This is a genomic window from Parasphingomonas halimpatiens, assembly GCF_036663795.1.
GTDB lineage: Bacteria > Pseudomonadota > Alphaproteobacteria > Sphingomonadales > Sphingomonadaceae > Sphingomonas.
Window position 1 is genome coordinate 1 of record NZ_JAXOJP010000006.1, and the last position, 56,269, is coordinate 56,269.

At 65.7% G+C, this 56,269-nt stretch carries 56 protein-coding genes and 2 pseudogenes (1 of these 58 cut by a window edge); 33 read left to right on the top strand and 25 right to left on the bottom strand.

Annotated features, from left to right (window positions below):
- Positions 1–114: 114 nt before the first annotated feature.
- The 3 genes from U1839_RS08100 to U1839_RS08110 all read right to left on the bottom strand — a co-directional run bounded on the left by U1839_RS08100 (position 115) and on the right by U1839_RS08110 (position 3,752).
- Positions 115–1,764 carry an inorganic phosphate transporter gene (locus U1839_RS08100; RefSeq protein ID WP_332803157.1) on the bottom strand — a complete coding sequence of 550 codons (1,650 nt, stop codon included), beginning with the start codon at positions 1,762–1,764 and terminating at the stop codon, positions 115–117.
- Positions 1,765–1,845: 81 nt separating this feature from the next.
- A complete protein-coding gene (locus tag U1839_RS08105; RefSeq protein ID WP_332803158.1) occupies positions 1,846–3,339 on the bottom strand; it encodes an amidohydrolase family protein in 1,494 nt (497 codons plus the stop codon).
- Between the two features lie 11 nt (positions 3,340–3,350).
- Positions 3,351–3,752: a nuclear transport factor 2 family protein gene (locus tag U1839_RS08110; RefSeq protein ID WP_332803159.1), complete on the bottom strand. Its 402-nt coding sequence runs from the start codon at positions 3,750–3,752 to the stop codon at positions 3,351–3,353.
- 90 nt (positions 3,753–3,842) lie between these two features.
- Here U1839_RS08110 and U1839_RS08115 point away from each other — a divergent pair, with 90 nt between their 5' ends.
- Positions 3,843–6,152 (top strand): ATP-dependent helicase, encoded by a 2,310-nt coding sequence (locus tag U1839_RS08115; protein WP_332803160.1) that lies wholly within the window; start codon positions 3,843–3,845, stop codon positions 6,150–6,152.
- A 100-nt stretch (positions 6,153–6,252) separates the two neighbouring features.
- Here U1839_RS08115 and U1839_RS08120 read toward each other — a convergent pair whose 3' ends face one another.
- Positions 6,253–7,275 (bottom strand): hypothetical protein, encoded by a 1,023-nt coding sequence (locus U1839_RS08120; protein WP_332803161.1) that lies wholly within the window; start codon positions 7,273–7,275, stop codon positions 6,253–6,255.
- Positions 7,272–8,297 (bottom strand): hypothetical protein, encoded by a 1,026-nt coding sequence (locus tag U1839_RS08125; RefSeq protein WP_332803162.1) that lies wholly within the window; start codon positions 8,295–8,297, stop codon positions 7,272–7,274. The genes U1839_RS08120 and U1839_RS08125 overlap by 4 nt, the downstream gene beginning before the upstream one ends.
- Positions 8,298–8,567: 270 nt before the next feature.
- Here U1839_RS08125 and U1839_RS08130 point away from each other — a divergent pair, with 270 nt between their 5' ends.
- Both U1839_RS08130 and U1839_RS08135 read left to right on the top strand, forming a co-directional pair.
- Positions 8,568–8,807, top strand: coding sequence for a type II toxin-antitoxin system Phd/YefM family antitoxin (locus tag U1839_RS08130; protein WP_332803163.1), 240 nt, complete (start codon positions 8,568–8,570; stop codon positions 8,805–8,807).
- Positions 8,807–9,229, top strand: a complete 423-nt coding sequence (locus tag U1839_RS08135; protein ID WP_332803164.1) for a type II toxin-antitoxin system VapC family toxin — start codon at positions 8,807–8,809, stop codon at positions 9,227–9,229. Before U1839_RS08130 ends, U1839_RS08135 begins: the two co-directional genes overlap by 1 nt.
- A gap of 36 nt (positions 9,230–9,265) precedes the next feature.
- Here U1839_RS08135 and U1839_RS08140 read toward each other — a convergent pair whose 3' ends face one another.
- Positions 9,266–9,697, bottom strand: a complete 432-nt coding sequence (locus tag U1839_RS08140) for a pyridoxamine 5'-phosphate oxidase family protein (RefSeq protein ID WP_332803165.1) — start codon at positions 9,695–9,697, stop codon at positions 9,266–9,268.
- Positions 9,698–9,884: 187 nt separating this feature from the next.
- Between U1839_RS08140 and U1839_RS08145 the strand changes: the two genes are divergently transcribed.
- The 4 genes from U1839_RS08145 (at position 9,885) to U1839_RS08160 (ending at position 12,967) form a co-directional block, all read left to right on the top strand.
- Positions 9,885–10,133, top strand: coding sequence for a hypothetical protein (locus tag U1839_RS08145; protein WP_332803166.1), 249 nt, complete (start codon positions 9,885–9,887; stop codon positions 10,131–10,133).
- On the top strand, positions 10,133–11,083 hold the full coding sequence (locus U1839_RS08150; RefSeq protein ID WP_332803167.1) for an alpha/beta hydrolase: 951 nt from the start codon (positions 10,133–10,135) through the stop codon (positions 11,081–11,083). Before U1839_RS08145 ends, U1839_RS08150 begins: the two co-directional genes overlap by 1 nt.
- On the top strand, positions 11,080–12,141 hold the full coding sequence (locus tag U1839_RS08155; RefSeq protein ID WP_332803168.1) for a L,D-transpeptidase family protein: 1,062 nt from the start codon (positions 11,080–11,082) through the stop codon (positions 12,139–12,141). Before U1839_RS08150 ends, U1839_RS08155 begins: the two co-directional genes overlap by 4 nt.
- A gap of 148 nt (positions 12,142–12,289) precedes the next feature.
- Positions 12,290–12,967, top strand: a complete 678-nt coding sequence (locus tag U1839_RS08160; protein WP_332803169.1) for a murein L,D-transpeptidase catalytic domain family protein — start codon at positions 12,290–12,292, stop codon at positions 12,965–12,967.
- A gap of 25 nt (positions 12,968–12,992) precedes the next feature.
- Here U1839_RS08160 and U1839_RS08165 read toward each other — a convergent pair whose 3' ends face one another.
- Positions 12,993–14,285: an NRAMP family divalent metal transporter gene (locus U1839_RS08165; protein WP_332803170.1), complete on the bottom strand. Its 1,293-nt coding sequence runs from the start codon at positions 14,283–14,285 to the stop codon at positions 12,993–12,995.
- Between the two features lie 171 nt (positions 14,286–14,456).
- Here U1839_RS08165 and U1839_RS08170 point away from each other — a divergent pair, with 171 nt between their 5' ends.
- Positions 14,457–15,434 (top strand): phosphatase PAP2 family protein, encoded by a 978-nt coding sequence (locus U1839_RS08170; RefSeq protein WP_332803171.1) that lies wholly within the window; start codon positions 14,457–14,459, stop codon positions 15,432–15,434.
- A 12-nt stretch (positions 15,435–15,446) separates the two neighbouring features.
- Here U1839_RS08170 and U1839_RS08175 read toward each other — a convergent pair whose 3' ends face one another.
- Positions 15,447–16,460 carry a dipeptide epimerase gene (locus tag U1839_RS08175; RefSeq protein WP_332803172.1) on the bottom strand — a complete coding sequence of 338 codons (1,014 nt, stop codon included), beginning with the start codon at positions 16,458–16,460 and terminating at the stop codon, positions 15,447–15,449.
- A 24-nt stretch (positions 16,461–16,484) separates the two neighbouring features.
- A complete protein-coding gene (locus tag U1839_RS08180; RefSeq protein ID WP_332803173.1) occupies positions 16,485–17,198 on the bottom strand; it encodes a helix-turn-helix domain-containing protein in 714 nt (237 codons plus the stop codon).
- A gap of 158 nt (positions 17,199–17,356) precedes the next feature.
- Here U1839_RS08180 and U1839_RS08185 point away from each other — a divergent pair, with 158 nt between their 5' ends.
- The 3 genes from U1839_RS08185 (at position 17,357) to U1839_RS08195 (ending at position 23,018) form a co-directional block, all read left to right on the top strand.
- Positions 17,357–19,657 (top strand): TonB-dependent receptor, encoded by a 2,301-nt coding sequence (locus tag U1839_RS08185; RefSeq protein ID WP_332803174.1) that lies wholly within the window; start codon positions 17,357–17,359, stop codon positions 19,655–19,657.
- Complete coding sequence (locus U1839_RS08190; protein ID WP_332803175.1) at positions 19,657–21,669, top strand: serine hydrolase domain-containing protein; 2,013 nt, start codon at positions 19,657–19,659, stop codon at positions 21,667–21,669. Before U1839_RS08185 ends, U1839_RS08190 begins: the two co-directional genes overlap by 1 nt.
- Before the next feature lie 107 nt (positions 21,670–21,776).
- The gene (locus U1839_RS08195) at positions 21,777–23,018 is read left to right on the top strand and encodes a peptide MFS transporter (protein WP_332803176.1); all 1,242 of its coding nucleotides are present in this window, start codon (positions 21,777–21,779) and stop codon (positions 23,016–23,018) included.
- 121 nt (positions 23,019–23,139) lie between these two features.
- Here U1839_RS08195 and U1839_RS08200 read toward each other — a convergent pair whose 3' ends face one another.
- Positions 23,140–23,652 (bottom strand): hemerythrin domain-containing protein, encoded by a 513-nt coding sequence (locus tag U1839_RS08200; RefSeq protein WP_332803177.1) that lies wholly within the window; start codon positions 23,650–23,652, stop codon positions 23,140–23,142.
- A 121-nt stretch (positions 23,653–23,773) separates the two neighbouring features.
- Positions 23,774–24,268, bottom strand: a complete 495-nt coding sequence (locus U1839_RS08205; RefSeq protein ID WP_332803178.1) for a hypothetical protein — start codon at positions 24,266–24,268, stop codon at positions 23,774–23,776.
- Between U1839_RS08205 and U1839_RS08210 the strand changes: the two are divergent.
- From U1839_RS08210 to U1839_RS08240, 7 genes and pseudogenes are all read left to right on the top strand, one after another.
- Positions 24,254–24,663 (top strand): annotated as a pseudogene (locus tag U1839_RS08210) (cupin domain-containing protein). The gene U1839_RS08205 and the pseudogene U1839_RS08210 overlap by 15 nt on opposite strands.
- 82 nt (positions 24,664–24,745) lie before the next feature.
- Positions 24,746–25,399, top strand: a complete 654-nt coding sequence (locus U1839_RS08215) for an imm11 family protein (protein WP_332803179.1) — start codon at positions 24,746–24,748, stop codon at positions 25,397–25,399.
- A gap of 80 nt (positions 25,400–25,479) precedes the next feature.
- Complete coding sequence (locus U1839_RS08220) at positions 25,480–26,070, top strand: transposase (RefSeq protein ID WP_332803180.1); 591 nt, start codon at positions 25,480–25,482, stop codon at positions 26,068–26,070.
- 245 nt (positions 26,071–26,315) lie between these two features.
- Complete coding sequence (locus tag U1839_RS08225; RefSeq protein WP_332803181.1) at positions 26,316–27,035, top strand: hypothetical protein; 720 nt, start codon at positions 26,316–26,318, stop codon at positions 27,033–27,035.
- A gap of 333 nt (positions 27,036–27,368) precedes the next feature.
- The gene (locus U1839_RS08230) at positions 27,369–27,536 is read left to right on the top strand and encodes a cupin domain-containing protein (protein WP_443030590.1); all 168 of its coding nucleotides are present in this window, start codon (positions 27,369–27,371) and stop codon (positions 27,534–27,536) included.
- 265 nt (positions 27,537–27,801) lie between these two features.
- Positions 27,802–28,155: pseudogene (locus U1839_RS08235) on the top strand (MFS transporter); the annotation flags it as partial.
- A gap of 702 nt (positions 28,156–28,857) precedes the next feature.
- On the top strand, positions 28,858–30,255 hold the full coding sequence (locus U1839_RS08240) for an MFS transporter (RefSeq protein WP_332803182.1): 1,398 nt from the start codon (positions 28,858–28,860) through the stop codon (positions 30,253–30,255).
- Positions 30,256–30,278: 23 nt separating this feature from the next.
- Here the strand turns inward: U1839_RS08240 and U1839_RS08245 are convergent, their stop codons facing one another.
- The 4 genes from U1839_RS08245 to U1839_RS08260 all read right to left on the bottom strand — a co-directional run bounded on the left by U1839_RS08245 (position 30,279) and on the right by U1839_RS08260 (position 33,537).
- Positions 30,279–32,009, bottom strand: coding sequence for a DUF885 domain-containing protein (locus tag U1839_RS08245; protein ID WP_332803183.1), 1,731 nt, complete (start codon positions 32,007–32,009; stop codon positions 30,279–30,281).
- Between the two features lie 73 nt (positions 32,010–32,082).
- Complete coding sequence (locus U1839_RS08250; protein WP_332803184.1) at positions 32,083–32,403, bottom strand: FtsB family cell division protein; 321 nt, start codon at positions 32,401–32,403, stop codon at positions 32,083–32,085.
- A 60-nt stretch (positions 32,404–32,463) separates the two neighbouring features.
- Positions 32,464–33,000 (bottom strand): DUF4199 domain-containing protein, encoded by a 537-nt coding sequence (locus U1839_RS08255; protein ID WP_332803185.1) that lies wholly within the window; start codon positions 32,998–33,000, stop codon positions 32,464–32,466.
- A gap of 99 nt (positions 33,001–33,099) precedes the next feature.
- Positions 33,100–33,537: a response regulator transcription factor gene (locus U1839_RS08260; protein ID WP_332803186.1), complete on the bottom strand. Its 438-nt coding sequence runs from the start codon at positions 33,535–33,537 to the stop codon at positions 33,100–33,102.
- A 112-nt stretch (positions 33,538–33,649) separates the two neighbouring features.
- On the opposite strand from U1839_RS08260, the gene U1839_RS08265 reads away from it, so the two are divergent.
- From U1839_RS08265 to U1839_RS08285, 5 genes are read left to right on the top strand one after another with little or no spacing between them, the layout of a single operon-like run.
- Entirely contained in the window at positions 33,650–34,738 is a 1,089-nt protein-coding gene (locus tag U1839_RS08265) for an MBL fold metallo-hydrolase (RefSeq protein ID WP_332803187.1), read from the top strand.
- A 13-nt stretch (positions 34,739–34,751) separates the two neighbouring features.
- The gene (locus tag U1839_RS08270) at positions 34,752–35,693 is read left to right on the top strand and encodes an NAD(P)H-dependent flavin oxidoreductase (RefSeq protein WP_332803188.1); all 942 of its coding nucleotides are present in this window, start codon (positions 34,752–34,754) and stop codon (positions 35,691–35,693) included.
- Positions 35,694–35,705: 12 nt separating this feature from the next.
- A complete protein-coding gene (locus U1839_RS08275) occupies positions 35,706–36,695 on the top strand; it encodes a glutathione S-transferase N-terminal domain-containing protein (protein ID WP_332803189.1) in 990 nt (329 codons plus the stop codon).
- Complete coding sequence (locus U1839_RS08280) at positions 36,696–36,950, top strand: EF-hand domain-containing protein (RefSeq protein WP_332803190.1); 255 nt, start codon at positions 36,696–36,698, stop codon at positions 36,948–36,950.
- Positions 36,947–38,755 carry an arylsulfatase gene (locus U1839_RS08285; RefSeq protein WP_332803191.1) on the top strand — a complete coding sequence of 603 codons (1,809 nt, stop codon included), beginning with the start codon at positions 36,947–36,949 and terminating at the stop codon, positions 38,753–38,755. The genes U1839_RS08280 and U1839_RS08285 overlap by 4 nt, the downstream gene beginning before the upstream one ends.
- Here U1839_RS08285 and U1839_RS08290 read toward each other — a convergent pair.
- The gene (locus tag U1839_RS08290) at positions 38,752–39,276 is read right to left on the bottom strand and encodes a hypothetical protein (protein ID WP_332803192.1); all 525 of its coding nucleotides are present in this window, start codon (positions 39,274–39,276) and stop codon (positions 38,752–38,754) included. The genes U1839_RS08285 and U1839_RS08290 overlap by 4 nt on opposite strands.
- A gap of 369 nt (positions 39,277–39,645) precedes the next feature.
- Between U1839_RS08290 and U1839_RS08295 the strand changes: the two genes are divergently transcribed.
- On the top strand, positions 39,646–39,879 hold the full coding sequence (locus U1839_RS08295) for an antitoxin (protein ID WP_332803193.1): 234 nt from the start codon (positions 39,646–39,648) through the stop codon (positions 39,877–39,879).
- Positions 39,876–40,277: a type II toxin-antitoxin system VapC family toxin gene (locus U1839_RS08300; protein ID WP_332803194.1), complete on the top strand. Its 402-nt coding sequence runs from the start codon at positions 39,876–39,878 to the stop codon at positions 40,275–40,277. Before U1839_RS08295 ends, U1839_RS08300 begins: the two co-directional genes overlap by 4 nt.
- Positions 40,278–40,354: 77 nt before the next feature.
- Here the strand turns inward: U1839_RS08300 and U1839_RS08305 are convergent, their stop codons facing one another.
- Together U1839_RS08305 and U1839_RS08310 are read right to left on the bottom strand one after the other, a co-directional pair.
- Positions 40,355–40,762: a VOC family protein gene (locus U1839_RS08305; protein WP_332803195.1), complete on the bottom strand. Its 408-nt coding sequence runs from the start codon at positions 40,760–40,762 to the stop codon at positions 40,355–40,357.
- Between the two features lie 124 nt (positions 40,763–40,886).
- The gene (locus tag U1839_RS08310) at positions 40,887–41,186 is read right to left on the bottom strand and encodes a hypothetical protein (protein WP_332803196.1); all 300 of its coding nucleotides are present in this window, start codon (positions 41,184–41,186) and stop codon (positions 40,887–40,889) included.
- A 120-nt stretch (positions 41,187–41,306) separates the two neighbouring features.
- On the opposite strand from U1839_RS08310, the gene U1839_RS08315 reads away from it, so the two are divergent.
- The gene (locus tag U1839_RS08315) at positions 41,307–41,597 is read left to right on the top strand and encodes a hypothetical protein (protein WP_332803197.1); all 291 of its coding nucleotides are present in this window, start codon (positions 41,307–41,309) and stop codon (positions 41,595–41,597) included.
- A gap of 98 nt (positions 41,598–41,695) precedes the next feature.
- Positions 41,696–42,184, top strand: coding sequence for a hypothetical protein (locus U1839_RS08320; protein WP_332803198.1), 489 nt, complete (start codon positions 41,696–41,698; stop codon positions 42,182–42,184).
- A 51-nt stretch (positions 42,185–42,235) separates the two neighbouring features.
- On the opposite strand, the gene U1839_RS08325 is transcribed toward U1839_RS08320, so the two are convergent.
- The gene (locus tag U1839_RS08325; protein ID WP_332803199.1) at positions 42,236–42,460 is read right to left on the bottom strand and encodes a hypothetical protein; all 225 of its coding nucleotides are present in this window, start codon (positions 42,458–42,460) and stop codon (positions 42,236–42,238) included.
- A 227-nt stretch (positions 42,461–42,687) separates the two neighbouring features.
- Between U1839_RS08325 and U1839_RS08330 the strand changes: the two genes are divergently transcribed.
- Both U1839_RS08330 and U1839_RS08335 read left to right on the top strand, forming a co-directional pair.
- Complete coding sequence (locus U1839_RS08330; protein WP_332803200.1) at positions 42,688–42,855, top strand: hypothetical protein; 168 nt, start codon at positions 42,688–42,690, stop codon at positions 42,853–42,855.
- A 140-nt stretch (positions 42,856–42,995) separates the two neighbouring features.
- Positions 42,996–43,193 (top strand): hypothetical protein, encoded by a 198-nt coding sequence (locus U1839_RS08335; RefSeq protein ID WP_332803201.1) that lies wholly within the window; start codon positions 42,996–42,998, stop codon positions 43,191–43,193.
- Positions 43,194–43,492: 299 nt separating this feature from the next.
- On the opposite strand, the gene U1839_RS08340 is transcribed toward U1839_RS08335, so the two are convergent.
- Positions 43,493–45,376, bottom strand: a complete 1,884-nt coding sequence (locus U1839_RS08340) for a methyl-accepting chemotaxis protein (RefSeq protein ID WP_332803202.1) — start codon at positions 45,374–45,376, stop codon at positions 43,493–43,495.
- A 388-nt stretch (positions 45,377–45,764) separates the two neighbouring features.
- Here U1839_RS08340 and U1839_RS08345 point away from each other — a divergent pair, with 388 nt between their 5' ends.
- The 3 genes from U1839_RS08345 (at position 45,765) to ybiA (ending at position 48,943) form a co-directional block, all read left to right on the top strand.
- On the top strand, positions 45,765–46,766 hold the full coding sequence (locus tag U1839_RS08345) for a phytanoyl-CoA dioxygenase family protein (RefSeq protein ID WP_332803203.1): 1,002 nt from the start codon (positions 45,765–45,767) through the stop codon (positions 46,764–46,766).
- A 14-nt stretch (positions 46,767–46,780) separates the two neighbouring features.
- A complete protein-coding gene (locus tag U1839_RS08350; protein ID WP_332803204.1) occupies positions 46,781–48,316 on the top strand; it encodes an HAD-IIIC family phosphatase in 1,536 nt (511 codons plus the stop codon).
- Between the two features lie 78 nt (positions 48,317–48,394).
- The gene (ybiA, locus tag U1839_RS08355) at positions 48,395–48,943 is read left to right on the top strand and encodes a riboflavin biosynthesis intermediates N-glycosidase (RefSeq protein WP_332803205.1); all 549 of its coding nucleotides are present in this window, start codon (positions 48,395–48,397) and stop codon (positions 48,941–48,943) included.
- A gap of 67 nt (positions 48,944–49,010) precedes the next feature.
- On the opposite strand, the gene U1839_RS08360 is transcribed toward ybiA, so the two are convergent.
- From U1839_RS08360 to U1839_RS08380, 5 genes are all read right to left on the bottom strand, one after another.
- A complete protein-coding gene (locus tag U1839_RS08360) occupies positions 49,011–49,574 on the bottom strand; it encodes a hypothetical protein (protein ID WP_332803206.1) in 564 nt (187 codons plus the stop codon).
- Between the two features lie 106 nt (positions 49,575–49,680).
- A complete protein-coding gene (gene prfH, locus U1839_RS08365; RefSeq protein WP_332803207.1) occupies positions 49,681–50,295 on the bottom strand; it encodes a peptide chain release factor H in 615 nt (204 codons plus the stop codon).
- Positions 50,292–51,404: an RNA ligase RtcB family protein gene (locus U1839_RS08370; RefSeq protein ID WP_332803208.1), complete on the bottom strand. Its 1,113-nt coding sequence runs from the start codon at positions 51,402–51,404 to the stop codon at positions 50,292–50,294. The genes prfH and U1839_RS08370 overlap by 4 nt, the downstream gene beginning before the upstream one ends.
- Positions 51,397–52,191, bottom strand: coding sequence for a hypothetical protein (locus U1839_RS08375; RefSeq protein WP_332803209.1), 795 nt, complete (start codon positions 52,189–52,191; stop codon positions 51,397–51,399). Before U1839_RS08375 ends, U1839_RS08370 begins: the two co-directional genes overlap by 8 nt.
- A 383-nt stretch (positions 52,192–52,574) precedes the next feature.
- Positions 52,575–54,263 (bottom strand): DUF885 family protein, encoded by a 1,689-nt coding sequence (locus U1839_RS08380; RefSeq protein WP_332803210.1) that lies wholly within the window; start codon positions 54,261–54,263, stop codon positions 52,575–52,577.
- Positions 54,264–54,567: 304 nt separating this feature from the next.
- Here U1839_RS08380 and U1839_RS08385 point away from each other — a divergent pair, with 304 nt between their 5' ends.
- Positions 54,568–56,269, top strand: the 5' portion of a protein-coding gene (locus U1839_RS08385; RefSeq protein ID WP_332803211.1) for a TonB-dependent receptor. Its footprint extends 608 nt past the window's final position; the window shows 1,702 of its 2,310 coding nt (coding positions 1–1,702); the start codon lies at positions 54,568–54,570; its stop codon lies beyond the right edge, outside the window.

The window sequence follows — 56,269 nt, forward strand, 5'->3', positions numbered from 1 at the left end:
AGTCGCGTAATCGTGATCCCAGACATCTCCGCCTCCAATCCAACACTTCCGCATCGAATCAGAAAATCAACCTCTTGGGAATCCCCGCAGAGTCAGTCCTTTCGCCCGCTGGTATCAGACGATACCGAACACCCGGATCGCCTGCAGCATCACCCAGTAAAGCCCACCCGACAGCAGCATCGCCGCCGGCAGCGTCAGCACCCAGGCCATCGCCATGTTGGTGATCGTGCGGACCTGCAGCCCGGCGCGGCTCGCCACCGAGGCGCCGGCGACACCGCTCGACAGGATGTGCGTCGTCGACACCGGCAGCGCAAAGATATCGGCGGTCATGATCGTCACCGCAGCGACGATTTCGGCCGAGGCGCCCATGCCATAGGTCATGTGCGACTTGCCGATCCGCTCGCCGACCGTGACGACGATGCGCCGCCAGCCGACCATCGTGCCCAGCCCCAGCGCGATTGCCACCGCGATCTTCACCCACAAAGGAATGAAGCGCGTGCCCTGTTCGAGCTGTTTCTGATAGGTGCCGATCGCCGCCAGCTCCTGCTTCGAGAAGGTCGTCGCCGCAGCCTTGTTCTTGGTGATCAGCCTGGTGGTGTCGAGCACCAGATACATGTCGTTGCGCAGGTTTGGTGTGGCGCGCGCCGGCACCTTGCTAAGCGCGCCAAAGCCCTTGATGCGCTGGCCGAGATCGCGTGACAGCGACCCAACCGCGCCATACACCGCCGGCGCCATCGCCTCATGCGTGCGCAGCGCCTCGGTCAGCACTGCGCGCGCCGTGCCGAGATCGCCGCCCGCCGTGCCGGCATGCGCTGTGAAGGTCGTCGCCGCGCCGTTCGCGCTGGCGGCGAAGCTGGCCATCGCGCTCTCCGGCATGGTGCGGTTGAGCGCATAGGCGGTGGGGGCGCAGCCGATCAGGATCAGCATGATCAGCCCCATGCCCTTCTGCCCGTCATTGCTGCCGTGGAAGAACGACACCGCAGTGCAGGTCGCGATCAGCAGCGCGCGAATGCCGTGCGGCGGCGGCGTGTTGCCGTGCGGCTCGTCATAAAGCTTGGGGTTGCGCAGCACGGCCTTCATCAGCAGCAGCAGCGCGAACGCGCCGATAAAGCCGCATAACGGGCTGAACAGCAGCGACGAGAGGACTTTCTCGGCCTGCGACCAGTCGACGCCAGAGGTGCCGCCCTTGCTCGACGAGATCAGCTGATTGGCGAAACCGACGCCGAGGATCGACCCGATCAGCGCGTGGCTCGACGAATTGGGCAGCCCGACATACCAGGTCGCGAGGTTCCACAGGATCGCCGCGAACAGCAGCGCGAAGATCATCGCGAAGCCCGCCCCGCTGCCGACATGCAGGATCAGGTCGACCGGCAGCAGCGTGATGATCGTATAGGCAACCGCGCCGCTCGACAGCATCACGCCGAGAAAGTTGAAGAAGCCTGACCACACCACCGCGACATGCGGCGGCATCGAGTTGGTGTAGATCACCGTCGCGACGGCATTGGCGGTGTCGTGAAACCCGTTCACGAACTCGAAGCCGAGCGCGATGAGCAGCGCCAGGCCGAGAAACAGGAACACGCCCGTCGCCATCTGCTCGCCGACCTGCGCGGTGTCGAGCAGGATGCTGGCGGCGGCATAACCCAGCCCACCGATCAGAAAGGCGAGGAAAATCCAGCGTGTGAGGGGCGGAAGCGGCCGGTGGATTCCGAGCTCGCGGGGTGACACGGCCGCCGAATCGGTGGGCGTGATAATGGTTGTAGCCATGGCCCGCGGTTCTTCGCGTGCTAGCGTGACAGTCTTATGACATGGCGGGTCAAATGCCGCTCATGTTGCCACCGTTCCGCGCTAATATTGCCCGTAGCGCCCCGTCACCGACCCGAGCAGCGGCGCTGGATCATAGCCCACACCGTCCTTGAACACCGTCACCACGCGCTCGATGTCGGCGATGGTGGTCGAAGGGTCGCCGTCGACCAGCACGAGGTCGGCATTCTTGCCCGGCGCGATCGTGCCGATGCGGTCGGCGAGGCCGAGATAGGTCGCGCCGTTGAGCGTGCCGATGCGGATCGCCTCGAGCGGCGAAAAGCCGGCCTCGACCAGCAGCTCGATCGCGCGCTGGTCGCCGAAGCCGGGCAGCACTTGCCCGCCGCCGGTCGGGTCGGGCCCGGCAAGCAACAACCCGCCCGCCGCGACGAAGGCGTGTTCCAGCGCCAATTCGTTGGCCCATAGCTGCGCGCCCTGCGCGACGCGCGCAGCCGGTCGCGTCGCGCCGAGTGTGCGGACATAGAAATAGTCGGTGCGCGCCTCGGGGGTCATCAACGCAAGCTGGCGCGGCGGCAGCGTGCGGTAATGGGGCGACGAACCCTCGAACACCGGCAGCGTCGAGGTCAGCGCGACGTGCCGCTCGACCAGCAGCCGGATCAGCGCCTTGGCCGCGTCGCTTTCGGGGGTCATCGCCGCGAGCGTCGCGGCACCCGTTTCCTTCGAGCAGCGGTCGGGCGCCTTGCCGGGGTCGAGCTGGGTATTGACCCAGAAGCCGTGCTCCAGATCGTCGATTCCCAGCGTCGCCGCCTCGGGATAACTTACCGAGCAGAGATGCCCCGTCACCTTGATCCCGCGCTTGTGCGCCTCGTCGATCGCCGCGGCGAGTTCGGCGCGGGTGATGTTCATATAGGCCTTGAACGAGGTGACGCCCTGATCGGCCCAAAACGCCACGGTGCGCCGCGCGTCCTCGGCATCGCGCAGCGGGTGCATCTGCAGGAACGGGCTGCCCGCTCCCTCGAGGTACGGCCCGGTCACGTCCATATGCGGACCCGGCAGCGTGCCGGCGTCGATCGCCGCCTTCATGTTGAGGTCGCTATAGGGCTCGACGCTGCCGGTGGTGCGCAGCGTCGTGACGCCCGCCGCGAGATAGAGTCGCGGCGAGGAAAAGGCCATTTGCGGCACCATCAGCGGCGGCTCGCTGTGCCCAGCGGCGTCGAGATTGGGGCGGGCGATATAATATTGATGGTCGTGCATCCCGACGATGCCCGGCATCACGCTCTTGCCCGTTCCGTCGATCGTCACATAACCCGCCGGCACCGCGTCGCCGCCAGCCTGCACCGCCGCGATCCGGCCACCGTCGATCAGCAGCGTGCGATCGGCCTGTGCCGGCGCCCCGGTTCCGTCGATCACCCGCACATGGACCAGCGCGACCTTGCCGCCGGCAAGCTTGGCGAACGGCTTCACCGCCACGCCCGGCATAGCCGGCGGCGGCAAAATCCGCGCTACCATGTCGACCTTGCCCGGCGCCGCGCCGACCAGCATCGTCGCCGCCAGCAGCATGCCCATGGTTCGTGTCATTGCCCCGCCCCTCATGCCTGTTCCAGCACCGCCGCCATCGCCGGCATCAGCGCCATAAACGCCTTGACCGGCCGCACCATCACCCGGAAATTCGTGATCCGCCCGGCGTCGTTCCAGTGGATGATGTCGACGCCGTTGAGCGCCTTGCCGTCCAGCGTCATCGTGAATTCGAGCACCGCCGAGCGCGCGCCATGCCACTCTTCGACATAATGAAAGTCGGGCGTGCCCAGCACTTCCATCGCGGCGCGGAGATATTTCATCGTGATCGCCTTGCCGATCTGCGGCGTGTGCACCGCCGGCGACTGGAACACGCAATCCTCGTCGATCAGCGCGTCGAGGTCGGCCGGGTCGCGCCCGGTCACATAGTGATGCCATGCGGCGATCGTCGGTGGTGCGTCAGATGCGGCCGTCATCGTGCTTCTCCCCTGGGCGAAGCATAGACCGCGGCGCCGCCACCACAAGCGCGGTTGCCTCAGCCGCCGCCGTTCCCTACCTGTTCACCGATGACCCTGCCCGCCGAAACCCCGCACGAGCCGCCCTATCTCGCCGGCCTCAATCCGCCGCAGCGCGAGGCGGTGTTGACCACCGACGGGCCTGTGCTGGTGCTCGCCGGCGCCGGCACGGGCAAGACCGCGGCGCTGACCGCGCGGCTCGCGCATCTGCTGTTCACGCGCAAGGCAGCGCCGTGGGAGATTCTCAGCGTCACCTTCACCAACCGCGCCGCACGCGAGATGCGCCACCGCGTCGGGCGCATCGTCGGCGATGTCGTCGAGGGCATGCCCTGGCTCGGCACCTTCCACGCGATCGGCGCCAAGATGCTGCGCAGCCATGCCGAGCTGGTCGGCCTGCACAGCAATTTCACCATCCTCGACACCGACGACCAGCAACGCCTGATCAAGCAGCTGATCACCGCCAACGACCTCGACGAAAAACGCTGGCCGGCGCGCGCGCTGGGCGGGCTGATCGACGAGTGGAAGAACAAGGGCCTGACCCCGGCCGATGTCGATGCCGGCGAGAGCGAGCGCTACGCCAATGGCCGCGGCAAGGATCTCTATGCGCAATACCAGGCGCGCCTGATCGCGCTCAACGCGTGCGATTTCGGCGACCTGCTGCTGCACATGCTGGTCATCCTCAAGCGCGACCGCGCGGTGCTCGCCGATTATCAGCGCCGCTTCAAATATATCATGGTCGACGAATATCAGGACACCAACAGCGTCCAGTATCTCTGGCTCCGGCTGCTCGCGCAGGAGCGCAAGAACATCTGCTGCGTCGGCGACGACGACCAGTCGATCTATTCGTGGCGCGGCGCGCAGGTCGAGAACATCCTCAAGTTCGAAAAGGATTTTCCCGGCGCGAAGGTGATCCGGCTCGAGCAGAACTACCGCTCCACCCCGCACATCCTCGCCGCCGCCTCGGGCGTGATCGCCCATAATGGCGGCCGGCTCGGCAAGACGCTGTGGACCGAGCATGAGACCGGCGAGAAGGTCAAGGTGCTCGGCGTGTGGGACGGCCCCGAGGAAGCGCGCCGCATCGGCGAGGAAATCGAGAGCGTCCAGCGGAGCGGTAAAAGCCTCGACGAGATCGCCATCCTCGTCCGCGCGCAGCACCAGACGCGCGAGCTGGAAGACCGCTTCATCTCGATCGGCCTGCCCTATCGCATCGTCGGCGGCGCGCGCTTCTACGAGCGCGCCGAGATCCGCGACGCGATGGCCTATCTGCGCATCGTCAACCAGCCGGCCGACGACCTCGCCTTCGAACGCATCGTCAACGTCCCCAAGCGCGGGCTCGGCGACAAGGCGGTGCAGAAGATCCACATGCTCGCCCGTGCCGAAGGCGTGCCGCTGGCCACCGCCGCCGCGCGCATCCTCGACACCGACGAACTGACCCCGCAGGCGCGTCGCGGGCTCGGCAACCTCGTCGGCGACATCGCGCGCTGGCGCGGCATGGCGGGCAGCATGCCCCACCCCGAACTGGCGCGGCAGTTGCTCGACGAGAGCGGCTATACCGCGATGTGGCAGGCCGAAAAATCGGCCGAGGCCGCCGGTCGGCTGGAGAATCTCAGCGAACTCGTCCGCGCGATGGAGGAATATGAGAATCTCGGCGCGTTCCTCGAACATGTCAGCCTGGTGATGGACAATGAGGCGCAGGCCGACGAGGCCAAGGTGACGATCATGACGATCCACGCCGCCAAGGGGCTGGAGTTCGACACCGTGTTCCTCGCCGGCTGGGAGGAAGGGCTGTTCCCGTCGCAGCGCTCGCTCGACGAGGGCGGGCTCGCCTCGCTGGAGGAGGAACGCCGCCTCGCCTACGTTGCGATCACGCGCGCGCGTCGGCTGGCGGTGATCCTCCACGCCGCCAATCGCCGCATCTACGGCCAATGGTCGTCGAGCATCCCGAGCCGCTTCGTGGGTGAGCTGCCGGCGGCGCACATCACCAGCGAGAGCAGCATGGCCGGCGGCGAGAGCCTGTGGCGCGCCAACTGGTCCGACCGCAGCGACCCCTTTGCCGACGTCGCGCGCGGCACCGGCCGCGGCCCGGGCTGGCAACGCGCGGCGGGCAACACCGGCGTGAAGATGGGCGGCGAATGGCAGGCCCGCACCTTCACGCGCGAACCGGCCCGCGTGGTGGAAAGCCGCGCCTCGGCGGTCAGCATTGGCAACAAGGGCCGCGACGACCTCTCGGTCGGTATGCGCGTGTTCCACCAGAAATTCGGTTACGGCGAGATCGCCGAGATCGAGGGCAACAAGCTTGAAATCGATTTCGAGGCGGCGGGGCGGAAGCGGGTGATGGATAGCTTTGTCAGTTTGGGGTGACGCTTCGCCATCGATTTTCCGGGTGTCGCATCATCGGCCGAAGCACACCGCGCCCGTTTCCCTTTCGGCGGACAAGGTCGGGCACATCTCGACACGCGCCTCACGAACGTCGCTTGCTGCGGCAAGCGACCTCGTAACCGATCACGACATCTCCCGTCAGCGCGCCATCCGGGTCCGCGGGTGACGTGTTGTCGAAGTCGGGATTTTCATCGGTTTCATCCCACACCAGGCCAAAGGAAAGCATGCCGGAGCGCGATACATAGCGAAACTGGCAGTATCTGTAGCAGGCCTCGATCTCGGTCACACCGTGCCGATAATAAGTGCCATACTCGGTCGACTGCCGGTCGATCGGCGCGTCGCGATACGGGCGCCAGCCATAGCGAAAAAGCGCGCGGCGCGCCTGCAGGATGTTCATCCGGTAGATGTTCGGTACCTTCGCGCGCCCGCCACAATAAGTGGCGACCTTCGCGATTGCGGAGAAGCGCAATGTGCGCCCTGCGAGACTCAATTCGCCCAATGGCGACCCGACTTGCCAGACGTGTACCAGCAACGCCCCGCTCTCCAGCTTTTTGAGATTTCCGAAGCCGGCATGCAGACGATCTTCGCGTTGCACCACGCCGATAACGTGCGCCCCATCAAACAAGGCGAGCACGCCATTGTCCTGCAGGCATGAACGCCAGGCGCCATAGCCTTGGGCAATCGCCACCACCGTCAAATGCTTGAGCGGCGCTTCCGATATGATGTGCCACCCCAGCGATCGCGCCAGCATCCCACCGGCCGTGCGCGGAACAACGTCCTGTCGCGCGCACCAGCTGGAATCATCAAGGGAGGGCGTTGGCGCAGGCACCGAAACGGCCTTCGGCAATTGGGCGATGGCGGTAAAATGTATCTCGGGCACCGTCGAGTGCATCGGATAGCGACCCTTGCCGTCATGTGCCGGATCGAACTCCAATCCTCGTGGCGTGGGCGTTCCGCGCGCAACCGGTGCTAGCGCAGGCGCGACCCTGCGATCTCTCGCGGTCTCATTTCCCTCGGCGCCGGGGCGGCAGGCAGTCAGCATCGCGACGACCAACGCCAGAACGAGCCGGCCCCAGCGCCGGCCGTCGACAAACAGCCTCGTCATCGCCGTCCCGGCCGTCGGCCATGCCGCACGGGACATGCCACCTTGTACCAAATGGTTTGATAGCTGAGCAGCCAGTCGCTCTTGGGCTCGGTGTCCACGGTAATCGGATCGAACCCGGTCTCGACCTCGAGCCGCCCGGCCGGCGATGCGTATCGAAAGGTGCACTGTCCCGCTGAATCTTCCGCGCAACCTTCACCTTCCGGGATGTGCGCCCGGGCAAACCGCTCGAGCGTCACGTCGAGACCCCAGTGTTCGACCTTGTCCGGCTTCCATCCAGCGGCAAACAGCGTCGCGCGCGCGCGCAGGATCGGCTTGCCGTAGATATTGGGGATATGCACCCGCCCGCCGCAATAGCTGTCGACCGCCGCCATAGGGCGATAGAGCAGCCGCTTGCCGCGCAGCACGAGATCGCCACGAGGCTTCAATGGCCGGGGCGGTGCCACGCGAACCGCACCGCTTTCGAGCCTTTCCAGGCGGCCGATGCCATAGCCGTCATCGTCCTTGCGATGCAGGATGGCGATCGGCCTGTCGCCCGCGAAGATCGCGACATTGCCATCGATCTGCTTGTCGAGCGTACCCGGCAGATGCACATAACCGCGCGAAATCCCCACCGCCGTAAGCGCACCGATGCGCGCTTCCCCGACGACGATCCAGCCGAGCGCCTGCGCCACGCGCCCGCCCGGCGTGATCGGCTTTTCGATCACCATTGCCGCATTGTCGTTGCCGCAGTCGCTCAGGGCGATTGCCTGGCAGTCGACCTTGGGCAACGTATCGATCCCGATGAAGCGCGTATCCGCGATCATCGAAGCGAACGAATAAGGGTGATGCCGCGCCACGCTCGGCGTGAAGACCACCGGCGCCGGAGCGGGCTCGTCCCCGGGTGCCGTGCGCTGCGCAACGGCCGATGTCATCGGGGTCGGCGCCGCGGCATAGGTGCGATTTGCCGTCTGGCTCGGTTCCTCGCTTCGCCCGCACCCCGCGATGATCGCCAACGCCATCAACACGAACGCAGGGCCCCGCATCACTTGTCTCCCGCCCGATTCGCGCGCGGGCCGAACACGATAACAAGCCTCTGCGTCGGGAACAATGAGGGAACGCGGGCTGCCGTAGATATGCTCAGCTACCCATAACCTTACCCTGCTCTTCGCCAGGCACGGCGTGTCGGCGCCCTGTTCGAACCAGCGCTCGAGGTCCTTGTTTCGATGACAGGTACGACAAACCCTGAATCCCGTCGCTGCATTAGCGCAACCGCCTCTTTCCGATATAGTCACGAAACTAGTCAGGAGGCGCTCATGGACCGCATCAACCTCGGCGACGCCAAGGCGCATCTGAGCGAACTGGTCGATCGCGCCGAGGCGGGCGAGACGATCGATATCGTGCGGCGCGGCAAGCTGGCGGCGCGGCTGGTGCCACCTGAAAAGGCCACGAAACCGATCGATATCGCGAGCCTCAGGGCGCTGCGCGAAACGCAACCCTATCAGGAGGAATCCGGCGCCGATCTGGTGCGGGAGATGCGTGACAGTCGCTATTGATGACCTATCTCGACACCTCCGTCGTCATCGCCCTGCTGACGCGGGAGGCGCATAGCGAGCGCGCCGAGACGTGGCTTGCTCGGCACGATCAAACGCCGCTCTACATCAGCGCCTGGGTCATCACCGAAGTGTCGAGCGCGCTCTCGATCAAGGTGCGCTCGGGGATCCTCACGCCCGCGTTGCGGGCGACGATCCTGGCGGGCTGGCACAGGTCGAGCGCAGAAAATTTCGTGTCATTGCCGATCACGTCGGGGCATTTCGAGACCGCCGCGACTTTTGCCGATCGCCATGAAAGCGGCCTTGGGGCAGGCGATGCGCTTCACCTCGCCATCGCCAGCGACGCGGGATGCGCGGTTGCGACCTTTGACCGCGTCATCGCTGCCGCTGCACTTTCGGTCGGTGTCCCGCTCGCCCCGCTCTAACAGGCGACGTCGCCGATGGCGGCATCCGGTGAGCCGCTAGGCCACGACCTCCCCCTGCTCGTCACCATCACAATAATGCACATGCTCGGCATGGACCTTGATCAGCGTCAGGCCCGGGGTGTCGGTGCCCTGTTCGAACCAGCGGTCGAGGTCCTTGTTCCAATGCTGCTCGAACGCCGCCTTGTCGCGGATCAGTTCGGCGGTGCCGGCAACCGCGATGAACACCGGCGGCTTGCCAAGCAGGCCGCTATTGCCGTGCAGCGTCATCCCGACCTTGGGATGGCGCGCGATGTCGGCGACGACCTGCGTGTCGCCCAGCGCGAAGAAGAAGCTGTCGCCGTCGAAATCGACGTCGCGATTGTTGCTCATCGGCCGCGCCGCCAGTCCGCCGTCGGCGGCCACCGTCGTCAGCAGCGTGAAATCGATGTCGCGCATCGTTTCGGCGAGGTCGGCCAGGGTCTTTGTCATTGATCTGTCTCCGCAATTTCCTGCGGTACGTACCGTTCGGGCGTCGCTTCGGTTCCCATGCCCTTTGGGGAAGACCGCCGCCGCGGCGCGCGCGCCCGTACGCACAATTGCGGATACCGACTCTCCGCCTGGAGCGCGACGATGAGGCCGCGCGGTTGCCCCGTCCGCGCGCACAGGGAGAGCCGCCGTGACCGCCGACCAGCAAGACCGTAGCGACCCGATCACCCCGTCGCCCGCACTGGCATCCGATCCGCTCGCTGCCATGGAGGCGCTCGGCGAGGCCGCGCTCGAACCGTGGCAATATGGTCTCGCGCTCGGCACCGCCTGGTGGAACGCCGCGATCGGCCTGTGGTGGCCGTTACCGCCGGTGCCACATCACCATGCCGAAACCGTGCCGCCCGAGCTCGAACGCGACGAGCCGGCGCTGTTTGCCTGATGCCGACGCGTCGCACGTTTCTGGCGACGGCCGGCGTCGCGGCGCTCGCGCCGCTGTCGCTCGCCCGCGCCGCGCTGCCGTTGCCCGCGCTCGGGCGGCTGGTCACCTTGCCGGTACGCTCGGCGCTGCTCGCGCCGCGCCCGGTGTTCGTCTGGCTGCCCGACGGCTATGACCACAATCAGCGCCGCTATCCCGTGCTCTACATGCATGATGGCGAGACGCTGTTCGCCGATGCGCCGTCCGGCGCGGTCGCCGCGCCGGGGATCGACGAGCATGTCGATGGCCTCGCCTTCGCCGGCGCGATCCGCATGCCGATCATCGTCGCGATCGGTGCCTCGCCGATGCGCGCGCGTGAACTGCTCCCCGCCGCGCCCGTCACGCTGATGCCCGGCGATACCCGCGCCACGCTGGAACGAGGGATCGGCGGCGCGCCGCTGTCCGACGCCTACCTCCACTTAGTCACCAGCGAGCTGAAGCCGCTGATCGACCGGCACTTCCGCACCCTGCCCAGCCCCGCCGACACCGCGATCCTCGGCACTGGGCTGGCCGGGCTCGTCTCGCTCTATGCGCTGACGCAATATCCGCAGGTTTTCGGCAGCGCCGGTTGCCTGTCGGCGCGCACGCCGCTGGTCGCGCCCGCGTCCGACGGGAACAGCGCGGCGGGCGAACAGGCGACGCTGCGCTATCTGCGTCAGGCCCTGCCGCGCGCCGGCGCGCACCGGCTCTATGTCGATTATGGCGATATCGCGCGCGACCCGGCCGGCCGCGCGCTGCACGACATCGTGCCCGAGGCGGCACGGGCCCGGGGCTATGTCGAAGGCGTCGATCTGGTCAGCACGGCGCGAAACGGTGCAGCCGATAACGCAAGACAGCGTATAGACCGCACCGACGCCGCGCTCACGCTGCTGTTGCAGGGGCCGTGCCCGCCCCGCGAAGGACGTTTCGATTGAAGCATCGCCTGTTGCCCCGGCCGCGTCACGCTACCGCACCCCGACCCACCGCCCTGGTCGCCGCCGCCCTGCTGGCCTGCTCCGGCCCCGCCGCCGCGCAGACGCTCACCGTGCCACCCGCCACGGTGCAACAAATCCCCGCGCCATCGGCCACACCCCAGCCGGCGCCCGAGGTCGGGCCGCTCAACAGCGGCACCGTGCTCGACGCGGTCAAGCGGCTCAAGCCCGGCGAGTTCATCTGGGCGCCACAGGTCGCGCCCGCCGGGCCGACCCTGCTGATCGTCAATATCGCGACACAGCGCGCGGTACTCTACCGCAACAGCCTGCCGATCGCGGTCACCACGGTCTCGACCGGACGGCCCGGCCATCTCACCCCGACCGGGGTGTTCACCATCCTGCAAAAGGAGGTGACGCATTTCTCGAGCATCTACGACAGCGCGCCGATGCCCTATATGCAGCGCCTGACCTGGGGCGGCGTCGCGCTGCATGGCGGCCAGTTGCCGGGCTATCCCGCGTCGCATGGCTGTATCCGCCTGCCCAAGGCCTTCGCCAAATTGCTCTACGGCGAGACGCGTCTCGGCATGACGGTGATGGTCGTGCGCAGCGACCTGTTGCCGATCGTCGCCCCGGTGCTCGCGCCACTGGGTGACGCCGGCACGGTCTCGGCACCACCGACGCCCTATCTCTGGCACCCCGAAATCGCACCGACCGGCCCGGTGTCGATCATCGTCAGTTCGACCGACCAGCGCGTGCTGGTGCTGCGCAACGGCAAGCTGATCGGCTCGGCCGCGGCACTTTTCGACGCCCCGCTCACCCGGCCATGGCTGTTCGTGCTGCAGTCGGCCGACGCCGCCGGTCAGCACTGGACGCGGCTCGCACTGCCCGGTCAGGATGACGACCTGACCACCAAGCCAAGCCCGGAGACGCTGCACGTCGCCGAGCCGTTCAAGGCGCTCGTCGCGCCGGTGCTCACGCCGGGCACGACGGTGATTCTCACCCCCGACGCGTTGAACGCCGACGGGCCGGTGCCGCTCGCCGGATTGATGCAAAGCGAATAAGGTTCCGCGCTTATGCGGTCGACGGGGCGCCGAACACGGCGAACCGAGTGCGTATCGCTAACCTGATTCTTACCATCGACACTATATGATAAGGGTACGGTTCGGCTCGAAATAATATGCCCGACCGCGACGCTGGAGCACGGGGCAAATGCAGCACGACGCGATGCGAGATGGGGTAACGGAGCGTTTCGACGCCGGCGCATCGCGCCGCAAATTCTTCAAGATCGGTGCCGGCGTGGCCGCAACCGCGATTTCTGCAGCGGTGCTTCCGACCGCAGCGCAAGCCCAGTTTGCCCCCGAGCCAGCTTATCCGCGCGGGCTGAAACCCGCTTTGCTCCGCCAGGCACTGGCGGCACTCAATCGCCTCGGCAGCGCCATTCCTTTTCATGATCGCATCGCGGTCGCCGATTTCAATGCCCCCTCGTCGCAGCCGCGCCTCCATCTCATCGACCTGCCGAGCGGGGCGACCACCGCGCTGCTCGTCGCGCATGGCAGCGGCTCCGATCCCGAGCATAGCGGCTGGCTGCAACGCTTCTCGAACGATCCCGGCTCCTATGCCTCGTCGGAAGGCGCGTTTCTCGCGTCGGAATATTATGTCGGCAAGCATGGCCAGTCGCAGCGCCTGATCGGGCTTGGCCCGACCAACGACAATGCTCTGTCGCGCGCCATCGTCATTCATTCGGCCTGGTACGCCAATCCCGATATGCTGCAGACGCACGGCCAGCTCGGCCGCAGCGAAGGCTGTTTCGCCGTCGGCGACGCCGATCTGGCGCAGGTGTTCGAGCGGCTCGGGCCGGGGCGGATGCTCTACTCCGCCAAGGTCTGACGGACGGCCTGACGGCGGCGCCCCGCTAGAGCAGCGGCACCACCATCGCCCCCGCCGCGGCGGCCATCACCGCCACCGTCAGCCAGCCGAGCCAGCGGATCGGCCCACGCACGATGAAGTCGCCCATCACCTTGCGGTTCGATACCAGCAGGACCACCACCACCAGCAGCGGCACCGCAACCACGCCATTGATGACCGCGCTCCAGAACAGCGCGCGCATCGGGCTGATCGGCGAATACTGGATCAGCAGCGCGGCGAGCACGCTGACCGTGATCACCGCGTAAAAGCCGCGCGCGTCGTTCGCCTTGCGCTCCAGCCCCTCGTTCCACCCCATCGCCTCGGCCAGCGCATAGGCGCCCGACCCCGCCAGCACCGGAACGCCGATCAGTCCGACACCGAGAATGCCGACCGTGAACAAGATGGCCGCGAAATTCCCCGCCAGCGGCTTGAGCGCGCTTGCCGCCTGCCCCGCCGTGTCGATCTGCGTCACCCCCGCCACGCCCAGCGTCAGCCCTGTCGCGAGGATGATGAAGAAGGAGGTGACGTTGGAATAGAACATGCCGATCCACGTATCCCAGGCGATGCGCGACAGCTCCGGCTTCGACGCCTTGGGGTTGGCCATCAACCCCGGCGCGCCGCGCAGGTCCTCGACCTCTTCCGACGCCTGCCAGAAGAACAGGTACGGGCTGATCGTCGTACCGAACACCGCAACGATCATCGTCGCCGAATCAGCACCGAGCGCGAAATGCGGCGCGACGGTGCGTCGCAGCACCTCGCCCCACGGCACGTGGATGGTCAGCAGCACCAGCGCATAGGCGAGCAACGACACCGTCAGCCATTTGAGGAAGCCGACATAGCGGTGATACGGCACCAGCACTTGCAACAGCAGGGTGACCGCGACGAAAAGGAAGGTCGCGACGTGCCGATCGATGTTCGTTACCAGTTCGGCCGCCTCGCCCATCGCCGCGACGTCGGCGGCGATGTTGAGCGTGTTGGCGACCAGCAACAGGACCACCAGCGCGCGCAGCACGCCGGGCGGGAACTGCGTCTTGATATTGGCCGACAGCCCCCGGCCGGTGACCCGGCCGAGCCGCGCGCACATCGACTGCACCGCCGCCATCAGCGGATAGGCGACGGGCATCGTCCACAGCATGTTGAGGCCGAATTGCGCGCCGGCCTGCGAATAGGTCGCGATGCCGCTCGGGTCGTCGTCGGCCACACCGGTGATCAGGCCAGGGCCGAGCCGCGCCAAGGCGCTGCGGGAAAGCCGTTGCCGCAGCGTCAGCCTGGGGTGCGCGACAGGTGCTTTATCGGCCATCGCTGCGCACATCGGCGCCAATCGGCGGTAGCGCAAGGCGGTGATGCAAATAGCGCACACCGCCGCAAGAATGACGCGGGCCGCATGGCCATCTCGTCACAATTGTGTCACAGCGCATTCACACAATGCGGGGTAGCGTGACTACGACCGCCAGGGTCGTGGGATTACCAATTGCCGCCGATTGCCATCGCGTCACGTTTCGACGCCGCCTTACATGCTTCGATCGCTCCCGAGATCGACCGCTCGGTCATTCCGGCACGCTGGCTGGTGCTGGCGGCGACGCTCGGGCTCGTCGCGCTGACGATGATGATGGAATATGAACGGCTGTCGATCGCGCCGCTCGCGCCCGCCACGCTGATTTTCTCCGCCGCCTTCGCGGCCTTCGCCGGGGTCCACTACACGTTGCGCAACCCGGCCAGCCATGCGCAGCGCGTCGCGCGCGACATCGCCGAATATTATGGCCTGTTCACGCTCATCGCGCTGACCGGCGCGCTGGCCAGCTATCCCGTCTCGGCAATGACCAGCGGCTATGTCGATGAAGGGCTGGTGCGCGCCGACCAGTTGCTGCGCTTCGACTGGCTGGCATGGTACGACGTCGTCGCCGCGCACCGCTGGCTGCAGATCATCGGCACCGCCTTCTACCAGAGCATCTATGCCAGCCCCGCCATCCTGCTCGGCTGGTTTGCCTGGTCGAACCAGCGCGCCGCCGCGCGGCGTTTCCTCGCCGCCTTCTGGATCGCCGCCGTGCTCGCGCTGCTGCTGTTCCGCTTCATGCCCGCGGTCGGTCCGTTCGCCGCTTTGTGGCACGGCCCCTTCCCCTACATGCCCGAAAGCGCGCTGTGGATGGATCAGCTGATCCCCGAGCTGCGGCTGCACATCGTCCATGTCATCGATCTCGGCGCGATCCGCGGCCTCGTCTCGGCGCCGAGTTTCCATACCGCCAGCGCGGTGCTGTTCATCGCCGCCGCCTGGCCGCACCGCACGCTGCGCTGGCCGATCCTCGCGATCAACGTGGCGATGCTGCTCGCCACCCCGGTCGAGGGGACGCATTATCTCATCGACATGATCCTCGGGGCGGCTGTCGCCGGCGCCGCGCTTGGCGCGGTCGCCGCGATCAGCGAGGCGCTGACGCGGCGCGCTGCGCGCTAGCAGCCCGCTCGATCAGCCCGCGCCCCACAACCGCGGCGGCACCATCACTTCGCCATCGGCATAGAGGCCTGCGGCGAGCGGATCGTCGAGCAGGAACCACGGGCCGTCCAGATCGACAATGTCGCATAGCTGCCCGAGCACGAAGGCCGGCGCGGTGGACAACGTCGCACCCGCCATGTTGCCGACCATCACCTTGAGGCCGAGTTCGCGGGCGCGCGCGGCCATCATCAGCCCCTCAGTCAACCCACCGCATTTGTCGAGTTTGATGTTGATCACCTGGAACCGATGCCGTTGCGCGTCGAGTTCGGCGAGATCGAGCACGCTTTCGTCGGCCGCAACCGGGATCGGCGAGCGCCAGCCGTCGAGCAGTGCTTCTTCACCGCGACGGATCGGCTGTTCGAGCAGCGACACTTGCTGGTCGACCAGCATCGCGACAAGCCCGTCGAGATCGTCGCCGCCATAACCCTGATTGGCATCGACCTCCAGCCAGACATCGGGCCGCGCCGCGCGGACCACGCGAACCCGCTCGCGATCGGCGGCAAGTTCGCCGTCGAGCTTGAGCTTGATCGCCTTGACGGTCGGCAGCGCGTCGAGCCGGCGCAGGATCTCAGCGGGATCGTCGGCGGGCAGCGTGAAGGTCGTGGTCAGCGGCTTTGGCGCCGCGACCCCGGCAAGCTGCCATACCGGCACCCCGGCACGCAGCGATTCGAGCTCCCACAGCGCGCAGTCGAGCGCATTGCGCGCGCCGCCCGGCGGCAGCAGCGCACGCAGCGCCTGACGGTCGATACCTGCCTCGATCGCGGCGCGGCTGCGCTCGATCTCGCCCTGGATATGGTCGGGATCGTCATGGAGATAATAGACCCCCGCCGCCTCGCCCCGGCCGGCGAATGCGCCATCGGACACGGTGGCGATCACCGCCGGCATCGACTCGAACACATAGCCCGAAATCCGGAACGGTTCGCGCATCAGCATGGCCTCGCGGCGATGGCTGAGCGTGAACGGAGCGAGCGTTGTGGCGGTCTTCATCACCGTCACATCACATGAAACGACTCACGTTTCAATATGTGAAACATTGTTCGCGTCTGTTGAACCGGGATCGTCCGCGACGTCGTGGGCCGCGACCAGGTTCCAGCTCTGCCCGGCGGATTGCGCCACGCGTCGCATCCCCGGCCCGGCGCAGACTGACAGTACCCGGCAGGGCGACTCGCTGGTCCGAACGTAACAATGCGCCATGCCGCTGTCGAAATAGACCGAGTCGCCCTGCGCCAGTGACAGCGGCGCATAGAGGTCCGAATGCAGCTCCATCGCGCCGGACAGGACATAGAGATATTCCTCGCCCGAATGCCGCACGAGCCCACCGACCTCGTCGACGCTGCGGTCGTTCACCTCGATCAGGATCGGCACCATCATCTTGTCGAGCAGGTCGACCGCGGGATAAAGATGCGTAAAGCGCTCCGAGCTCGCCTCGGCCCATGTCCCGGCGCGCACGACGCTCCGGCGCCCGAGCGCGGCGGGCGGCTTCTCGGCCGTCGCCCCGCCGGCGACGAGGCTGCCGAGATCGACGCCGAGCCCCTGCGCGAGCCTGACGAGTTTATCGTAGGTCATCGCCATCTTGCCGTTCTCGAGCTTCGACAGCGTCGAAAAGGGCATGTCGAGCCGGGCGGCGAGCGCGCGGAGCGTCAGCCCCTGTTCGATCCGCGCGGCGCGCAGCGCAATGCCGGGGTGCGGCGGGTTGTTCTTCTTCACCATGGTCCTTCTGGTCATGACGCTAGCGCACTGATCGACGCAAGGGAACCGTCGTACACTTTCAAGAAAATAGTTGCCAAAATTGAAACACGCGTCATGATGACATGGCATTTCGAGGAATGAGAGCAATGGCGATCGCATTTCGACCAAGAGCGGCGTGGCTGCTGACCACGGCTATGTTGGCATGGATCCCGGCGGCCCAGGCACAGGATCGAGTGGCGGCGGCGCGCCCCGCCACTGCAACGGCGCAAGCCGCCGACGACCTGCCTGGCGGCGACATCATCGTTACCGCGCAGAAGCGCGCGCAGACGCTGATCGACGTGCCGCAATCGATCTCGATCGTCTCGGCCGCGGTACTCGAGCAGCGCCATGCCACCAGCCTGGTCGATTACGCCGCGCTCGTTCCCGGCCTCAGCCTGCAACAACAGAATGCCGGCGAGGCGCGCGTCATCCTGCGCGGCATCAACACCGGCGGATCGAGCCCGACCGTCGCCATCTATATCGACGACACGCCGTTCGGCTCGAGCACCGGCCAGACCAACGCCGCCCATCTCGCCGGCGACATCGACCCCTTCGACATCGAGCGGATCGAGGTACTGCGCGGGCCGCAGGGTACGCTGTACGGCGCCAACTCGCTCGGCGGCCTGCTCAAATATGTCACGACGGCACCGAAGTTCGACAAACTATCGATTCGCGCGCAGGGCGGCGTCGAAACCGTCGACGGCGGCGGCACCGGCTGGTCGGGCAATGGCGTGGTCAACGTGCCGCTCGGCGACACGCTCGCGATCCGCGTCAGCGGCTTCTACCGCGAGACGCCGGGCTATATCGACAGCCTCGGCGTGCTCGGCCACAACATCAATCATTCGGCCAACTATGGCGGTCGCGCCTCGTTGCTGTTCAAGCCGAGCGACCGGCTTTCGGTCCGGCTTACCGCGATCGCGCAGAATATCCGCGCCCATGGCCGCGATACCGTCGATGTCGACGCGGCCACGCTGACCCCGATCACCGCTGACCCGTTCACCGGGGCGCGCGGTACGGGATTGCTGCGTTATCAGACCTTTCCGGAAAGCAACCGCGTCGATTACCGGCTCTATTCGGGCACGCTGGAATATGATTTCGGTCCCGCCACCCTAACCTCGGTCACCAGCTATGCCACGCTGATTCAGCATGAGGATATCGAGGCGACGCAGCTGTTGGGCGACATCGGCCCCTTTTACGGCGCATCGACACCTTATGGCGTCGACGAGCCCTCCAACATCAGCCAGAAGAAGTTCGCGCAGGAAGTACGGCTCACCTCGGCCAAATCGAGCAGCTTTGAGTGGCTGATCGGCGCCTATTATACCCGCGAGCCCGGCCAGATCTACCAGCTCTACCGGCCGTTCAACCCCCTGACCGGCGCGTTCCTGCCCGAGGCGGGCGTCATCCCGCAGGATCTGCTCGGCCCCGGCACGCCCGCCGCGCCCCTCCCCTTCACCCATTTCCTGACCGCCCAGCTGGATTCGACCTACAAGGAATATGCCGGCTTCGGCAGCGCGACATGGCATGTCAGCCACGCCTTCGATATCACCGGTGGCGTCCGCTACAGCCACAACGAGCAGCGCACGACGCAGAGCCTTGGCGGCGGTTTCGTCGTCGTGCAGGGCGCCGACGGCACGCTGCTCGGCAACTCGTCGGAAGGCGTGTGGACCTGGTCGGTGTCGCCGCGCTACGAGATCAACAAGCGCGTCGCGCTCTATGCCCGCGTCGCCAAGGGCTATCGGCCCGGCGGCCCCAATGTCGTCCCGCCCGGTGCCCCGGCCGACTATCCCGCGCAGTTCCGTGCCGACACGCTGATCAGCTACGAGGCCGGGATACGCGCCGAAACCCCCGACCGGACCTTCGGCATCGATGCCTCGGTCTATTATCTTGACTGGAAGAATACGCAGATCACCACGAGCTTCCAGACCTCGATCGGCCCGGTCACCGCCGACGGCAATGGCGAGGGCGCGAAAAGCTATGGCGGCGAAGTAACCGCGACATTGCGCCCGACCCGTGGTTTCATCGTTGTCGGCTCGCTCGCCTACAACCACACTGCGCTCACCGGCAACATCCTGGTCGGCGGATCGGACGGCGACCAACTGCCCTATGCGCCGCGCTGGACCGCCAACGTCTCGGCCGACTATGACTGGGCGCTCACCGACCGGGTCAAGGCATTCGTCGGCGGGTCGATCATGGCGGTCAGCGACAGGCCGGCAGATTTCGATGCCGCCTATCAGGCGACTTTCGGTCGCCGGCTCATCCTTGACGGTTATGCGACCGTCGATCTGCGCGCGGGTATCGAGATGAAGCCCTTCACGCTGAGCATCTATGCCAGGAACCTCGCCAATTCCGGCGGGCAGACCTACGCCGGTCCCTATGGCAGTCGTTACGCCGGTCTGGTCGACGTCGGGATGATCCGTCCGCGCACCATCGGCCTCACAGCAGGATTTGAATTCTGATGCGCACGCGATTGATCGACACCGCCACGCGGCTGCTCCGGCTCGCTTTGCCCTCGCTGCTGCTCGTTGCCGTACCGATCGCGGCGCAGGCGCCGCAGACGCTGCTTCCGACCGCGCCGTCGGTGCCCCACACCGGCACGGGACAGCCGGTCGCCACCACCCCGGCCGCCGGCGCACCGGCGCTGACCAAGGCCGATGTCGACAGCTGGCTCGACGGTCTCGTGCCGTACGGTCTCGACACCGGCGACATCGCTGGCGCGGTCGTCGTCGTCGTCAAGGACGGCAAGGTGCTGACCGAGCGCGGTTACGGCTATGCCGACATGAAGACGCGCGCGCCGATCGACCCCGCCAACACGCTGTTCCGCCCGGGCTCGATCTCGAAACTGTTCACCTGGACGGCGGTGATGCAGCAGGTCCAGGCCGGCAAGCTCGACCTCGACCGCGACGTGAACGACTATATCGATTTCCGCATTCCGCCCGCCTTCGGCAAGCCGATCACGCTGCGCAACCTGATGACGCATACCGGCGGGTTCGAGGAGACCGCCAAATATCTCATCGCCACCAAGGTGTCCGACAACCGGCCGCTCGATGCCGCGCTCAAGCGCTCGGTGCCGACCCGCATCTATGCGCCGGGCAGCACGGCGTCCTATTCCAACTATGGCGCGTCGCTCGCCGGCTATATCGTCCAGCGCGTCTCGGGCGAGCCGTTCGAGGCCTATGTCCAGCACCACATCTTCGCGCCGCTCGGCATGACTCAATCGACCTTCGCTCAGCCCTTGCCGGCGGCACTCGGCGCGAAACTATCCAAGGGTTATGCCGTGGCGTCGGGCGATCCCCAACCCTTTGAGATCATTCCGATGTCCCCGGCCGGTGCGCTGTCGGCGACCGGCACCGACATGGCGAAGTTCATGATCGCGCATCTGTCCGCCAGCAATCCGCTGCTCGACGCCAGGACCGCGCAGCTGATGTACACCACCGCCAACACGCCGATCCCCGGCATGCCCGGCATGGCGCTCGGTTTCTATCATGAGGATCGCAACGGGCTGAACATCATCGGCCATGGCGGCGACACCGACTGGTTCCACTCCGACCTGCATCTCTATCGCGACAAGGGCGTCGGGCTGTACCTGTCGTTCAACAGCGGGGGCAAGGAAGGCGCGGCGCATGTCCTGCGCGAGCGCATGTTCGACAGCTTCACCGACCGGTATTTCCCGCATGCCGACGCGGCGCTGCCGACCCTCGCCACCGCCGCCGAGCACGGCCGCGCGCTGGCCGGCCACTATGTCAGCAGCCGCGGCTCGGTCACCAACTGGCTCCGCATCGTCAATCTCATCGGCCAGGCCTCGGTGACGGTGAACGACGACAACACCATCACCGTCTCGGCGCTGACCAATGCCGCCGGCGTTCCCAAGCGCTGGCGCGAAACCGCGCCATGGCAATGGCAGGAGGTCGGCGGCGAGGATCGCCTCGGCGCGATGGTGAAGGACGGCAAGGTCACGGCCTTCGCGCCGCGCGGCTTCGCCCCGATCATCCTGTTCGTGCCCGCCTCGACCGGCATGAACGCGGGATGGATCATCCCGCTCCTGCTCGCCGCGCTGGCCGTGATGCTCGTCACCGCCTTGTCCTGGCCGATCGTCGCGCTGGCACGCCGCCGCTTCGGCTATCGTCCGACGATCGCCGGCCGCCCGCTGCTGCTCTACCGCACGACCGCGATCACCGCCTGGCTGATGCTGATCGTCGCCGGCGGCTGGATGGGCATGATCGCCGCGCTAAGCAGCGACGTTGCCAATTTCGACGGCCGGCTCGATATCTGGATGCGCCTGCTGCAATTGCTGTCGCTCGCCGCGATTGTCGGCACCGCGCTGGCGGTGTGGAACGTCCGGGTGATCGCCTCCGGTCCGGAACGGCGCCGTCTCGCTACCGCCCGCGCGGTACTGGTCGCGGTGTCCGCGCTGTTCCTCGTCTGGATGATGTTCGACATGCGGACGCTGACGCCAAGCCTGAACTTCTGACCGTGGGGACCGCTGCCCGTGTCCGATAGCGCGGTGTCGGCGCCGCTGGTGCCGACACCGCCGACGCGGGCCCTGTTCGGCCACCCGCCCGGCTGACCGTCTTGTTCATGACCCAGATGTGGGCCGAATTCTCCTATTTCGGCCTGCAGGCGCTGCTCGTCTATTACATGACGCAGCATCTCGGCTTCTCCCAGGCCAGGTCGTCGCTGATCTATGGTGCCTATGGCGCCGCGGCCTTCTTCAGCCCGTTCTTCGGCGGGATCGTCGCCGATCGCTGGCTCGGCCGGACGCGCAGCGTCGTGCTCGGCGGGCTACTGATGATGTTCGGCCATTTCGCCATGGCGTTCGAGGCGCTGCTGTTTCCCGCGCTGGCGCTCGTTGCGCTCGGCAACGGCCTGTTCATGCCGCCGCTCGCGGTCCAGGTCGGCGATCTTTACGCCGATGACGATCCGCGCCAGGCCCAGGCGTTCAGCGCTTATTATATGGGGATCAACCTTGGCGGGCTGCTCGCGCCCCTGGTGTGCGGGACGCTCGGCGAGGTTTATGGCTGGCACTGGGGTTTCGGCGCGGCGGGCATCGGGATGCTGGCCGGCATCCTCATCTATCTCCGTTTCCGGCATTTGCTGCCCAAGGATCCGCCGAGCCGTTCGCAGACCCTGCCTGGCGCGCGCGTCGCACTGACCCTGCGCGACTGGAGCAACCTGCGCCTGCTGATCGCGATTATCGCCGTCGTCATCATGTTCCGCATCGGCTACGAACAGAGCGGCAACGTCATCGCCTTGTGGGTCGAGCACCAGACCGACCGCGGCATCGACCTGTTCGGCGCGCGCTATCAGATCCCGGCGACGTGGTTCCAGTCGATCAACCCATTGCTGATCATCGTGCTGACCCCGTTCCTGATGCGCCATTGGGCGCGCCGGGCGGATCGCCACGGACCGGCCAACCTGTTGACGCGGATGAGTCTTGGCTGCGTCGTCGCGAGCCTGTCGATGGTCGTGATGGTCGTCGCCGCAGCGCTCAACGCGCGGACTGGCCAACCGGTCGGTGCCGGATGGGTCACCGCCTATTTCGTGCTGCTGACCCTGGGCGAGTTGCTCGTCATTCCCGTTGGTCTGGCGCTGGTCGGCGCGCTATCGCCGGTTCAGTTCGCCGCGATGGCGATGGGCGGCTGGTATATCGCCAAATTCGCCGGCAGCCTGCTCGCCGGCGTGATGGGCGCCTGGTGGGGCGTCATCCCCGCGACGGCCTTTTTCGGGCTGGGCGCCGGGTCGGTCATGCTCGGCGCGGTTCTGCTGCTAGTGTTGAGCCGACTACGGCCGATCACATTGGGTGGTTCGGCAGCGCGCTGACCGGATCTCGCCAAGATTCCAGCGGGTGCGCCAAGTCGCGCTTTTTATTGTACGACGGGCATTCGGAGCGAGCGGAGCGATTTCGCCGTCGCTCGCTCCGATACATGCCGCGCCGAAGCCGTCAGACGGTCGCTTCGGTGAACGTCGTCGTCTCGGGCTTGGGCAAGCCGCCGGCCTTGTAGCTCGCGACCAGCTCTTCCTTGCGCGCGCGCAGCTGTTCGCCGAGCGCATCCATGTCGAGCCCGGCATGGCGCGCCTGGGCAAACATGCCCTCCATGCGCTTTTCCTCTTCCTCGACATGGTGCTCGATCTGCTCGGACAGCACCTTGACCTTGGCGTCGTAATAATCGTCGTCCGGCCCGCCCGCCTCGATCTCGGCGATCAGCACCTTGGCGCCGTCATGCTCGACATAGGCCTCCTTGAGCAGATCCTCTTCGATCTTGCCCTCGCAGGCCGGGTAGAAGATCTCTTCCTCGATCTGCGCGTGAACCGTCAGCTCGAGGCAAATCTGCTGCGCGATCTTCTGCTTCGCGCCGTCGCCCTTGGCGCCTTCGAATTTCTCGAACAGGTCTTCGACCGTGCGGTGGTCTGCCTTGAGCAGCGCAATCGCGTCCTGCCTGGTATCCGTGGCCATGCTGATTCTCCCGGTTAGTCGGGTAGAAACAGGGCTTGGCGCGCAACGTTCCCGCCGTTTCGCCACTCATGATCCAGGTTAATACGATTTTCCGGCAACTTGGCTGCCGGCGTTGTCCAGATCAGGCCGGTTCGACCGCCATCAGCGTCACGTCGCGATATTTGGCATCGCCCGGCTGGAACAGCGGGTCGCGGAAGAACGGTCGATCGGTCAGCGTAATGCCCGAAAGGCCCGCCAGCTTGAACGTCCCCACCTTGGGCTCGCGCGGCGGCAGGCCGTCGCGCTCGACCACCACACCATCGACGAACAGGTCGTCATGCTTTGTGTAGAGGATGTGCGGAGCGAGCACGATCGCGGTGCGGTTGTACGTCGCGGAAATGCAGAAGGCCCGCACGATCCCCTCAAAGATCGTCGGGACGTCGGCATTGGGGGCCGCCGGCTTGATGCTGCTTTGCTCGGTCACCCCGTCTACATAGGCGAAATGGTGCAGTGCAACAATAGTGTGCATACGTAAAAACGGCACAGACCGACGAATTTCATCGACCTTGAGCAGGTGTGCGACACCGGTTACCCGGCCTGAGGTATCGACAGGAGCAAAACCTTGGGTCGCCCTCATCCGCTCATCGCGAAGCTCGACCTCCAGCGGCATCCGGAAGGCGGCTGGTACCGAGAGACCATGCGCCTCCCCGCCCCGGATGGCGGACGCGACCGCGCGACCGCCATCCTGTTCCTGCTCGAGGCGGGCGAGCGTTCGCACTGGCACCGGGTCGATGCCGACGAGTTGTGGCTCTGGCATGCCGGCAACCCGCTCGCGCTGATGATCGACCACGCTACCCATCGCCTCGGCGGCGACCCGCTCCTCGGCGAGGCGCCGCAACGGCTCGTGCCGAAGGGCAGCTGGCCGAGGCGCGCGATGGCTGGGCACTGGTCAGTTGTGTCGTCACGCCGGGGTTCGATTTCGCCGGCTTCGAACTGGCGCTGCCGGGGTGGTCGCCGGGGACCGGCCTTTGACGGCGCCGCATAGGATTACGCAGGTTTAAGTGTATTTGGCAAACTGGCACGCTAACATGGCATCAAATCGGGAGGCGGCGTGATGGTTTATTTTATGACGGCTTTGAGCCCGTATTCCGACGTGGTCTATCCGAAGTTTCTCGATGATCCACGCAAAGAGCCATTCTATGATGTGAAACTGGTTGCTGATCCAGATACGCTCGAACTCAACGTCATCGAGCGGGAATTCATCGGCAAAGGCCGTGGCGGCATGGGCATGGGCTATCGAGTAGAACCTGATTTAGTCCCCCGCAAAATACTTTGGGCAGGGGGTCGAAAAAAGATACCGGAGGCAATTCTCAGGGGCTTTTTAGCTGTGAGTGAACGCTTTCGTGACCTGGTTGAACAATTTGAACCAAATGTCCATCAGCTATTTCCCGTCGATATCTACAAGACAAAAAGCGGCGAGGTAGTCGCGCGTTATTATTGGCTCAATGTATGTAACCGAATTGACAGTGTCGATAAGGAAAACAGCAATGTGTTTTGGCAACCGAACTACATCGGCGAGCGGGGAATTTGGCGATATCCTGATGTCGGTGAACGAAAGCTTGTATTTAGCAGGCCTAAAATTGGTAATCGGCACCTATGGTATGATCCCTTTCTTATGAAGGGGATAAATTGCTCGTCGGCGTTCGGTGATGCTGGGCGTGCGGCGGACTTCCTCGGCCTCAGTCTCACTGCGTATGACGAGGTATAATCATGGCGCGCTCGGCTGATCCGGCGATCTGGGATTACGGTGCCAGTTTACTAAAAGCACAAAACACGACAGAGTGACGCATGGCCCGTCTCCCGCGCCTCGTCCTCCCCGGCGTTCCGTATCACGTGACGCAACGTGGCAATCGCCGCGCGCCAACCTTCTTCGAAGAGGGCGACTATGCGCTTTACCGTGACCTGCTCGCCCAGGCGGCTGAGCGGGCCGGGGTGGAGATATGGTGTTACTGCCTGATGCCCAATCACGTGCATATCATCGCCGTGCCGTCTGACGCGGATGGCCTGCGTCGCGCCTTTGCCGATACCCACCGCCGCTATACCGGCTTCATCAACGCGCGTGCCCGCTGGACCGGGCATCTCTGGCAAGGGCGCTTCGGCGCGGTCGCGATGGACGAGGCGCATCTGGCGAACGCGATGCGCTACGTCACGCTCAATCCCGTGCGGGCGGGGCTGGTTGCGCGGGCCGAGCAGTGGCGCTGGTCGAGTGCCGCTGCGCATATCGCCGGCAAGGATGATGAACTGGTGACCGTCGCGCCGGCGCTCGATCGCTATGGTGACTTCGCCGCCTTTCTGGGTCAGGATCATGACGACGAGATCGCATGGCGGCGCTTGCGCATGGCCGAGACCTCCGGCCGCCCGCTGGGCAGCGATGCCTAGCTGGAGACGATCGAGGTCGCGACCGGCCGCACGCTGCGTCCGCGCAAGCGCGGGCCGAAGCCGAAAGTGGCGGATTAGGGGAGTGGCGGATTAGGGGAGTGGATTAAGTGCATTTGGTAAACTGGCACCGTAATACCCGCTGGAGAAGATGCGGGCGCACCCTCAAGAAGCGGCGGAGACAATTTCCGAGCCTCCCGGCAGCGCTTGAAGGAGCGAGCATCATGACGCGGCGGGGAGTAATTGGCATGATGCTCATCGGTGCCACCGCGCTGGCAGGCTGTGGACTGTTTGGCCCTTCGTTCCCGACGTATAGATATCGGCTGACGGTCGAAGTCGATACGCCCGCCGGGCTGCGGACAGGTTCGAGCGTAATTGAGGTCCGGACCACCCGGAATGGACCAAATGCCCTCGATTCACCAAATCTCATATTTGTGGATGTGCGAGGCGAGGCTGTGGCAGTTGATCTTCCGGGCGGACAGATCTTGTTTGCAACTCTATCGGAATGGGCAGGCTGGGTGATGCTGAATGCCAATCCCTATCCTAAAGAACTCGATTATCGTAATAAGAATGTTGACGCCGATCATGTGCGCTACGAACTCATGCTAGCAAACGACGCCTTGATCACGCTGCCACGCTATTTCACTCCACTTAGCGCGACGGGTATGCAGCAATCAGGATATCCTATGCTTGTGCATTTTTCCGATATTAATGATCCAAAGACCGTTCGTATAGTAGACCCTGAAAACTTAAGCGCGTCGTTTGGCAAGAGATTCAATCTGAGACGTGTTACTGTGCAGATAGTCAATGATAACATTACGACGGGAATATCAAATAAATTAAAGTGGTTGCGTGATTACGCAGAAAAACACAAAAGATTAAATGGAAGCGTTTCCACCTCCATATCCACCAACGAAGCATCTGATAATCTAGATGCTGGATCGTTTAGTACAGAGATCGAGAAATAACTTAAGCAAAGACTAATTATTTGCCTTATTAACAATAGATTCGTATAATATGTGGTACTATTCGTATGGCGCGTTCGGAAATGGTGTCAATACGAACACCATAGGAACCAAGATCGGTCGAGCGACATTAAAGAGCCAATCAAGTGATTCACCCACATCACCTAATGCGCAGGCTGGACTTTAGGATTACTTTGATAGTTTACTAAAGGCACAAAACACGGCAGCTTGAGACATGGCCCGTCTCCCGCGCCAAATCCTCCCCGACATCCCGTATCACGGGACGTCGCGTGGGACTACGGTGCCAGTTTACTAAAAGCATAAAAGGAACGTCGCCTGGGCGGTGACCCGCTGTCAGGTCGCGCACCGCAATTGCGCGTTCCTCACGGCGCCTGGCAGGCCGCCGAGGCGCGCGAAGGCTGGGCGTTGGTCAGTTGCGTCGTGACGCCGGGATTCGATTTTGCCGGCTTCGAACTCGCGGCGCCGGGCTGGTCGCCGTACTGAACTTCACCCGCCGGCGACGTGGCAGCGGGTGAAGCGGAATGATTCAACTCTTCGGCGCGCCGGCTATAGCGCTGTCCCTCAATGCCAGAAAATCAGCAACAGGATGATGATCGGAATCGGAATGCCGATCAGCCACATCAAAATTCCCTTGCCCATCGCATCCTCCTGTTCGCTGTTGGTCGGGCAGGAACCAGCGACCGGGCCGGCGGTTCCCCGGCAGCGTGGTGATTGCGCCGCGCGACTGCACGCGGCATGGGGTGGCGCAATGAACGACGGCCTTCCCCTGCCCCGCCGCTACCTCGCCATCGCGGCGCTCTGTCTCGGCAGTGCGCTGGTCATTATCGACGGCGGCGTCGCCAATGTCGCGCTGCCCACCATCGCCCGCGACCTCGGCGTGGATGCGTCGGCGATCGTGCTCGTCGTCACCGTTTATCAGCTGATGCTGGTCATGCTGCTGCTGCCCTTTTCCGGTCTTGGCGAGCGGATCGGGCTCAAGCGCACCTACCAGCTCGGCCAGACGATCTTCCTGATCGCGACCCTGCTGTGCTTCTTTGCCAACAGCCTGCCTTTCCTGCTGATCGTCCGCGGCGCACAGGCGATCGGCGCGGCCGCGCAATTACGGTGCCAGTTTACTAAAAGCACAAAACACGGCAGGGTTGAGGCATGGCCCGCCTCCCGCGCCTCGCCCTCCCCGGCGTCCCATATCACGTGACGCAACGTGGCAATCGCCGCGCGCCGACCTTCTTCGAAGATGGCAACTATACACTCTACCGTGACCTGCTTGCTCAGGCGGCAGAGCGGGGTTCCGGCGACACTGCACTTAATTGTCGCCGGGCCGCGGCGACATACAAACGCCGTCAATTAGCGATGATAAAATCGCCCTCACCCTCTCATCAGTCTGTCGTCAAGGCAGGTCGGCAGCGCAATTTGCTCGTAAAAGCGAAACCCCGAGGCGCACGACCGCTGGGCGCGGGTCAGTAGCGTCGTGACGCCGGCCTTCGACTTCCCCGGCTTCGAATGTGGCCCGTCTGACTGACCACAATGCCGCTACCGTGTTCACCCGCTCCCGCTTGACGGGACGGGCAAACACGGCGTGATTCAAATCATCCGAACGGCGGCTATACGACTGGTCCTCAATGCCAGAAAATCAGCAGCAGAATGATGATCGGAATCGGAATGCCGATCAGCCACATCAAGATTCCCTTACCCATCGTCATCCTCCTGTTCGCTGTTGGTCGGGAAGGAACCAGCGACCGGGCGAGCGGTTCCCCCGCAGCCCGGTGATTGCGCCGCGCCACCCCTCGTTGCATGGGATCGCATAATGACTGATGGCCTTCCCCTGCCCCGCCGCTATCTCGCGATCGCCGCCCTCTGCCTCGGCAGCGCGCTGGTCATCATCGATGGCGGCGTCGCCAACGTCGCCCTGCCAACCATCGCCCGCGACCTCGGCGTGGATTCGTCGGCAGTGGTTCTGGTCGTCACCGTCTATCAGCTGATGCTGGTCATGCTGCTGCTGCCCTTTGCCGGGCTCGGCGAGCGGATCGGGCTCAAGCGCACCTATCAGCTCGGCCAGACGATCTTCCTGATCGCAACGCTGTTGTGCTTCTTCGCCAAGAGCCTGCCCTTTTTGCTCATCGTTCGCGGCGCACAGGCGGTCGGCGCGGCGGCGGCACTCAGCGTGTCGGCCGCGCTGATTCGTGCGACCTATCCGGCCAAGAGTCTCGGCAGCGGGCTCGGCATCAACTCGGCGATCGTCTCGGCCTCGGCCGCGGCGGCACCGACGATCGGCGGTTTCGTACTGGGCGCGGCGCCCTGGCCATGGGTGTTCGCCTGCGCCGTGCCGTTCGCGATCGGCTCGCTGTTCCTCGGCCGCGCACTGCCCGATCCGGCGCCACACGAAACGCGCTTCGACATTCTCGGCGCGGTGATGTGCGCGGCGATGTTCGGGCTGGTGATCGGCGGGCTGGAGAGCGCCGTGCACGGCAATTCGCCCGTCGTTTCGGCGGCGATCGTGCTGCTCGGCGCGCTGCTCGGCGTCAGCTTCGTGCGGCGCCAGCGCGGCGAGGACAGCCCGATCCTGCCGATCGACCTGCTCGCCAGCCCGGTCATCGCGCTTTCGGCGCTGAGCGGCTTCGTCGCGTTCAGTGCCTCGATGACGCTGATCATCTCGATGCCGTTCCGGCTGCAGCACCAATTCGGTTTCACCCCGCCCGAGATGGGGATCATGCTCGCACCCTGGCCGCTCACCAACGTGCTCGTCGCGCCACTCGCCGGCTGGCTGTCGAACCGTATCCCGGCCGGCATCCTCGGCGGCATCGGCATGGTCATTTCGATCACCGCGCTGCTGCTCATCGCCTTCATCCCGCCGCATCCGCACTGGTACGACATTGCCTGGCGCATGGCGCTGTGCGGGTCGGGCTTCGGCATCTTCCTGCCGCCCAATGCCCGGCTGATCATCGGCTCGGCCCCTCGCGAGCGCGCCGCGGCCGCCGGCGGGCTGGTCTCGACCGTGCGACTGGTCGGGCAGACCACCGGCGCGACGCTCGTCGCGACATTGCTCGCCTTCGGGGTCGGTGGCGACAAGACCCCGCCGCTGGTCGCGGCGGGCCTCGCCGTCATCGCCGGCATTTGCAGCCTCTCCCGGCTACGCCCCGCAATCCGCAACCCGCAGCCCGACGAAATGCTCGACGAGGTGCCGGTGCTCAAACAGTCGCGCTGATGTCGCGGGCGCTGTTCAGCCCTTTAGAACAGGCCTTCCTCGCTCCCCAGCATTGCCTTGCGGACCAGCGGGATCGGCGGGCCGCCAAAGCCGAGGAAGGTGTCGTGGAACGCCTTCCAGCTCTTCCGGCCGCCATGCTCGGCGGTCCAGTCGGTGCGCAGCTTGCGGATCATCAGCTTGCCCATCGTGTAGTTGAGATAGGCCGGATCATAGGTTCCGCGCGCCGCCTGCTGGTCGGCGGTGCCCTCGTCCTGATAGCATTGCTCGATGAACATCTGCTTCGACTGCGCCATGCTCATGCCGCGCGCGTGCATGCCGATCGCCGACAGATAGCGGCAATCGCGCAGCAGCGCCTCGGAGATCTGGCCGACATGCGTTTCGGGGTCGCCGGCGCCGAGTCCGGCTTCCCACATCATCTCCTCGCTGTAATGCGCCCAGCCCTCGGCAAAGGCATAACCGACGAACAGGCTGCCGAACTTCGACGGCGAGCGGTTCGCGTGAAGGAACTGGACGAAATGCCCCGGCATCACCTCGTGCACCGAGGTGAACAGCAGATTGCCATAGCCGGGCACGAAGGCGTCCTGCTTTTCCTTCGACCAGCTCGGGTCGGGCGGCGCGAGATAATAGACCGAGGGCACGCCCTTATCGAACGGCCCCGGCGGGTCGATATAGGCCGAGTTCTGCCGGTTGTAGGGCGGGCTTTCCTCGACCAGCGCCTCCTCGGTGCCGGGGATCGAGACGAGGTCGTTCTTGATCACGAAGGCGCGCAGGTCCGGAATCATCTTGCGCGCCGCCGCGACCGGGCCGCCCTCGGCCTTGTGCGCCCCGGCCTTGGCCGTGCAGGCGACGATCGTCGCGCCCGGTGCATAACGCGCACAGGCCTCCTTGAGCGCCGCCTGGTTGCGCGCCAGGTCGGCGCGGCCCGCCGCCTCGAGCAGGTCGAGCCGGACATCGACGCCCTCGGTCTGCTTGACCATCCGCGCGAAGCGGTCGGTGCCGAGCGCAAAGTCCTGCGTCGCGGTTGCCTTCTGCCCGTCGAGCCAGCTCGCCAGATCTCGCATTGCCTTGGCGGCCGGCGCCGCGGCATCGTCGAACGCCTTTTGCAGCGCCGGATCCTTGACGCTCGCGAACGCCGCCTTGGCGTCGCCGGTATAATAATCGGCAAAGCCGTTGAACCCGGCGACACCCAGCTTCACTAAGCTCAGCGGCATCGGCACGCGGAGATTGGCGCGGATGTTCGCCGCGGCCTTGGGCACCTGCTTGAAATAGCCGATCAGCGCCTTCATCCGCGTCGGCGCATCGGCATAGTTGCGCGCGACATAGACATTGGGGTCGAGCCCGTTGCCGATATAAAAGGCCGGGTTGGTGTGCGGCTGGTCGGCATCCTCGAGCCAGAACAGCTTGCCTTGCGCGACGGTGACCAGATAATCGCGCTCGAACGCATCGTCCTTGCTCAGCTTGCTCGTGTCGAAGCCTTGCGCCTTGGCGATCGCGTCGCGCAGGAAATCGCCCTGCGCCTTCAGCCCCGCCGCGCTCCAGTCGCCGAGCTTACCGTCAAAGTCGTGCTTGCCCTGATAGACCGCATTGGCTGGATCGATCACGAACCAGTCGTTGATGAAGGTGTCGCGGAATTTCGCCCAGTCGTCGGTCGGCAGCGCAACCATCGCGGTCTCGTTGCCGCTCGCCACCATATTGTTGGGCGAACAGGCAGCGAGCGCGGCCAAGGCGACCGTGGCAAACAGTTTCAGACGCATTGCGCTCTCCGGCAGGGATAACCGCACGATGCTGGCAGATCGATGGACAAAGCGCCAGACGGCGCCGCCGCGATTACTTCTTGAGCGGGACGATGACCTCGTCGGGATGCGCGACGTTGAGGTCCTTGCGCACGAGCTCGTCGACCATGTCGGGATCGGCATGCCGCGGGTCGAGCAGATTGACCCGGTTGCGCAGCTCCGCACGATGCTGATCGAGCGAAGCGAGTTCGACCTGGCGCTGCGCAAGCTGGCGCTTGATGTCGCCATAAGCGAGCGCACCGTTCGGCCCGAGCACCGCATAGCCGCCGAAGAACAGCCCGACGATCAGCAACGCGGCCGGCGGGCCGGCGCGGCGCAACAGTGTGCGAAAGGTCGAGCGGCGCTTCGGTTTCATGACTGGCGATTCTCGCAGCAGCCGAGTCCGCGATCAAGTCCTTATTTCTACGATATTGCGTTACTTCTTGCGCAGCCGCCGAAGACCACGCGAAATCGGGCTGTCGCTCAGCCCCAAAGCGGAAAACAGCGCGACGATGATACCGACCGGGGCGATCTCGGAAAAGGTCATGCCCATGCGCAGCAGCGGGTTGGCGTAGATCGCGCGCATGCTTTCGCCCTCCGCGATCACCTTGGCCAGCGCCGCGCCGCTGACGCCCTGTGCTTTCTTCGCGCGGATCAGCGAAGCGATGTAATCGTCCATGAAGGTGTAGTGGGTCAGCGCGAGATAGAGCTCCCACACCAGCACATAGGCGATGCCCGCCACGCCGGCGATCGCCAGCCCGAGCCCCAGCGCGCGGCCGAAGCGGATCACGCCGCCACGCTCGACATCGCGGTAGCGCTTCATCCCGACGAAGATGAACACCAGCACGACCAGCATCACCAGATAGCCGAACCACAGCGAGTGGCCGAACCCGCCAAACATCATCCCGGCCATGATCACCGCGATGATCACCGTTCCCGACAATGCCCCATAGATCAGCGCATAGCGTGCCATGTCGTCCCCCTGCTCCGTCCGCCGCACCGTTGCGACCATCCGGGGATGCCGCGCGCCCCGGCTGCGCACCATCACCCGGAAGGGTGATTTGTGCGAAATTCACCCCGCCAGCTGATCCGCCCCGGCGATCATCGCCAGCCGTCGCGCCTTCTCGATCGCGCGGATTCGCCGGTCGACGCCGAGCTTCTCGTAGACGCGTGCGACATGCGTCTTGACCGTGTTGGGCGAGATTCCGAGCGCCCGCGCCAGCTCCTTGTTCGAGCGGCCCGAGGCGAGCAGGTCGAGGATCTCGCATTCGCGCGCGGTCAGCCCGAGCGAGCGGATCGCGGCCTCGTTGCGCTCGAACCTCGCGGCTGGCGCAGGGCGCGGCGTCAGCCGGCGCCCCGCCCACAGGCCGAGCCCGGAGAAGCCCAGTGCGAGCAGCCCGATATAGAGTTCGGGCGAGACCGCGCGCACGGCGTAGCGCAGCTGCAGCCATTCGAGCGCGAGCAGCGCCACGACCAGGGCAGCGGCATAAAGGATGACGGTCCGCGTCATGGCGCAAAGCTGCCAGAATTCGCGCCCGCATTCCACCACCACGCGATATATTGGCATTGATAATGCCACTACTTCGGCGCATAACCGCCAGCATAAGATAAGGGAGAGAGCCGTGCGCACACGCAGCAAGGTCCTGATCGTGTTGGTCGCGGTGCTGCTCGTGGCGGGGCTCGTTGTCCGGTCGCGGCAGGCAGCGATCGGCGAGTCGCTGTTCGCGCGTGCCGTCGATGCACGGGTCGGGCGCGATGCGACCGCCGGCCTGCCCGACGGACTGCATGTCGCGCTGTGCGGCACCGGCTCGCCGCTTCCCAATCCCGCACGTGCCGGGCCGTGCAACGTCGTGATCGCCGGCAAGCATGTCTTCGTGGTCGATGCCGGCGAAGGCAGCGGCCGTAACATCAATGTGATGGGGCTGCCGCTCGGCCGGATCGAGGGCGTGTTCCTGACGCATTTCCACTCCGACCATATCGACGGCATGGGGCCGCTGATGATGATGCGCTGGACGGCGGGCACCAACACCGCGCCGCTGCCGATTCACGGACCGCCCGGCGTCGACCGCGTCGTCGCCGGCTTCAACGCCGCCTATGCCATCGACGACACCTATCGCACCGGCCATCACGGCCCGAAGATCGCGCCGCCCTCGGGTGCGGGCGGCATCGCCCTGCCCTTCGCACTGCCCGGCCCCGGGACGGGCGACCGCGTCGTGGTGCTCGAGCAGGACGGGCTGAAGATCACCGCGTTCCGCGTCGACCATGGCCCGGTCAAGCCGGCGGTCGGCTATCGCTTCGATTACAAGGGCCGCTCGCTCGTGCTGAGCGGCGACACCGCCAAGTCGCCGACGGTGATCGCCGCCGCGCGCGGTGCCGATCTGCTCGTCCATGAGGCGCTGCAGCCGCGCCTCGTCGGGGCCATGTCGCGCAGTCTCGCTGCCAAGGGCAGCGCCAACCTTGCCCAGATCATGCGCGACATCGTCAATTACCACACCACGCCCGAACAGGCCGCCGAGGTCGCCAAGGCGGCCGGGGTCAAGGAACTGGTGCTGAGCCACATCGTGCCCGCCATCCCAAACAGCTTTTTCTACCCGGCGTTTCTCGGCGACGCCGCGTCTCGCTTCGGCGGGCCGATCGTGGTCGGCGAGGATGGCATGATGTTCAGCCTGCCCGCCGGATCGAGCGAGATCAAACAGACCAGGCTGATGTGACGGGGAGAATAGAGTGACCAACCGCTTCCTCGCCGCGACGGGCGCGCGCTACCCGATCATCCAGGCGCCGATGGGCTGGATCGCGCGCTCGCAACTGGCGCACGCGGTATGCGCGGCGGGCGGGCTCGGCATCATCGAGACATCGTCGGGCGAGACCGAGGCGTGCAAGGCCGAGATCCTGAAGATGCAGGCGCTGACCGATGCGCCGTTCGGGGTGAATTTGCCGATCCGCTTCCTCAAGGACGATGCGATGCTGCATTTCATCTGCGGCTCGGGGGTGAAGTTCGTGACGACCTCGGCGGGCAGCCCGGCCAAGTTCGTCGGGCCGCTCAAGGACGCCGGCATCACCGTCTACCATGCCGTGCCGACGGTCGACACGGCGGCGAAGTGCGTCGCGGCCGGGATCGACGGGTTGATCGTCGAGGGATCGGAGGGCGGCGGGTTCAAGAACCCCGAGGAAGTCTCGACGCTGGTGCTGCTCCAGGCGATCCGCCGCATCACCGACATTCCGCTGATCGCGGCGGGCGGGATCTGCGACGGCAAGGGCATGGCGGCGGCCTTCGCGCTCGGCGCCGAGGGGGTGCAGATGGGCACGCGCTTCGTGTCGTGCGCCGAGAGCCCGGTGCACCATAATTACAAACAGGCGATCATCGACGCCAAGGAGACCGGCACGCTGGTGCTCAACCAGAAATCGACACCGTGCATCCGCGCGCTGAAGACCGAGCGCACCGCCGCGATCCACGAGGCCGGGCTGATGCCGGCCGACACCTTCGCGCGGTTGCAGGAACTTTATTTCGGCGGCGACATGGAGGCCGCGGTCGGACTGGCGGGGCAGACCGCGGGGCTGATCGACGGCATCAAGACCGCGAAGGAGATTATCGACGAAACGGTCGCCGAGTTCCACGCCATCGCCGCGCGGATGGGCGCGATGGCGACGGCCGGCAATTTCGGCTGAGGCGCGGCGGCGATGTATACGATCAACGGCGCGCTCGGCTCCCCCTACTCGCTCAAGATCCGCGCCTTGATGCGTTATCGCCGGCTGCCGCACATCTGGCAGCATGGCGCCGCGACGCACGGCGCGGCCACGGCCCAGGTCAAGGCGCCGGTCATCCCGGTGGTCGAATTTCCGGACGGCAGCTTCCACAATGATTCGACACCACTGATCTACGCACTCGAAGCGCACCATGCCGCGCGATCGGTGCTGCCGCCCGACCCGGCGCGCGCCTTTCTCGCGCACCTGATCGAGGATTTCGCCGATGAATGGCTGACCAAGGCGATGTTCGGTTATCGCTGGCTGGCCGAGATCTACCAGATCCAGATGAGCCGCTGGCTGGCGTTCGACGCCTTCAAGGGCGGCGGGCTCGACCGCAGCCTCGCTTATGCCGCGCAGTTCCGCGAGCGGCAGCTCGGGCGCATGGCGATCGTCGGCTGTACGGCGGAGAATTTCCCGCTGATCGAGGCATCGACCCGTGCGGTGCTCGATGCGCTGGAGGCGCATGTCGTCAACCGCCACTGCCTGTTCGGCACGCGGCCGAGCATGGCCGAGTTCGGCCTTTACGGCCAGATTTCGCAGCTCGGCGTCGACCCGACCGCCCAGACGATGATGCGCCGCGACTATCCCTATGCCTTTCGCTGGCTGCTCCATATCGACGACATGTCGGGGATCGACGGCAGCTGGGCTGATGCGGGGACGCCCCTCGACCCCGTGATCGGCCGGCTGCTGCGGGTGGTGGGCGACGTCTATCTGCCCTTCCTGCTCGCCAACGCGGCAGCACTCGACGCTGGCGAAGAGACCTTCGCGATGACCGCGATGGGGCTCCCCTATCGCCAGGGCGTGTTCAAATATCAGCTCAAATGCCTTGCCGAACTGCGCGCGCGCTACGCCGCGCTCGACGCTGCGGCGCGCGGCATGATCGATCCCCTGCTCGACGAAACCAACATCAGAAAGGCGCTGTAGATGAAGTTTATGCTTGCCCTGGCCGCGATGCTTGCCGCCGCCACACCGGCTGTCGCCCAGCTGAGCGCGACGACCAACGCGCTGCTGACCGCACGCTTCGCTGCGGCCGACAAGAACAGCGACGGCAAGCTCACGCTCGAAGAGGCCAAGGCCGGCATGCCGCGCGTCGCCAAGGGCTTCACCCAGATCGACGCCGCGCACCGTGGCTTCGTCACGCTCGAGCAGATCAGGGCGTTTGCGGCGGCGCATCTGTGACACGGTCAGCGCGCCTCCGCCGGGTGGCGGCGCTGGCCGCCCTGTTGTTCTGCGCGGCACCGGCGATGCCCGATACGCCGGCGAAGAAGCCCAATATCGTCATCCTGCTGGCCGACGACTGGGGCTTTACCGATGTCGGCGCGTTCGGCGGGGAGATGGCCACGCCCAATATCGACGCGCTCGCCGCACGCGGGGTGCGCTTCTCCAACTTCCATGTCGCCGGATCGTGCGCGCCGACGCGCGCGATGCTGCAGACCGGGGTGATCAATCACCGCGCCGGGCTGGGCAATATGCCCGAGACGATCCCGCCGGCGCATCTCGGCCAGCCGGGATATGAGACGCATCTCACCGACCATGTCGTGACGATCGCCGACCAGCTGCGCGCGGCGGGTTATCGCACCTATCTTACCGGCAAATGGCACCTCGGCCACACGCCGGCGACGCTGCCGACCGCGCATGGTTACGACCATGCCTTTGCGCTGTCGCAGTCGGGCGCCGACAATTTCGAGGAGAAGCCCAACCTGCTGCTGTACGACAAGGCCGACTGGACCGAGGACGGCAAGCCGGCGCACCTTCCCCGGCCCTATTATTCGTCGACCTTCATCGTCGACAAGATGATGCGCTACATCGATGCCGGGCAGGCGAGCGGCAAGCCGTTCCTCGCCTCGGTCAATTTCCTCGCCAACCATATTCCGGTGCAGGCGCCCGATGCCGACATCGCCGCCTATGCCGGGCGTTATGCCGCCGGCTGGACGGCACTGCGCGAGCAGCGCCGAGCCGGCGCGATCGCGCGCGGCATCATGCCGGCGGGCGTCCGCATGGGGACGATGACATCGACCGGCGACTGGAACGCGCTGAGCGCCGAGGAGAAAGCGCAGCGGATCGGCGCGATGGCGGCCTATGGCAGCATGGCGACGGCGATGGACCGCGAGATCGGCCGGCTGGTCGCGCATCTCAAGGCGACCGGCGCCTATGACAACACGATCTTCGTGTTCCTGTCGGACAATGGCGCCGAGGCGATCGACCCGATGCATTCGGGTGCGTTCACGCGCTGGAACGCCAACCAGCATTATGACCAGAGCACCGCGCAGCAGGGCCGGCCGGGATCGCTGACCGCGATCGGCGCGGGCTTTGCCAGCGGGGCGGTAGCGCCGCTGCGCGGCTACAAGTTCAGCGCCAGCGAGGGCGGGCTGCGCGTGCCGCTGATCATCGCCTGGCCGGGCAACCCGGCGATCAGCGGCGGGCGGGTGGCGGGCGCCTTTACCCATGTCACCGATATCGTGCCGACCTTGCTCACGCTGGCGGGCGTGCCGGGGCAGCAGGGCCGTTTCAACGGCCGGGCAGTGGCGCCGATGATCGGCTACAGTCTTGCCCCGCTGCTCACCGCGACGGCGACGCAGGCGCATCCCGCCGACGCGCCGCTCGGCTATGAACTGTCGGGCAATGCGGCGCTGTTCAAGGGCGACTACAAGCTGGTCGAGAATTTGGCGCCGTACGGCAATGGCCGCTGGCATCTCTACGACATCGTCACCGACCCGGGCGAAACCACCGACCTGTCGGCGACGCAGCCCGAGCGCTTCGCGACGATGCGGGCCGATTACGACGCCTTCGCCCGCGACAACCATGTGCTGCCGATGCCGCCGGGATACAGCGCGCCGCAGCAGATCATGGACAATGCCCTGCACGAACTGCTGATCCCGCGCCTGCTCGCGCTGTGGCCATGGGCAGCGGCGTTGGTTGGGGCGATCGTCGGGTTGGTCTGGTGGCGACGGCGGTCGCGGCGAATGGCGCGCGCGCGCGGCTAGGCCGGCGGGCATGACAGGTGCCGCGCCACCTCGGCATCGACGGCGGCCTTGAAGCGCGCCTTGTCCGCGACCGCCTGTTTGGCGCTTTCGCGCGCGACGCGCTGGCGGCCCTCGGCGACGAGGCGGGCGATATCGACATCGGGTTCTTCGGGCGGGCGCGCCCAGGGTTTGGGCCGGCGGATGGCGAGCCAGTGCAGCGCGGCGCGGACATCGGCCGGAACATGGACCATGAACGGCATGACGATCGGCGCGCCGCCGCGCGGGGTGACGATCTTCTCCGCGACATAATCGTAACCGACGGCACGCTGATAAAGCGACCGCTCGACCCGGTCGTCGGCGGCGTCCTTGCCGACGCAGACGGCGGCGGTGAAGTCGTCATGGAGCAGGCACCAGCGATAAAAGGTGCGCACCGCGATGCCGAGAATGTCGGCGACCTCGATATCGGTGGCGCCGTTGCGGCACAGCCGCTTGGCGATGCCGGCGAATTCGGGCTTGTAGGCCGTGGGACGTCCGTTGGTCATGGCGGCGGCGGATAATGGAGCGGCGCGAACTGTTGAATCACGCTGAACGTGGAGACGCGCGACCAAGCGATTTTTGCGTCGCGGGACCGCATCCTTTTGTCAGGGGTCCTTGGCGGATAGCCAAGTCGGATCAGCATGTAGCGATAGTCGCATTTATATATATTCTATATCAGATGCTTAACTATCCATTACTGAAAGCCGCGATTGTCCTCGCCGGCGCGCGTTGCGCGAACTTGCCCGAGTGCGCGGTTTATGGAGGATGGCGGATCATTTTTCCTGCCGCGTACTTCCCGGGACGGCGAATCGGCGGTTCAACTAATTGGCAAGGCAAGTGGCATATGCTAAGTCATATGCCAGGAGATCTGGTTCATGGGCGTCGAGCGACATGTGAAATTGTTCAAGAACGGCCGTAGTCAGGCGGTGCGGATCCCGCGTGAATTTGAATTGCCGGGGGAGGACGCGATCATGCGCAAGGAGAACGGGAAGATCGTGATCGAAGCGGCGCCACCACGATCGCTGCTGGCGCTTCTCGCGACGCTCGAACCGCTCGACGAGGACCTGCCCGACATCGAGGACCCCGCGCCCGAACCGGTCGAGCTATGAGCGGCTATCTGCTCGATACGAACATCATCTCCGATCTCGTCCGCAATCCCGCCGGGCGGGTGGCGCGCAAGATTGCCGAAGTGGGCGAGGATGCGGTCGCGACAAGCGTCATCGTGGCCGCGGAACTTCGCTTCGGCGCCGCCAGGAAGGGGTCGTCGGCGCTGTCCGCCCGGATCGACGCAATCCTCGGTGCGCTTCCGGTCCTGCCGCTCGAACCCCCGACCGATGCCGCATATGGCGATTTGCGCGCGAAGCTCGAACAAAGCGGAACACCGATTGGCGCCAACGACATGCTGATCGCCGCGCATAGCCTTGGTCTCGGGCGGACGCTGGTTACCGCGAACGTCGCCGAGTTCGCGCGCGTCGCGGACCTCGTCGTCGTTAACTGGCTCGAGTAGCGATTTCGAAAGCTGGAAGACCGGCGGCAGTACGTCCGCCTGTTTCGTCCGTCCGGTTCGGGGGGATAGATGCGCTGTCACCGGATCGCCGGATCGCCCTTCGCCAGCCGGGAAGGCCAACCAATGCGGACGAGGATACCATCCGGGCCGGCGATACCGACTTCATATAAGCCCCATTCGCGGTGACGAAGAACGCCGCCGGGGCGAATGACGAGATCGTCGACCCGCGCGGCGATCGCGTCCACATCGGGCGTGCGGATGAAGACACCGAAGGGGTTGTGCTCCGCCGGCACGCGCCACGGGCCGGAGCCGGCTTGGGTGAGGTGAACCTCGCATCCCCAGCCCGTCATGATCATATAGGCGCCATCGCCGCCCGTCCGCGCGAAACCGAGGCGCTCCCAAAAGGGAAGCGCTGCGGGCAGATCATTGTGCGGAACAATGGCGAACGCGCCCGTCGTTTCTGGGATCGGCACCGGCAGCTCCACCTTTTTCGTCGCTGGTGCCGGTGATGCAACCACGGCGATCGGGAAGCGTCAACGACTGTCTGAATGTTGGCCCGGCGCGCTTGCTGCAAGGCGCCGTTTCATCGCGACACCAGTCGGTCGGCTATCAGCCAAACAGCCGTCGCACGACGCCAATTAGATAGGCCCCGGCCAGAAGTATGAAAAACCCGCCTACCATTCTGATAGCTCCTGACAATCCGGATACGGCGTAGGCGCCTCCGGATACCGCCACAGCAATCAGTATTGGCAAGCCCAACTGCTCCGGATGAGCGGCAAGACTGATATCGCTTCCGAAGACGTGGAAGTGAACACCCCACCAGAACATCGCCCCAATGGCCGATGCCGCAACGACTGCCCCCGTGATCAACTGCCGCTTTGGCAAGCCTTCTGGATGATGCACCGTCATGCCTGCAGTCTATCAGGAAATTTGATGTGAGCTACTGGGCGATAGCTAGCGCTATCACCGCATGAGGCGTTCACCGGCTTCCGTCCAGCGACCGCCTCGTCCCGACGGCTCAATCATTCCATGCTTCACAAGCTGGGCGACGGCTTCCTCGCCAGCCCCGATGCATTCATGATCGACCCAATCACCCTCACCGATGTATTGGGCGCACATCAGAGCGAGCGCGCGGAGCAAGTCCAGTTCATCATCAACCATCGGGTGAACCTGCCCTACGCGGTTGCATGGCGCAACGACCGCAAATGGGGCGGCTCCTGCCGGGCAACTTTCCGTCCTGATACTTACCGGGCGGCTATCAGATGGGTCGCATCGAGCCACGGCCCCGGAATGTGGAATAGTGTTGGAATATCCGCCTGACCGCTCGTCGCTTAGTTAGGGTCGCAGGGGCCGTTGTCGGCCGTTGCGGTTCGCGCTGCTGCTGGACACAGCGATGTTGGGCGTGCAACGTTGTCGCTATGGATCGCTTTCCCCTATCCTGTGGGAAGTTGGCGCTTTTGATAGTGCTCGGCATCGTCCTGGCTGGCGCGGCCCCAGCAAAAGCGAGTGAACTCGTCGGACCAGCGCGCTTTTGTGGGTATGCGCCGATCATCGATCTGCTGCCGGGCGAGAAGGTCACGACGCTGGACGGCGGCATTCATGGCGGCAGCTTCCGGTGGGAAGGCGCGTTCGGCTCGTTTGAAGTCCTGGGCATCGGCTGGGCGGCGCCTGCAAAGGGGCGGATGCTGAACCCGCCGGCCGCAGACAGACCTGCGATGTTTGCACAGCGACGGGTGAAACATGGCTATCAGGTCGCGATCTGGAATGGCGCCCATGGCACCGCCTATTTCACATCGCCAACGCCTTTCGACGCGCCGCAACTGGCGGCGATCAGGCGCGTCCGTCTGTTCGAGGAGGGACAGGAGCCGAGCGGCTGCAAATTGCGGACGATCTTCGTCTGGGAATGAGGGCACCAGATATAGGCCATCAAGCCTGTTACAATTCAAGATCGTAGCCGACTATCTCAGCGCCTTTTGACTCACTTTGTGCTCGACAGCCGCTTCTTTTTGCCTAGCCAATTTCCTCAATCTCGCAGCTCGCCGGCCTAGCCATTTCGGGTCATCCGTATTTTCGGGGTCATCAATTCTACGAAGATGCTCATCGGCAAGAGAGTCCAGCTCCTGCACCGTATAAGCCCCCATGCCGACGAGACCAAATAAACGGCCCTTTTCAATATTTGCCACGCGATGCTCCGTGCCGCGCTGATGGCGACTTCAACCAACCAATGGATATTCGCATTGGACGATCATGAAAACCCGGTGATCGGTCGGAGCAGGTTCTGGCTATCCGGATATGTTGGCAGAAAGGACCGCATCCGCGGCGTCTCCCGCCGGGGCCGCTTGCCGTCGCGGCCATCTCGCATGGAACGCATCACTCCTCTTAAGGATTGAACGTTTTCCAGGAGGTGACGATGTCAGAAAACGAAAAAGCCAACCCCGCTGCGGAGACCGACCCGGCCGAGACCGTCAAGGCGCCGGACGTGGAAGACCCGACGCCCGGCGACATACCGGATGGCCCGACAAGGAGCGACCAGGTCGGCGAGCGGCCGCTAATCGCGCCGGGCAAGAGCAGCATCTGATCGCGATGGATCGCCCCGTCGCGCGCCAGCACCCTGGCGGCAGACGGGGCGACCTCGCTGGTGCAGCCCGACTCTGGTTGGGAAGGCCCGATCGACGATGACGGCTTGCGCCGCTGCGTCGGTGCGGGCATCGCCCGGACATGCGTACCGTGTCCGCCAGCGCCAATGTCCGGCTCTATTTTCTCGACGACGGCGATCCGGTGGCGGTGACGTTGTTCTACGGGCCGCTGGCCGAAGCGATGCAGGTCGGGCACCGCGAGCCGGCAGAGGTGCAGGCCGCACTGTGGATCGCGACCGAGAACGATGTCGTGGCGTTTCTGGATCTCGAAGCCGATTAGCGGGTGGAGGCGCTGCCTCCGTTGCTTTCAATCGCTGCCGTGAGGCGTGCAGCACCGTCGGATAATTTGTGCGCGCGGAGGCGCGGAGGCGCGGAGATGGTGCGCGCGGCGGCAATGTTTCGCGCCTGCCCTCATCGCGGCGCAATGGGCTTGGGCATCTGTAGTTCGCCATCTCGCCGAGCCGCAGCGTGCCGGGCGAGATGGCATGCTACGCCGATATCGCCCTTCGACACGGTGGGGCAGCCGCCGTCTCGATGACGCGTGCGCGCCATCGGAACAACGTTGGGCCGCGCGTGCCGTCAGAAGGCGTTCCAATCGTCGGCGCCGCCGGCGCTGGCCATGGCCGGTGAGGCCTTGACGGGCGATCGATAGGGCGCGGCTGCCTTCTTCGTTGCGCCGGCCCGGAGGGGCGCGGGCGATGCGGCGGGCTGCGCGCGGCGAGCGGGTGGACCATCTTCGACCCTGAACGCCGCGGCGTGTTCGGAGAGCGAGCCGACCTCGGCCGTGAGATTGCGCGCGGCGGCGGAGGTTTGCTCGACCATCGCGGCGTTCTGCTGGGTCGACTGGTCCATCGCGCCGATCGCGGCGGTGATCTGCGAAATGGCCGAGGACTGCGCAGTCGCATCATCGGCCATCGTGCCGAGCAGGGTGTGGACCTCGCCGACATCGCCCGAGATATTGGCCAGCGCGCCGTCGACCTTCTGCACCGCCTGTACCGCGGTGACGATATCGGTCTGCGTCAGCGTCAGCTGGTCGCGGGCACGCTTGGCTTCTTCCTCGGCGCGCATCGCCAGTGCCGAGACGAGATCCGCCACCACGGCGAAGCCGCGCCCGGCGTCTCCCGCGCGCCCGGCCTCGACCGCCGCGTTCATCGCCAGAACGCGGGTCTGGAAGGCGATCTTGTCGAGCCCCTCGATGACGCTGTCGATGCCCTTGGCGCTATCCGACACGCGCCCCATCGCCTGCACCGCCTGTTCGGCGGTGGCGCGGCCGCCGCCGACCGTGGCGATCGCCTGATCGGCGCGAGCCACCGTCTCGCTCGACGAAAGCGCGGTCGCCCTGAGCCGCGTGTCGATCTGCACCAGCGCGGCGCTGGTCTCCTCGAGGCTTGCGGCGTTGCCTTCGGTGCGGCGCGCGAGATCTTCCGACGCCTGCGCGATCTCCTGCGACCCGGTGCGGATGCCGTGCGCGCTCCGGGTGACGCCACCGATCAGCGCGCGCAAATTGCCCAAAGCGGCGTTGAAATTATCCTTGAGATCCTGAAAATTGCGCGGAAAGTCGCTTTCGATGGCCGCGGTCAGATCGCCGTCGGACAGGCTGGCGAGGCTGGCCGAGACGATTTCGACGACGCGCTGCTGCCGGGCCTCGTCCGCGACCTTCTCGGCGACGGCGGCATCCTGCGCAACCGCGGCATCGCGAAACACCAGCACGGTCTTCGCCATTGCGCCGACCTCGTCACCGCGCTCGACGCCGGGAACCTCGACGCGGTGCTCGCCCGCGGCAAGGCGGCTCATGATCTCACGCAAGCTGTTGAGCGGACCCGTGATGCCGAAGCGCGCGACGAGGAAGCTGACGACCATGCCGCCGATCGCGCCGACGATGGCGAGAATCATCAACGTCCAGGAGGTTGCCGATGTCGCGCTGTCGAGCGTTTCGGAACCGGTGGTGCCGTTCAGTATCTGCGCTTCGTTGAAAGCCGTCACCGCCTTGGCAAGCGGCGCGCTCACGCTGTCGGCCTGTTCGAGCAGCTTGATGGCCTCGGCGTTGCGATTTGCCAAACCCAGCGCGACGGCTTCGCCGGTCAGCGCGTGCAGTGCCTCCACCCCGGCGCGGAATTCGAGGATTTTGGCGGCTGATTCGGGCTGGGCCTTTTCGACATCGGCGAGCCGGGTGCGCGCACCGTCATAGGCTTCCTTTTCGGCCAGAGCGGCCGCCTTGGCCTGACGGCTCGCGCCGTCATAGGCCATCGCCTGGTAGCCCGAGCGCGTCATCACCGCGATCCGCATATTGACCTGCGTCATCTTGATCGACGAGGTGAGATCACCGACGAGCGCCGTGTAGGTGCCATTGGTCCGGCGCAGCGCATTGGAACCGATCCAGCCGATCGCCACGGTCAACACGCCGAGCATCGCCAGGAGGCTGATGATCTTGGTCGTGATCCGGCTGTTTTCGAGAATCTTCATCATTGGCTCCGGGGCGTGCCGACGCGGCCAAATGGCGCGATCGGCGCTGAGTTTACGGGGACGGCTTCAGGATAATGCGGGCTCAACCGAAATTGCGGCCCCAGGAGGAGAGACAATGGCCCCGCTGGCACGTTCGATCAGTCATCGGCTGGCTCCCGGCTTGGCCAAAAATGTCGCAGCCTGATGCTCGGGCGAGGCGACGTTTCGTTCATTTTAGGAGAGCCGCGCAACGATAACCGGAATCGCGACAGTTTTGCGCGCGGACAGCGCGGGATAGGTGGCCGCGCACCCCGGCCCGTGCCCAATTCTTGCGGCCGCACCGCCGCATCCCGCCAAATGCCGCTAAAATGAGAGGGCCTCGATTTTACGGCGCGGGAGGGACAGCAGAATGGGGCAATTCGGGCAGGCGCGGCTGCGGGGTCTTTCGGATACGCCGGAGGCGGGGATCAAGGCGTGGCACACGCAGGTGGCCGAGGGGACCCGCCGCGACGGGCCATTGGCGCGGCTGCGCTATCTCGCGCGCGCCAACTATGCCTATAATTATATCTTCTGGCTGCGCACGCGATCGAACGACCCGGCCTGGGTCGGCAAGGGCGCGCGGATCGAGCAGCGGCTGAAAATGCCCTTTGCGCGCCGCGGGCAAACCGAACGCGCGGCCGCGTTCGACGCGAGCGATTTTCATTTCGAGTCGCAGGCAATCCCCGCTGACGCGCTGCGCGCCTTTGCCGAGGAGCTCGACAACCAGCCAAGCTATCACGACCCCTATGCCAGCGACTTTCGCCATGAAGGAAGTCCGCGCGACGGTGCGCACCCGTTCCTTTATATGGACCCGCAGCGCATCATCGACAGCGCGGCGTTCTGGGACATCTGCACCGCGCCGGCGCTGGCCGAATTCTGTCGTGAGGTGCTGGGACCATCGGCGGCGATCAGCTGGGCGTGGGCGTGGATCAGCCAGCCCGGTGCCGCGCCCTATCAGAACCAGAACTGGCACCGCGACAGCGCCGAGCCGTTCAACTTCATCCGCGTGTTCATCCCGCTCGGCGCGATCGAGAGCCGCGACGACGGCCCGACCGAGATGATACCCGGCACCTCCGGCCTGCGCGACTTCTACGAAGTGCGGCGGTTCGGCGACGATGAGCTGGCCGGACTCAAGCTTGAAAAGGGCGCCGGCGTGGTGCTGTCGGAGCCGGGCGACGTCTATTTCGTCAACACCTTCGCACTGCATCGCGGGACGCCGCCGCAGCGCCCACGCGCCATGCTCACGCTGCTCGTGTCGCTGTCGCCGTCGCATCGCACGCCGTCGATCCGGCGGGTGAAGCGCGCATCGCTTTCGGCGGCGGTGCGCAGCGCGATCGCCGCCAACAGGCGCTTCTTCCGTTACCTCGTCTGACCGGAGACCCCGACATGTCGATCAAGCTGGTCATCTGGGATCTCGACGACACCTTGTGGGCCGGCACGCTCGCCGATGATGCGCGGGTGACGCTGTTCGTGCGCCGTGCGGACATGATCCGCACGCTCAATGCGCGCGGCGTGCTGTCGTCGATCTGCTCGAAGAACGATTTTCAGACGGCGAGGGCGCGGCTCGTCGCGCTCGGCCTGTGGGACGAGTTCGTCTTCCCGCATATCGCCTTCACCCCCAAGGGGCCGGCGGTCGCCGCGATCATCGACGACATGCAGCTGCGCGCGCAGAATGTGCTGTTCGTCGACGATAATCCGGCCAATCTGCGCGAGGTGGCGCATGCCGTGCCGCAGATCCAGCTGCTCGACGCGAGCGCGGCGGATTGCGACGACGATCTGCAGGCGCTGGTCGACGCGCATGCCGGGGTCGAGCGCAACCGCATCGCCGAATATCGCATGCTCGAGCGCAAGAAGGGCGACCGCACCACCGCCGGGGTTTCCAACGAGGATTTCCTGCGTGGCTGCGGGATCAAGGCGTGCGCGCCCTATCTGATGGACAATCTCGACTTCGCCGGGCGGATCGCGGAACTGATCAACCGATCGAACCAGCTCAACTACACCGCCTCGCGCGTGACCGAGGACGCGCTGGAACGCGACATCATCGACGTCGTCGCGTTCGACAGCTGGTCGATCTTCGCCTGGGACAATTACGGCCATTACGGGCTGGTCGGCTTCGTCATGGTCGATCGCAAGATACCCGCGCTGGTCCACTTCGCCTTTTCGTGCCGCGTGATGCATATGGGGATGGAGGCCTATGCGCTCGACCGGGTGCGCGAGAAATTCCCGGCGATCGACACCAGCGCGCTCGACGGGCGCTTCAGCCGGACGGCGCCCGACTGGATTGCTGACCAGTCGTTCCACGATCCCGCGGTGCGCGGCGCGCTGATCGCGAGCCACGTTACCGACGTGGCGCAGGCCGCATCGCTGCGCATCATGTTCGACTGCCAGTCGGGCGGCATTGCGCATTTCAGCGCGCACCGCGCGGTGGTGGAATTCGACAACAACCCGCGGTTGTTCGCGCTCAAATCCCTGCGCGACGGCAGTGTCGCCGCGCAGCAGTTTCCGCCTCATGTCGTCTATGGCGCGGGGATCGACTATTCCGATCCGCGCTGGGGCGACGATGCGCAATTTCTCGAGGCCGGGCTATATGCCTGGTGCGTCACCGCGATGTGCCGGACGCTGGGCGAGCGCGGTGTCACCGCGCTGATCGTGCTGCCGCCCGACAATGCCGCGCCCGGACAATATCGCGCGCATATGAACCACACGCGCGAGCGCACGCAGCGCTTCAACGCGATCTGGCGCGACGCGGCCGGGGCGTGGCCGCATGTGTCGCTGCTCGACCTGTCGGACCTTGCCCATGCCGGCGAGATGATCGACGTGAGCCACTATACCGCCGGGCTGCTGCAGAAGATCGCGTGGCAGGTCGATGGCTGGTATGAGCAGGAGACCGGCATGCGGGAAGCGATGCGGCGGGCAGGGTAATCGACACGCCGGACTTCGCACGGCACGGCGCGGCACTGTTTGCTGGCAAGCCGCGGTTGCGTGGGCCATGAAACTGGCATGAACGCCGCTGACCGCCCGCCATTCCTGACCGCCGCGGACTTGCCGGATCCAGCGGACTCCCGGACCTTCCATCCGTTCATCAAAGGCGTTTTCAGCCAGTGGCATGCGACGTCGTTCGCGCTGGACGGGCGCACCTTCGTCACAGTCGAACAGTGGATGATGTTCGCCAAAGCCGCATTGTTCGGGGATTCGATCCGCGCTGCGCAGATACTCGAAGTGGATGATCCTGCGGTACAGAAGCGGCTCGGCGCGCTGGTCACGCCGTTCGACCAGGAGGTGTGGGATCGCAGGAAGGTCGACACCGTCTATCGCGGCAACAAGGCCAAGTTTTCCCAAAATCACGGTGCCGGGCGCCAGTTGCGCGCGACGGGCGATGCGATGCTCGTCGAAGCCAATGTCCGCGACTGGATTTGGGGCGCGGGGCTTGGCATGGACGACCCGGCAATTGGCGACCCGGGCCAGTGGCGCGGGACCAATTACCTCGGGCGTATCCTGACGCTGATCAGGTCGGAGCAGTGTTCGGTGGAGCCGCGGGCGGCGAGATGAGCATTGTCTCCGCCGCACCTGCGGGTGCGATGAAAACTCCTGCCCCTCCAAACCATCGCTACCGCTCCTACCGCACGGGCGCGATCGTCAGATCCGTGAACAGGAATTCGCCGGTCGAGCAAACGAGCCGCACGACCGGGTCGGCGATCTTGATGGGAAAGCTGCGGGATTCATTGCCGAGCGTCACGAGAACCTTGCTGCCGTCGTACGACAGGGTGAAGGCCTGCACGGTACCCGGCGCTGTCATCATCGACAAAGGCAGGAGTTCGTCTTCCTTGCCAGTAACATTGTAGCTGAGCATCTGGATTGCAGACGGGCCGTGCGGTGTCTTTTTCGGGTCTGTCGGCAGTGCGGAGAGCGAAAAGCCGGCATAGGCTTCCGGCGCCTGCCCGGGCGCGGTGGACGATCCGATTTGAATGCGCGCATTGGGGACATAGGTCTTGCTTCCGGCAAGCGCGTTCAACTGGACGTTCCCGGAAACGGTGAACGGCACATTCCCGGCCGGCAGGCTCAGTTCGGAGAAGTGATTGGCGGCCGTGTCGCAGTCATAGGTTATGCCCTTCGCCTCGGCTGTCGCCGGTAAAGCCAGGAGCGCGAGGCCAGCCAAATACGCGCACGAAACCGACTGCATCCTCATTCCCCTTTGCCGCCGATCGCGCGGTGCGCAGATATCGACGCGGCAAAATAAAGTGAGCACGGCGAGAAGGTTACTGCAAGCCCCGCCGTGCCCCGCACCCTCATCGCAGCCGAAACCGCTCCCTCTCATAGTCCCGCACCGCATTGCCGCGCTCGAGCGCGTGATGTTGCCCCCATCGCTCGCGCCGCCCACCGGCCTCGCCCTCGCGGCGGCGCTCCTCTAGCAACAATGCGAGTTTCAGCCGCGCGAGCTTCTTGTTGGCGAATTGCGAGCGCTGGTCCTGCGCGGTGGTGGTGAGACCGCTCGGGAGGTGCGTCGCGCGGACTGCGCTGTCGGTCGTGTTGACGTGCTGGCCGCCCGGGCCGGAGGCGCGGTAGCTTTGATAGGCGATATCGACCTCACGCAGATCGGGCGTGTCCCCGGCTTCGGCGATGGTGGTGACGGCGACGAACCAGTTGCGGCGCTTGTGGGTGGGGCGAAAGCGGCTGGTGCCGATCCAGCGGATCGTCCCGGTGCGGGCCCGGGCGAAGGCTTCGGCGCCCTCCCCTGCGACGCGGAGCAGCGCCGAAGGGATCGGGCCGGCGACCGGCTCGATGGCGACGCACGACAGGCGCTCGGTCGTCGCCTCGTCGGCGAAGACGCGCACCAGTTGCGCGACGACCCAGCGACATTCCTCGGGCCCCTGCCCGGCCGACAGATGCAGGATCACGCTCATGAGCGGCGCATCTTATAGGTGATCAGCGGGCGCAGCGTCGCGAGCACGCGCACCAGCCCGGCATCGACGAGATCGGCGACGACACGGTGGATGTCCTGATAAGCCTCGGGCGCCTCTTCATAGAGCAGGGCACGATCCTCGCAGATCACGCGGCTGCCGAGCCGGGTACGCGCGAGTTCGGCGACGGTGAAGCGGCGCGCGATGCGGTCGCGCGCGTCGCTGCGGCTCCAGCGACGGCCGGCGCCATGGGCGAGGCTGTGGAGCGCCTCGTCCGCCCGCGCGGCCAGCGGCTGGACGACATAGCTGAGCGCCCCGCGCGAGCCGGGGATGACGATCGCACCCTTGTCGGCCGGCGCCGCGCCCTTGCGGTGGAGCCAGCCGCCGGCGTGCGGCGTGACGCTGTTGTGGCAGATGTCGAGCAGCCGCATGCCCGCGATACCGAGCCGATCGAACAGCCGCGCGGCGATGACGCTGCGGTTGAGTTCGGCCCAGCGCACCGCCTCGTCGTGCGCGGCGAGATAGGTGACGGCCGCCTCGGTCCCTTCCGCTAACGCGCCGCCGCCCTGCGCGAGGTGGCGATCGAGGATCGCCTGTCCGAGGCCGCGCGAGCCGCTATGGACGAGCAGCAGCAGTTGTGCCGGGTCGATGCCGAGCGCGGCGGCGGCGTCGGGATCGACCAGTTCCTCGATGCGCAGCGCCTCGGCGAAATGGTTGCCGCCGCCGATGCTGCCGAGCCCCTCGCCGTACAGATCGGGCGGCAGGCCAGTTTCGGTGAGCGCGGCGGCGTGGTCGCCGGACCATGGCGCCTCCAGCCCGTGCAGCTTCTTCTCGGCCGCATCGACACGGAAGCGTCGCAGTTTGAGATTGGTGCGCCACAGCGCCATGCCGCAACCGATATCGCTGCCGACGAGATGCGGGTGGACGTAGCCGCGCGTCCAGAAGGCCGCGCCGACCGCGATGCCGCGCCCGGCGTGGAGATCGGGCAGGCCGACGATGCGTTCGATACCGGCGAGCGACGCGCTGGCGTTGAGTTGGACGATCGCGACCGGGTCGACGCGGATGGCGTCGGTCGCGACGAGCGAGACGATCGATCGTGCGGGATCAGTCATGGTGCGCTCCCGCAAGACCGTAGCGACGCAGGTCGCGCTTGCCGAGTTGACGCAGCGCGATCACCTGCCAGGCTGGCGGTTGCCCGACAGGCCGATTGCGCAACCACTCGCCCATCGGACGATCACCCTGGTTATAGAACGCAGGTGCCTCGCGCGCCCCGGCGACCAGCAACGCCAGCAGTTCCCCGTCGCGAAGATGCGGCGGAGAATCGAAGGCGACGAGGAACCAGCAGCCGTGGCGCCACCACAAGACGTGCGTGTCGTCGATGCGGCGCAGGTCCTTCCCAGCCGGCACTGCTGGCGCACGGCAAGAACGGCGCGGAGGCACCGCCATGCCGCGCGCTGCCCAGAAGGTCAGGGCGTCCTTCAGGATTCCGTCGTCGGGATCGACATAGAGGTCGTTCCGGACCGACCTGCGCGATCCCTGTTCGAGCAACCAGCCGTCGTTGAGCAGTTCCCCATCGCGACCATAGCTGATGCGGCGATGGACAAGATCGTCGAGATGCTGGCGGACGTGCATCTTCACCGTGCTGCCGGTATCGAGATTGGCGCATATCTCGGCATAGACGTGGTCCCAGCGCCGGCCGCAACGCGCACGCAGAAAGCGGGCCAGCGGCGCGAGGTTCTCGTTGAACCCCTTGTAGAGGCGCGCCTGCTCCATGGCGTGACGACGCAGTCCGACACCGCCACCATCGCGGTCCCGGTCGCGGTCTAGCTTGGGCGAGGCGATCCAGCGCGAACCCCAGCGCGGCCGTTCGACGATGACCTTGAACATGTCTTCACGCATGACGAACCTCCCCGGACGAGAGGATCGACGGACGCGTGACCGCACGCGCAATGCGCAACGGCGGATGTGGCGATACTTGGGTAGAAAGCGCGACGCGACGGTCGCGGTCGGTCAGGTGGCGTGTGCCGCCCTGGCAGGAAGTGCCCATGCACATTGTCCCTGGATACGGAAATAGGAGGTCGAGCTGGCGACAGTCGCTGACATGGGACGCTTCCTTTCCGTTCGAGGGACGATGACATTCGCCATGCCCGCTAAGGACATGACGTGGCGGCCAGTAGGGCAAATAGCCAGGTTCCGCAACCTCGGCCTGCGCGGGAAGGTTCGATCAGCGCAAGACCTCGGCTGGTTCGCAGGCGCACGCCCGCCGACCGGCGAGGCTATCGTCATGGTCGCGCGAACATCTCCGCCTCGATCAGTGCGGGCGGGACGATGCCCGCGGCGATGATCCGCGCCCAGGCGTCGCGCAGCACGAAGGGCTGGTGCTTCACCTCGGCCTCGTGCGAGGCGAGCGCAAGCAAATGGTCGAGTTGCAGCTTGCCGACGATGTAGCTGGGGCCGTAACCGGGCTGGCGCAGGTAAAGGAGCTGTTCGAAGCCGACCAGCTTGCTTGCGGGATCCGACCAATAGCGCGGGGTCCATTCGGCGTGGCGGCGGCCGGCCTGGTCCACGTCGATCGTGTTGGCCTGGACATCGAGCGAGGCAAGCCCGCGCGCGGCGCGATTGGCGAGCATGATCCAGACGATCTCGCGGCCGTGCGGGATATCGTCATAGAGGCCGGCCTGCATCAGCAGCTCCTCCATCGCGGTGGCGAAGCCCTCCGAGCGATCGGCGAAGATGTTGAACAAGGGCGGCGTATCACGGATCGGGCTGGGATGAGTTTCGCGCCGGAGGCGCGCCAGTTCGATCCAGTGGCTCGAATACGACAGCAGCGGCAACGGATCGAGCGCGGTGCCATGGAAGAAGAAATTGCGCTCGGCCGGCGGGACATAGTCGCTGGTCTGCGCCAGCATCGCCGCACGATAATAAGGCGTGTCGGGCATCAGCCCGGCGGCGACGAGGAAATCGTTGAACTTGCGGGTCTTGGCCTCGGCCATGGTGCGATAGGCGGCCGGATCGCTGATCTCGACGATCGGCGGCAGCGCGCGGTTGCGCAGTTCCTCGATGCGCAGCGAGGCGAGTGCACGGTCGAGCTCGCGCCGCAGCAACAGGCGCTGTTGGTCCCAGCCATAGGGATTCAGCGTGACGTGGCGCATGTACCAATCGTAATTCGCCTTGCCGATGCCAGACGGCCCGGTGCGGCGCGGCGCCTCGGCGGCGACCCAGGCGGCGAAGGCGTCGGTCGCGGCCTTGGCGTTCGCGATGGCAACGCGCAGCGCCGGGCTGGCGCCGGTCATCGTCGCCGGCGTCTGGCCATCGATCGTACGCATCTTCAGCGTACCGGCGGCGAGATCGGCGAGGACAACGCTCTGTTCCTTGAAGGCGCGATCGCCATAGGCCCAGAGATCGCGCGCATTGCTGCCGGCCAGATTGACCCTGGCCGCGGCGAGCAAAGCAGGGATCGTCGCGAGCGCGCGCGTCAACTTCGCGTCATCGGCGCGCGACAGCGGCCAGCGATAGGCGAACAGGTCGATATTGGGCTGGGCCGACGGGCCTTCATGCGCCGGTACGTCGCTCTGCTCGCCGAACAGATTCTGATAAAAGCCGGGATCGCGCGCCCAAGGTCTGAGCACGCGCAGGAAGAAATCGAAGCCGTTCATCTCCGCCTCGATCAGGCGATAGTCGCCCAGCGCCGGCGCGCTCCACCCGGTGCGATCGATCGCGGCGAGCCGCGCGCGCCATGCCGGCAGCGCCGCCGCCTTCCGCGCCATCGCCGCGGCGCTGTAATCGGGGATGCCATCGATGATCGCTGGCTGGACGAAGCCGCGCCATCCGGCGAACAGCGCGACGAGACGGGCATGCGTTGCCGGCATCGTCGCAACGCCCGGTTTCGGACCCTGCGCGGACAGCGGCGCGGCATTGGCCGTGACGGCGAGCGAAGCGGCGCAGAGCAGGGCGAAGCGGATCGGGCGCATGAAGACTCCTCGCGAGGCTTTCACCGGGCGCGTTCCCGGAGCGGATGATCGGGAACAATCGAGAAGCAGGCTATCGTTTTGCCGCATGCGTGCAAGCGCGATGTCCGGCGACGGCGTAGGCCACAATATCATGCTCTTGCGTGCCGATGCCCGCGCCGCGTTGGATGGCGAGGACTGTCACCGAAGTGACGCGACTTTGTCGCCGAACCGACACCCAAATCGCAAAATTGTGCAACGCAGCACGCCTACGGGGAGCGCGACGCGCAGCGATGCGCCGATCAACGACATCAGAAGGGGACCATTCATGCGTACCGTATTCGCCTGCCTGCTGGCCGGCACAGCGCTCACCGCGCCGCTTGCCGCGCATGCCGCGACCGACCCGGCGCCTGCCGCCGCCGCCCCCGCTGCGCCGGCCGCCGAGGAACCGGTGACCGACGACATCGTGGTGATCGGCAAGGGCCAGACGCGGCAGGTGCAGCAGCTGAGCCAGGCCGACATTGCCGAGCTCGCGCCGGGCACCAGCCCCTTGAAGGCGATCGCGAAGCTGCCGGGCGTCAATTTCCAGTCGGCCGATCCGTTCGGTGCTTATGAATGGTCCGAGCGCGTCTCGATCCGCGGCTTCAATCAGAACCAGCTCGGCTTCACGCTCGACGGCATTCCGCTCGGCGACGGCAGCTATGGCAACACCAACGGCCTGCATGTCAGCCGCGCGATCAGCTCGGAGAACATCGCCCAGACGCGCGTCTCGCAAGGTTCGGGCGCGATTGGCGCGCAGGCAACCAACAATCTCGGCGGCACGATCGAGTTCGTCTCGTCCGACCCCAAGCCGGTGTTCGGCGTGACGCTGAACGGCGCCTATGGCAGCAACGAGACGATGCGCGGCTTCTTCCGCCTCGACACCGGCGAACTGGGTGACGGCGGGCCGAGCGCCTATGTCTCCTATGGCTATCTCAAGACCGACAAATGGCGCGGTTACGGCCAGCAGCGGCAGAACCAGGTCAACGCCAAGTTCACCGCGCCGCTGACCGGTGCGGTACGGCTGGTCGGCACGTTCGATTATTCGGACCGGCGCGAGCAGGATTACCAGGACATGTCGCTCGACATGATCAAGCGGCTGGGCTGGCGCTGGGACAATAACAGCAACAATTTCGCGCAGGCGGTGCTGGTCGCCGATGTCGGTGCCAATACCGGCTATACCGGTGCGCCCAAGCTTAACCCTGCCGCGGGCACGACCTATCCGGCGCCGTTCCTCAACCCCGACGACGCTTATTTCGACGCTTCCGGCCTGCGCAGGGATTACCTCGCCTCGCTCGGGCTCGAGACGACGCGCGGCCCGATCAAGGCCTCGATCAAGGCCTATTATCACGACAATCACGGCCAGGGGACGTGGTTCACGCCCTATGTGCCATCGCCCAGCGGGGTGCCGATCTCGGTGCGCACCACCGAGTATGACATTCGCCGCAAGGGTGTGTTCGGCTCGGTCGGCGGGTCGCTCGGCAGCTTCGGCGAGCTGACGGTCGGCGCATGGTATGAGCGCAACGATTTCCACCAGGCACGGCGTTATTACGCGCTCGACAGCCGCACCGTGTCGACGCGCTCGGCGCTGCAGTTCCAGACCAACCCGTTCTTCACGCAGTGGGACAATCGCTACCAGACCGACACCTTCCAGTACCATGTCGAGGACAAGATCAGCCTCGGCGCGCTGACGCTCGATCTCGGCTGGAAAGGTTATGACGTCCGCGCGACGGCCACCCCGATCGTTGGCGGCGGCCTGGCGTCGGGCAAGATCAAGACCACCGACTGGTTCCAGCCGCATGCCGGCGCGACCTTCAAGGTGACCGACCAGGCCGAGTTGTTCGCCGGCTTTACCGAGGTGACGCGCGCTTTCACTGCGGCGGCGACGAGCGGACCGTTCGCTACCACCCAGGCCGGGTTCGCCGGGCTCGGCGACCTCAAGCCCGAGACGTCGGACACGTTCGAACTCGGCGGTCGGCTGCACTCGGGCA

Coding starts and splice junctions, on each gene's coding strand:
- U1839_RS08100 (WP_332803157.1), bottom strand. CDS start 1,764: ATGGCTACAACCATTATCACGCCCACCGATTCGGCGGCCGTGTCACCC.
- U1839_RS08105 (WP_332803158.1), bottom strand. CDS start 3,339: ATGACACGAACCATGGGCATGCTGCTGGCGGCGACGATGCTGGTCGGC.
- U1839_RS08110 (WP_332803159.1), bottom strand. CDS start 3,752: ATGACGGCCGCATCTGACGCACCACCGACGATCGCCGCATGGCATCAC.
- U1839_RS08115 (WP_332803160.1), top strand. CDS start 3,843: ATGACCCTGCCCGCCGAAACCCCGCACGAGCCGCCCTATCTCGCCGGC.
- U1839_RS08120 (WP_332803161.1), bottom strand. CDS start 7,275: ATGACGAGGCTGTTTGTCGACGGCCGGCGCTGGGGCCGGCTCGTTCTG.
- U1839_RS08125 (WP_332803162.1), bottom strand. CDS start 8,297: ATGCGGGGCCCTGCGTTCGTGTTGATGGCGTTGGCGATCATCGCGGGG.
- U1839_RS08130 (WP_332803163.1), top strand. CDS start 8,568: ATGGACCGCATCAACCTCGGCGACGCCAAGGCGCATCTGAGCGAACTG.
- U1839_RS08135 (WP_332803164.1), top strand. CDS start 8,807: ATGACCTATCTCGACACCTCCGTCGTCATCGCCCTGCTGACGCGGGAG.
- U1839_RS08140 (WP_332803165.1), bottom strand. CDS start 9,697: ATGACAAAGACCCTGGCCGACCTCGCCGAAACGATGCGCGACATCGAT.
- U1839_RS08150 (WP_332803167.1), top strand. CDS start 10,133: ATGCCGACGCGTCGCACGTTTCTGGCGACGGCCGGCGTCGCGGCGCTC.
- U1839_RS08160 (WP_332803169.1), top strand. CDS start 12,290: ATGCAGCACGACGCGATGCGAGATGGGGTAACGGAGCGTTTCGACGCC.
- U1839_RS08165 (WP_332803170.1), bottom strand. CDS start 14,285: ATGGCCGATAAAGCACCTGTCGCGCACCCCAGGCTGACGCTGCGGCAA.
- U1839_RS08175 (WP_332803172.1), bottom strand. CDS start 16,460: ATGAAGACCGCCACAACGCTCGCTCCGTTCACGCTCAGCCATCGCCGC.
- U1839_RS08180 (WP_332803173.1), bottom strand. CDS start 17,198: ATGACCAGAAGGACCATGGTGAAGAAGAACAACCCGCCGCACCCCGGC.
- U1839_RS08185 (WP_332803174.1), top strand. CDS start 17,357: ATGTTGGCATGGATCCCGGCGGCCCAGGCACAGGATCGAGTGGCGGCG.
- U1839_RS08190 (WP_332803175.1), top strand. CDS start 19,657: ATGCGCACGCGATTGATCGACACCGCCACGCGGCTGCTCCGGCTCGCT.
- U1839_RS08195 (WP_332803176.1), top strand. CDS start 21,777: ATGACCCAGATGTGGGCCGAATTCTCCTATTTCGGCCTGCAGGCGCTG.
- U1839_RS08200 (WP_332803177.1), bottom strand. CDS start 23,652: ATGGCCACGGATACCAGGCAGGACGCGATTGCGCTGCTCAAGGCAGAC.
- U1839_RS08205 (WP_332803178.1), bottom strand. CDS start 24,268: ATGAGGGCGACCCAAGGTTTTGCTCCTGTCGATACCTCAGGCCGGGTA.
- U1839_RS08215 (WP_332803179.1), top strand. CDS start 24,746: ATGGTTTATTTTATGACGGCTTTGAGCCCGTATTCCGACGTGGTCTAT.
- U1839_RS08220 (WP_332803180.1), top strand. CDS start 25,480: ATGGCCCGTCTCCCGCGCCTCGTCCTCCCCGGCGTTCCGTATCACGTG.
- U1839_RS08225 (WP_332803181.1), top strand. CDS start 26,316: ATGATGCTCATCGGTGCCACCGCGCTGGCAGGCTGTGGACTGTTTGGC.
- U1839_RS08240 (WP_332803182.1), top strand. CDS start 28,858: ATGACTGATGGCCTTCCCCTGCCCCGCCGCTATCTCGCGATCGCCGCC.
- U1839_RS08245 (WP_332803183.1), bottom strand. CDS start 32,009: ATGCGTCTGAAACTGTTTGCCACGGTCGCCTTGGCCGCGCTCGCTGCC.
- U1839_RS08250 (WP_332803184.1), bottom strand. CDS start 32,403: ATGAAACCGAAGCGCCGCTCGACCTTTCGCACACTGTTGCGCCGCGCC.
- U1839_RS08255 (WP_332803185.1), bottom strand. CDS start 33,000: ATGGCACGCTATGCGCTGATCTATGGGGCATTGTCGGGAACGGTGATC.
- U1839_RS08260 (WP_332803186.1), bottom strand. CDS start 33,537: ATGACGCGGACCGTCATCCTTTATGCCGCTGCCCTGGTCGTGGCGCTG.
- U1839_RS08275 (WP_332803189.1), top strand. CDS start 35,706: ATGTATACGATCAACGGCGCGCTCGGCTCCCCCTACTCGCTCAAGATC.
- U1839_RS08280 (WP_332803190.1), top strand. CDS start 36,696: ATGAAGTTTATGCTTGCCCTGGCCGCGATGCTTGCCGCCGCCACACCG.
- U1839_RS08290 (WP_332803192.1), bottom strand. CDS start 39,276: ATGACCAACGGACGTCCCACGGCCTACAAGCCCGAATTCGCCGGCATC.
- U1839_RS08295 (WP_332803193.1), top strand. CDS start 39,646: ATGGGCGTCGAGCGACATGTGAAATTGTTCAAGAACGGCCGTAGTCAG.
- U1839_RS08300 (WP_332803194.1), top strand. CDS start 39,876: ATGAGCGGCTATCTGCTCGATACGAACATCATCTCCGATCTCGTCCGC.
- U1839_RS08310 (WP_332803196.1), bottom strand. CDS start 41,186: ATGACGGTGCATCATCCAGAAGGCTTGCCAAAGCGGCAGTTGATCACG.
- U1839_RS08315 (WP_332803197.1), top strand. CDS start 41,307: ATGCTTCACAAGCTGGGCGACGGCTTCCTCGCCAGCCCCGATGCATTC.
- U1839_RS08320 (WP_332803198.1), top strand. CDS start 41,696: ATGGATCGCTTTCCCCTATCCTGTGGGAAGTTGGCGCTTTTGATAGTG.
- U1839_RS08330 (WP_332803200.1), top strand. CDS start 42,688: ATGTCAGAAAACGAAAAAGCCAACCCCGCTGCGGAGACCGACCCGGCC.
- U1839_RS08335 (WP_332803201.1), top strand. CDS start 42,996: ATGCGTACCGTGTCCGCCAGCGCCAATGTCCGGCTCTATTTTCTCGAC.
- U1839_RS08340 (WP_332803202.1), bottom strand. CDS start 45,376: ATGAAGATTCTCGAAAACAGCCGGATCACGACCAAGATCATCAGCCTC.
- U1839_RS08345 (WP_332803203.1), top strand. CDS start 45,765: ATGGGGCAATTCGGGCAGGCGCGGCTGCGGGGTCTTTCGGATACGCCG.
- U1839_RS08350 (WP_332803204.1), top strand. CDS start 46,781: ATGTCGATCAAGCTGGTCATCTGGGATCTCGACGACACCTTGTGGGCC.
- ybiA (WP_332803205.1), top strand. CDS start 48,395: ATGAACGCCGCTGACCGCCCGCCATTCCTGACCGCCGCGGACTTGCCG.
- U1839_RS08360 (WP_332803206.1), bottom strand. CDS start 49,574: ATGCAGTCGGTTTCGTGCGCGTATTTGGCTGGCCTCGCGCTCCTGGCT.
- prfH (WP_332803207.1), bottom strand. CDS start 50,295: ATGAGCGTGATCCTGCATCTGTCGGCCGGGCAGGGGCCCGAGGAATGT.
- U1839_RS08370 (WP_332803208.1), bottom strand. CDS start 51,404: ATGACTGATCCCGCACGATCGATCGTCTCGCTCGTCGCGACCGACGCC.
- U1839_RS08375 (WP_332803209.1), bottom strand. CDS start 52,191: ATGCGTGAAGACATGTTCAAGGTCATCGTCGAACGGCCGCGCTGGGGT.
- U1839_RS08380 (WP_332803210.1), bottom strand. CDS start 54,263: ATGCGCCCGATCCGCTTCGCCCTGCTCTGCGCCGCTTCGCTCGCCGTC.